This window comes from Gluconobacter sp. P1D12_c (genome assembly GCF_018812105.1).
GTDB classification, from domain to species: domain Bacteria; phylum Pseudomonadota; class Alphaproteobacteria; order Acetobacterales; family Acetobacteraceae; genus Gluconobacter; species Gluconobacter oxydans_A.
Window position 1 is genome coordinate 1 of sequence record NZ_JACSIQ010000012.1, and the last position, 57,671, is coordinate 57,671.

Consider the following 57,671-nt stretch of genomic DNA (forward strand, 5'->3'; position numbering starts at 1 on the left):
CCTTCTCGGGATCACCCTACAATCTCTAGCCACTAGAGCTTCAAGGGAAAAGCACCATGAGGATCTCGATTGGCGAGTTGGCGCGGCGCACTGGGGTCAAGGTGCCGACGATCCGCTACTACGAAGGCGTCGGGCTTCTTCCGACACCGGCACGAACGGAAGGGCGGCAAAGGCGCTTCGATGCGGACGAGGTCGCCCGGCTCAACTTCATTCGTCATTCCCGCGAGCTGGGCTTCGAGGTCGCCGACATTCGTGAGTTGCTGACGCTTAGCGAGCAGCCGGAGCGTTCCTGCGGCGAGGTGGACGCTATCGCCCGCCGCCACGTCGAGAATATTGACCGACGGATTGGGAGGCTGGTGGCGCTGCGCGCCGAGCTGCAACGCTCGCTAGATCGGTGTGCGCGCGGTACGGTCGAGGAATGCCGGGTGATTGAAGTGCTGGGCTACGGGGACGACAGGGTTTAGCGAAAAGCAGCCCAGAGGCGTTAGCGGACCTGCTGCTAACACCTCCATTGCCGTCATCCCGACAAAGCATTGTCGCAGGAGTTTCTGCCTGCCAGAGAGCAGTGTCCCCTCCCCGCTCTTTCTCCTGCGCCCGATTACGCCCCAGTACGCCGGAGCCCGCCCCTCTACGCCAATATAAGAAGCAGTTGGTTGCGGGTATCAGGTATCCCGATTTGAACCTACGGGTACCAAGTCATTGAAATAATGAAGAATTTGATAGGCATGTGGTGTTGATTGCAACAAAAAACCCCGCCAAGTCAGGGACTTAGCGGGGTTTTGAGGGTGTTTCTGGTTGCGGGGGCACACAACCAATGTAGCCTGCACCTTGTGAGCGGTTTCGTGAAGAAGCTCACTGCATGACATTGTCGATTGACAAACCGTTGTTTTTATCAAAATTTTGTTTTGACAGCGGCCTCTGTAGCCTATTCCGCAGCAATACCCGAATACGGAGGTTACATAATGTCCCATTATGTGCTCCCACGCCAATACGCTTACGTTCAGAAAGCGCCTGCCGCCATGTCGCAAAAGCTCACTCGCTTGGTGATCCAGGAAATTCGACTCCTCTATCTGGAGGCCCCACCCCAGGTTCTGATCACACATATCCTCCGATGATCCGTCTTCCGTCGAACCCATCAAGCAGGGGGCGCCTCATACATATTTAAATAAATAATAATTAAATTATTACAAAATACTTACAAAAATAATTTTGATAATTTATATTATTTTTAAGTGCTTCAAAGGATTTCATAGAAATATATTTTCTATAATTATTTTATATAGATGTACTAATTTAGGCATGCTCATTAAAGCTTGTTTTCCTCTTAAAAAACCCAAAATTACGCATGATATTATGCGATATTTATTTCTCAGCACTCGAAATTTAACCGTCAGAAGGAATCGTTCCAACCATACTTTATTATTTTGACATCAGATCGTTCTGCAATATAGTCTCTACACACAATGTAACGATACTCTATCAGTGCCGGTGGAGAGTCGGGTTTGTCCGGTCAGGACGGAGACGCATAGGGTGGATCAATGACGGTCCACTGGCCCTAAATGGGCGATGACGCATCCCTGTTTGATGGGTCGTCTGGAAATGTATTGTGGACAAGGGTTTCCTGAAAGCTGGGCACGCACCAACCCTGCTGGCCGCTTTTCTATATTTCGACGTCTCATTTATGATCTGGGTTTTGCTGGGTCCTCTTGGCATTGCGATAGCGCATGATCTTCACCTGAATGCTGGGCAGAAAGGACTGCTGGTCGCAACGCCTGTGCTGGCCGGGGCCGCCTTTCGTGTGTTGGCCGGGGGCCTGGTGGATATGTTCGGCCCGCGCCGCGTCGCGATCACCGCACAGTTTACAGTCATTTTCGGCCTTGCCCTGGTCTGGTATCTCGCGCCTCATACTTACGGTCAGATGTTTGGACTGGCGGCCATTCTCGGCGTTTCTGGCGCATCTTTCGCCATTGCCCTTCCCCTTGCCTCCGCCTGGTATCCTCCGCAGTATCAGGGAACCGCGCTCGGCATTGCAGGCGCAGGTAACTCAGGAACCGCGCTGGCCTCACTTTTTGCGCCCGGACTGGCGGTTCTGGTGGGATGGCGCAACGTCATCGGACTTGCGACGCTTCCGCTCATCTGCGTTCTGCTGCTTTTCCTTATTCTGGCCAGAGAGCCCGTCAATCGGCCAGCATCTTCGGGCCTGCGCTCATGGGGTCCAGTTCTTGGATCCGGCGATAGCTGGCTGCTGATGTTCTTCTACAGCGTGACCTTTGGTGGGTTTGTGGGTCTCGCGTCTTTCCTCACCATCTATTTCAACGACCAGTACAATCTCTCTCCCACCATTGCTGGTGCGTGTACGGCATTTGTCGTTTTCGTAGGCTCTTTTGTCCGTCCTGTTGGAGGTGCCTTTGCCGACCGGGTGGGCGGCACCAAAGCCCTGGCCATCCTGTACGCGGTCGCGGCAGGCTGCTTTTGCGTCATCGCCCTTGGACTTCCGACAATCTATCTCGCATTCCCGGTATTCCTTCTGGGGATGGTAACGCTCGGGCTGGGCAATGGCGCCGTTTTTCAGCTTGTTCCAGCACGCTTCCCGCGTCAGGTCGGCATTCTGACAGGGCTGGTCGGTATGGCCGGCGGGGTCGGCGGCTTCTACCTGGCGCTCTCACTGGGGGAAGCCCGACAGATCGTCAATTCTTACGGGCCGGGATTTCTCGCTTTCGCCGGGATCTGCCTGATTGCCTGCATCGCCGTTGTACTGTGTCACCATCGCTGGCGGGAGATCGGCTGATGACTGGTCTTTCCGTCTTCTCTCCCCTTCCCTATGCGCCCGTGCTGGCAGGTCTTGCTTTGGGGGGGCTGGCATTCTCCAGCCCCGTGAAAGCTGACGATACTCCCAACCCCCATGTCGGGGTTCATCTGTCCGAACGCTCCAGAACAAAAGCCGTCACTCCGCCGGTTCACACCCAGCAAAACCGCTCCGCGCACTCCCCGGACTGGGATGCTTTCAATGCGGGGAACGGAGCCGCATCCGGTTTCGGGTCAATGGCGGGCTTTGGTCAGGTTCGTTGGGCGGAAGACTGGAGCGATATCGTTAATACCCCGCCGGAACAGCGCAGGAATGACTGGTTCAGCCGCCTGAAATATATTCGCCTGAATGAAAGCGGAAGTATCTGGCTTTCTCTGAACGCGGAAGAACGCCTCCGTTATGTCTATGAAAACCAGCCCATGATGGGAACGGCAGGCAAGACCAACGCCAACCGGGTTCTTCTGCGCAATCTTTATGGCGCCGATCTTCATCTGGGAGCGCATGTCCGCGCTTATGCCGAGTTCCTGTACGGCGTCGCAGGAGGCTCCAATACCTACGGATACCAGACAGGGGTGCAGCGGGAACGACTGGATCTTCAGCAGGGTATTCTGGAAGTGAAGGGCAATCTTCTGGGAGCCAAAGCCGGCATTATTGGTGGTCGACAGGTCTTCCTTGATACGCCTGTCTTCATGCAGTCCGCCCGGGACCTGACGAATGCACAGCAGACCTGGGATGGTATCCGTGGCTATGCCATCTGGAAACGTTTTCGGGTGGATCTGTTTGATTTCATGCAGACCAACAAACTGCCTGATGCTGTCTTTGGAGATGGCACGAACTACAGTGCCCGGATGTATGGCGCCATGACGTCCACGGCGCTTCCTGCATTCAGAGCCATGGGAAAGAAGAGTCAGCTTTTCGCAGACGTCTTTTACATCGGCTATCTCTACAGTGGCTCCACAGCATCTATCCCGACGACAACGGGTACAGAGGCAGGTTCCAGCCGTCGGGACAATGTCGGCATGCGACTATGGGGAAATATCGGCCCTTTCTCGACGAGCCTGAGCGGTGTGTTTCAGGGAGGCCAGTTTCGGCCAGCACAGGAAAGGCAGCCCACCCGTGCTGTACGGGCTTATGCTGTTAATGCATCCCTGCTGTATAACCGTCCTGATCTTGCGACCAAGCCGAGCGCTGGTCTGCAGGCCGATCTTTTTTCCGGCGGCTCCTATCATAGCAAGGATGGCGCAGTCGGGGCGTTTGCATCCCCTTATTTTCCCTTGCCTTACTATAACGATGTGACATTGTCCGTAACGTCCCAGAACCTAATCGGTGTGGGGCCTCTGGCGATATTTGCTCTGCGGAAAAACCTTCACATCAAGCTGCATGTGCCTTTCTTCTGGCGGGAAAGCACACAGGATGCGGTGTATGGCACAGGCAAGATCTATTCTTGGCGCAATGGGTTATCTGGCGGCTTTATTGGGGCCACTCCCCAGACGCAACTTGCCTGGAACTTTGCTCCACATTGGACCTGGACTCACGACATCGCAGGCTTCATCGCATCTCGCAGCATGCGCACGGCAGGCGCAAAAAGCGACGCGTTCTACATGCAGACTCTCGAATTCAAGTTTTGACCATGACTGCCTCAGAGAACGGACAGATGACCATGAAAGAGAACATCATCATCATCGGCAACGGAATGGTTGGACATTACTGTGCCGAGCAGCTCGTCATGCACGGTCTGCATGAAACGCATCAGATCCATGTCTTTGGCTCTGAGCGCCACCATGCCTATGACCGCGTTCATCTTACGGAATACATGACGAGTCAGGATGCGCTGGCCCTGCGTTTGCATGAGGAAGATTTTCACTCGGCTCACGGCATCATCATGCATCTGGGTGTTCCTGTCATGCGGATCGACCGTGACGCCAGGGCCGTGGAAAGCGAAGAAGGTATTCTTCCCTACAGCACACTGATTTTAGCGACAGGCTCCGTCCCGTTCGTGCCGTCAATACCAGGCAATACCGGAAGTGCAGGTCTTGTCTACCGCACGCTTGAGGACCTGGACATCATCCGCGCTGCCGCTAAAGGAGCCAGCCATGGAACCGTCATTGGTGGCGGCCTGCTGGGACTGGAAGCCGCTCATGCCCTGAAACTTCTGGGGCTGGACGTCAGTGTCGTGCAGCTTGGAACGCATCTGATGTCGGCCCAGCTTGATGAAGAGGGCGGTCGCGCGCTTCGCAGGCGCATTGAGACGCTTGGGATTGATGTGAGAACCTCCCACGCGACCAAAGAGATTGTCGCCGGCGAACAAAAACGTCATCGCTTGGTGTTTGCGAACAGTCCTTCTTTTGAAACCGATATGGTTGTTTTCTCTGCTGGTATCCGCCCGACCGATCAGCTTGGCAGGGCTTGCGGGCTGGCTGTGGGCGCACGGGGCGGCCTCGTGATCGACAATCAGTGCCGGACGTCCGATCCGGACATTTTCGCCATCGGTGAATGTGCGCTCTGGCAGGATCAGGTCTTTGGTCTGGTCGGACCGGGATACACCATGGCGCGGACCGTTGCTTCCCTTTTGGCCGGAGAAGACGCCGCCTTTACGGGCGCGGACATGTCCACCAAGCTCAAGCTTCAGGGTGTGGATGTAGGTTCGATCGGCGATGCGCACGGACGGGAGCCCGGCGCCACGAGCTATCGCTTCATCGGCGAGGCCGATGGCTCCTATCGGCGTCTCGTTCTGTCCGCGGACGGCCAGCGTGTGACAGGGGCGATCCTTGTTGGGGACAATTCCTATTACGACACGATCTTCCAGTATGTTCAGAACGGCATCAAACCGCCGGCTGACCCCGCCGCACTGATCCTGCCGCGTGGTGAAGGGGCAGAGCTTTTGGGCGCGGACGCCCTGCCTGATACGGCCATGATCTGCTCCTGCCACAACGTTACGAAAGGCTCGATCTGTAGCGCCATTGATGCGGGTTGCGCCGATCTGGCCACGCTCAAGCAGAGCACAAAGGCCAGTACAGGCTGCGGCGGCTGCGCGGCTCTGCTCAAGAGCGTGTTCGAAACGGAACTTTCCGCCCGGGGCATCGAGGTCGATCACAGCCTTTGCGAGCATTTTTCCCATACACGTCAGGAGTTGTACTCCCTCGTTCGTGTCCATGGCATCCGCAGCTTTGAAGAGCTGATGACACGCCACGGTAATGGCGGTTTAGGCTGCGATATCTGCAAGCCAACCATTGGCTCGATCCTTGCCTCGGCATGGAACAAGCCGATCACCGATCCGCTCTATATTCCTTTGCAGGACACGAACGACACGTTCATGGCCAATATGCAGAAGAACGGCACCTACTCGGTAGTTCCTCGCATTGCAGGTGGCGAAATTACCCCGGACAAGCTGATTGTCCTGGGGCAGGTTGCAAAGAAATATGGCCTCTACACCAAGATCACCGGTGGCCAGCGTGTCGATCTGTTTGGCGCTCAACTCCACCAGCTTCCCAAAATCTGGGGAGAGCTTCTGGAGGCAGGATTTGAGACGGGCCATGCTTATGGAAAGTCCACACGGACGGTAAAATCCTGTGTTGGCAGCACATGGTGCCGTTATGGCGTGCAGGATAGCGTCGGTAAGGCGCTGGATCTTGAGAACCGCTATAAGGGGCTGCGCTCTCCGCACAAGCTCAAATTCGCCGTATCCGGCTGTACGCGGGAATGCGCCGAGGCCCAGAGCAAGGATGTGGGCATTATCGCTACGGAAAACGGCTGGAACCTGTATGTCTGTGGCAATGGCGGGATGCGTCCGCGCCATGCAGAGCTTTTCGCGACCGATCTCGATTCAGAAACGCTCATGAAATACATCGACCGCTTCCTGATGTTCTACATCCGTACCGCAGACAAGCTCCAGCGCACGTCTGTCTGGCGGGAAGGTCTGGAGGGCGGTCTCGATTATCTCAAAGACGTCATCATCAAGGACAGCCTTGGCATTGCCGAAGAGCTGGAACAGCAGATGCAGCATGTGGTCGAAACATACCACTGTGAATGGAAGGATGCCCTGACGGACGGCGAGAAGCTCAAGCGCTTCCGCACTTTTGTCAATGACAGCCGCCCCGATCCAAACGTTCAGCTTGTTCCCGAGCGCGATCAGGTCAAACCAGCTCCCAATCAGGCTACCCTTTTGGAAGGCGCGGGTCCGGTGGAATGGACGGCCCTGTGCGACAAGAACGATCTGGTCCCACGATCAGGCGTGGTTGCCTGGTATGAAGGTGCGCAGATCGCCCTGTTTTATCTGCCGGAAACGGAAAACACATCCGCCCGCGTTTTTGCCGTGGACAACCATGACCCATTCTCGAAGGCCAATATCATCGGACGCGGCATCATAGGGGATCTGCGGGGGCAGCTCGTTGTCGCCTCCCCGCTTTACAAACAGCATTTCAATCTGGAAAACGGGATCTGTCTTGAAGATTCCAGCAAATCCCTGCGAACGTGGGACACGCGTCTGACCCCCGAAGGCAAGGTTGAAATCCGCGCCAGGGTTATGGAGACCATCGCAGAACGCCTGTCTGCTTAACTGTTCATGACACGGGAAGACATCCGTTCTGTCTGCCCCTATTGCGGTGTCGGCTGCGGCATCGTGCTGGAGGTTGAGAACCATCAGATCGTCAAGGTGCGCGGAGATACCGAGCACCCGACGAATGGTGGTCGCCTATGCACCAAAGGAAGTTCCTGCGACAAACCGGTGTCATCGTCTACACGGCTGGATATGCCGCAGATCCGGCCGCACAGGACGTCTCTGCCCGTTCCCACCCGAATGGACGCAGCCATCAGGGAAACAGCCCGTCGCCTGAAGCAGATTCTGGAAGAATACGGCCCGGATGCGATCTCCCTTTACGTCTCCGGCCAGATGTCTCTGGAAGCGCAGTATCTGGCGAACAAACTTGTCAAAGGATACCTGAGAACCCAGCATATCGAGTCCAACTCCCGTCTGTGCATGGCGGCGGCGGGAGCTGGCTACAAACTCTCCCTGGGCGCAGATGCCCCTCCGGGAAGCTACGAGGATTTCGACTGCACGGACCTGTTCTTCGTGATCGGCGCCAATATGGCCGACTGCCATCCGATCCTGTTCCTGCGCCTGATGGACCGCAAACGTCAGGGAGCTAAACTCATCGTCGTTGATCCACGACGGACCGCTACGGCAGACAAGGCGGACCTGTTCCTTCAGATCCGCCCAGGCACCGATCTCGCCCTGCTGAACGGCATTCTTCACATTCTGGTTCGTGATGACGCGATAGATCCGGACTTTATCGCCAGTGCAACGAAGGACTGGAGCGATATGCCAGCTTTTCTGGCAGATTATTCTCCCGAACGCGTTGCCGGGATTACCGGCCTTCCACAAGATGATATCGAAACAGCCGCCAGATGGATTGCGGAAGCCGATGCGTGGCTGACGCTGTGGACCATGGGACTGAACCAGAGCACTTCAGGAGCCTGGAATACCAACGCGATCTGCAATCTTCATCTTGCCACTGGCGCCATTTGCCGCCCGGGCGCCGGACCGTTTTCCCTCACAGGACAGCCCAATGCCATGGGTGGTCGAGAAATGGGCTATATGGGCCCCGGCCTCCCCGGCCAGCGCTCGGCATTGGTCGATGATGACCGGGCCTTTGTCGAGCAACAATGGAAGCTGCCCGCAGGAACCATTCGCAAAGCAGGTGGCCATGGCGCGATAGCCATGTTCGAAGCCATGACCCGCGGTGAAATCCGTGCCTGCTGGATCATCTGCACAAACCCTGTCGCGACTGTGCCACGCCGTGCCAACGTTACCGCGGCTCTTGAAGCCGCTGATCTGGTCATTGTTCAGGATGCCTACGCCGACACGGAAACGGCGGCTTATGCGGATATTCTTCTGCCGGGTGCGTTATGGGCCGAAGGAGATGGCGTGCTGGTCAACTCTGACCGCACCATGACGCTGGCCCGGCAGGCTGTCTCTCCGCCCGGTGAAGCCATGGCAGACTGGGACATCATTGCACGTGTCGCCTGTGAGATGGGCTTTGAGGAGGCTTTCACTTTCTCATCTTCTACTGAAGTCTTTGACGAAGCCAGCCGTTTCGCCAATCCCAGGACAGGCTACGATATTTCCGGAGTCAGCCACGACCGTCTGAAATCCGGTCCCGTCCAGTGGCCTAGCCAGACGGGAGACGCCCTGCCCCGCCATCCGATCCGCTACCGGCCTGACCCGAATAAACCGCCTGTTTTCGCCACTGACGACGGAAAAGCGGCTTTTCATGCCCGACCTTATCTCCCCTTGGAAGAACAGCCGGACGACGAATTCCCTTTCCTGCTCAACACCGGGCGCCTCCAGCATCAATGGCACACGCTCACCAAAACTGGTCGGGTCGATGGACTTAACAAGCTCAATTCCGGCCCTTTCGTGGAAATCGCTCTTGCTGATGCCGAACGGCTGGGCCTGTGCAAGGACGATCCCGTCGAACTCCGCTCCCGCCGGGGCACCGCAATCCTTCCCGCCCGTCCAACTGACCGCGTTGCGCCGGGAACATGCTTTGCACCCTTTCACTGGAACGACCGCTTCGGCGAAAATCTGACAATCAATGCTGTCACGGCCGATTTCACGGACCCCGTCTCCCTTCAGCCGGGGATCAAACACTGCGCAGTGTCCCTCTCGCGCATCGAAACTGTTTCTGTTCCCGCAGAGGAGAACGCTCCAGCCATGCCGCTTGATTATCTGACACAGCATCTTGGCCTCGCTCGAGCGGAACCCCTGGTCCTGTCCGTTGAAAGTCGCCAGTGGTTGACGGGATTCATGGACGGCCTGAAACTTGTCCCACCGGCAAACGAGCTTCCCTTTGTTCCCCCGAGTGCTCCTTTGCCGACAGAGCAGAAAGCCAGAATTAATGGCCTTCTGGCTGGTCTGTATGCCCGCAGCCCTGTGTCGAAGGATCCTGCTGTTTCGGAAAGTCCGACCGGTACCCAACCAAGGCTTCTTCTTCGGTGGGCGTCCCAGACAGGTCGGGCAGAAGGTCTGGCTGAAGAACTCGCTGTCTGGCTGAAAGAAAGCGGCTACGGTGTCGATGCCACGAGTCTGGATACCAGCAAACCCGCCGATCTTTGCGGAACGGTCCTCTTCGTCGTTTCCACCTTCGGCGACGGAGATGCCCCTGATAGCGCCAGTGCTTTCTGGGATGAGCTTCGCAATACTCAGGAACTGCGCGAAGATATCCGTTACGCCATGATAGCTCTTGGGGATTCTTCATACGCCAGTTTCTGCGGGTTTGGTCGGGCTCTTGATGACCGCCTGATCGCGCTCGGCGCAACCCCGCTTATGCCACGACAGGATTGTGAGCCCGATTACGAAGAAACCGTTGAGGCTTGGCAGCACAGATTTCTGGCTGCCCTGGGTACCAAAACGGTCCCAGTCCCAGCCGTTCCGTTACCGGACGCACCAGCCATCACCCGAGCCAACCCTGCGATTGCACGCATCAGCCTTAATCACTGCCTGACGGGAAGGAACAGCGACAAGGAAACACGACAGATCGTTCTGGATCTCTCCGGGACAGGATTGCACTATGAACCTGGGGATGCTCTGGGGGTCTGGCCCTGCAATGCTGACTCAACTGTTGAGAGCGTTCTAAGCTCTCTGGGACTACCTTCCGGCACAACAGTCTCAGTGCGAGGTCATGGAACTGTGTCGCTCGCAGACGCCCTGACCAGACATTTCGATCTGTCCCGACCGTCTCCGGCGTTGCTGGAAAAATTGGGGGCGCCGTCTTCCAGCTACCTGCCGGAGCTGCTGGCAACAGCCAAAATCGGCGTGCAGGCTCAGGATATCCCGAACCTTTTCCGCCGGATGCAGCCTCGCCTCTATTCAATCGCATCATCGCTGAAAGCATACCCTGACAGCGTACACATCACGGTGGGTGTCAATAATGAGCCCTACCCTGGTCTGTGCTCAAACTGGCTGGGAAGTTTACACGAAGATTCCGAGGTCCCGGTTTTCCTACAGACCACATCCCAGTTCCGTTTACCTGACGATCATACCAAATCTGTCATCATGGTTGGGCCAGGCACAGGAATTGCCCCCTTCCGTGCTTTCCTCCAGGAGCGGGCGGCCTGTAACAGCCCGGGCCGAAACTGGCTTTTCTTCGGAGAGCGTCATGCAGAAAACGGGTTTTACTATCGCGAGGAGCTGGAAGGCTTCATGGAACAGGGATGCCTGACACATCTGCATATGGCATTTTCCCGTGATCAGGACCAGCGGATCTATGTCCAGGACCGCATGGAAGAAAACGGCGAAGAACTCTGGAGATGGCTGCATGGAGGCGCATATTTCTACGTGTGCGGAGATGCTGCGCGAATGGCCAGGGACGTCGATAGCGCCCTGCGCCGTATCGTAGCCCGCTATGGCGGTATGTCCACGGAACAGGCCGATGAGTATGTCAGTAACCTTGTAAGAAATGGGCGATACGTCCGTGATGTGTACTGATATAGCTCCATGACAATGAAAATTCTTCTCGCAGACGAGAACTCCCAGCGGGCTGGCGCCCTGTCAGAGATTTTGAAAGCTGATTCTTCATTGGAGGTCATTCGACTTGAAGGGTACGAAAGTCTGATTTCAGCGGTCAAAGCTCACGTTCCTGACATTGTGCTCGTGGACATCTGCCGCGCCGACCGCGACGGACTGGACAGTGTGCGGGCGCTATCCTCCTCCGGGTTGGAGCGCCCCGTCGCCCTGTTTGTCGACGAAGATGACGAAGCGCTCATGGAAGATGCTTTTGCGGCTGGCGTCTGTTCCTACAACGTGATGGATACGCCGCCTCGGGACGTCAAACCCCTGCTTCGGTCGGCGATTGCACTATACCGTCGCTTTCAGGAAACAGCAGCCGAGCTGAAAGCGGCCCGACAGGTCCTTTCGGATCGGGAAACTGTCGATACAGCAAAGAAAATCTTCATGCGTAACGAACGCTGCAGCGAGGCAGAAGCCTATCGCTGGTTCAGACGCCGAGCCATGCAGCAGGCCCGTAAGCTGGTGGATGTTGCCACTGACTACCTCCGGGTTCACACCAAGGATGATGCATCATGAGTTCTGCCATCAGAATAGGCCTGCTGAGGCTGGCAGATAGCGCCCCTCTGATTATCGCCCGCAATCTCGGAATATTTGAAAAACATGGTCTGGATGCGGAACTGATAGTCTCGCCATCGTGGGCCAATATCGCAGATGGTCTTGTCTGGAATGGACTGGACGCTGCCCTGGTTTTCCCTCCTTTGGCGATCATGACGGCGCTGGGTCATCGCGGTCGGGAAATCGGCCTGCACCGGGGTATCCCTATCAGCCGTGGCGGCAACACGGTTGTTCTTCGTGGACAGCACCTCCCACCGTTCCTGGGAACGGATGACGTGACAAAGCACCGAAATTTTGAAAGCTGGCGTACGGGTTTAAGCCGGCGCCCCAAGCTGGCAGTAGTACATCTGTATTCGACCCATTTCCTCATTCTGATGGACTTCCTCAAAAGTTTGCATGCCCATCCAGAACAGGATGTGGAAATCGTCATCATGCCCCCCGACCGCATGATAGATGCTCTGGCCGCTGCGGAAATTGACGGCTTTTGTGCGGGCCCACCTTGGGGAACGGAAGCCGATCTGCATGGTCTCGGATCCATCGTAGCTGGATCCGCCAATATCCATACCGGTCATCTGGAGAAAACTCTCGTGACGACACAACGCTGGGGTCAGAGTGCGCCGGCGCTGACGCAAGCTTTGCAGGCCGCCATTGGCGAAGCAACACGCTTCTGTATGAACCCCAGCAATTCTGCGGAGATCGTTCGTCAACTTTCCAGCCCCCTGGCGAACGGCGGCCTGGCCCTTCCACGCGAAGCGACAGAAAAGATCATGCCTGATCAGCACAACCTCAACGCCATGCAATTCGATTTTTCGGCTTCAGACGTCGATCTTTCAATCAGTTGGATGATCCGGGTCATGCAGGCACAGGGTTGGTTAACCCCTGCGAATATGAAGCGGCTTTACGAACTTGGCTGGCTCACACCGGCCCCTATTTCCTAAGCTACACAGATCTTCCGGAGACAGAACCATGAGCACAGATTTACAGATATTTGAATTCGAACGTGATTTCGCCGATACGCTTCGCTGCATTCCAATGAGCGTGCGCATGAAACTCGATGAATGTGGAATAAAACTCAGTCTCCGCCAATGGAGCCATTTCAGTTACAACGATCGTTACGAACTCTGCTACCGTCCGACAGAATCAGATCCTGATAGGCTGACCTATCGTCGTTTCCTGAAAGACTTGATTCGCACACGCACCAATGAAGAACCTGTTTTTCTTGATCAGCCACAGTCTACTGAATGGCAGGATAGCCAGTCGGTGCCCCTGTGCCTCCAAAAGCAGATTATGGAGAAAGAACTTTCCTCTATACCACTGCAAAAATGGGCAACCTTAACGCCCTTGCAACGCTTTTCGCTTGTAAAGCTTTGCCGATCTGGCCACGAAAATCATAATCTTCCTGTCGCTTTGAAAGAATTTATTTTTCAGGGCCGCGAATAGTATACATTCAAAAAAATTTTGTGAATGACGGACCAAAATCGATATATTTTACAGTCGAGAGATATCCCATTTATCCTTATACACGGAGAAATTTGGCTTCATATTCGTTAATATTCTTGTTTTTTTGAAAAATAAGTGAATGTTAAAATATTCCTTTTTTTCTACTAACCTTACTTTGGATAATTCTTCGGAAATTCTCTATTGCCGCAACAGAGACGATGAATTGCCTTTCCCGCGATCTGGAGAAAGCCAGAGCATTAAATGCAATCCACGGCTCACGCCTCAGGGAAGAACCAGAACATAACTCGTGCTTCTGCCACCCGCCGCCTCCTTATCCAAGACACCGCGCTCTACGAGATCATTGATATCCCGCAGGGCTGTATCTGGTGACGTCTTTGCGAGCTTTGCCCATTTGGATGACGTCAGCTTACCCTCGAACCCGTCCAGCAGACGGTTCAGCATGAGACATTGCCGGTCATTGATTGATTGACCTACCAGAGTGTCCCAGAAGCGGGCCTTCTGAATGACCTTTCCCAGGACCAGTTCAGCACGGTCAAAAGCACGATCCAGAGCCCCCAGAAACCAGCGCAGCCAGGGCGTGATGTCCATGTCTCCTTTCTGGGTGGCCTCAAGAATGGCGTAATACTCTTTCCGCTCCTGACAGATCTGGGCTGACAGGCTGTAGAAACGCTGGTCTGTCTGCTCCGAACGCGCCAATATGAGGTCGCCAATGACCCGCGCCATGCGCCCGTTCCCGTCCTCGAATGGATGAAGGGTAACAAACCACAGATGTGCAATGGCCGCCTTGAGCACAGGGTCCAACCCCTGCCCAGCATTGCACCAGTCGAGAAAAACCTGCATCTCCGCGGGCACGCTGCTGGCGGACGGGGCTTCATAGTGGACTTTCTCGCGTCCGACAGGCCCTGATACGACCTGCATCGGACCGGTTCTGTCATCACGCCATTCTCCGACCAGAATACGCGACATGCCGTTTCGGCCAGTCGGGAACAAGGCCGCATGCCATGCGAACAGCCTCTCTGCGGTCAATGGATCGGCATAATGCCGGGTCGCGTCCAGCATCATCTCCACGACACCTTCAACGTCCCGATCCACCGGTGCCAGTGCACCAATATCCATACCCAGTCGCAGGGCGATGGACGAGCGCACCTGCTCGCGATCGAGATTCTCGCCTTCAATCTCGCTCGATTTGAGGACATCTTCCGTCAGGGTCTGGAGCAGGGCTTCCGACCTGAAATCGAACCCCAGACTTTCCATGCGTCCCAGAAGCCGACCCTGCCGGTGACGCACGGCGGCCAGTTCATGGGAAATGATCTCTTTGTCCCATTGAAAACCCGGCCATTCCGGGCGCTGATAGATATATCGTACCATATTCCCCGCGTCCTTTGCGGAAAATATGCCACCTAATCGCCGCAGGGTGCAACCTCTATCGCCGCAACAGATGCGGCTATTCCCTCAGGCCAGCGATCTCGAGTTCGTCCCACATGCCCCTTCCCTTTGCGTAACATGTGGCGCAATCGCCCTCTTACCATAATCCGGGGGACGTCTGAATTATGCCCCTTTATGCGTGAATGTCTTTCGTGCATATCATCGTTGACAAGCAACCGCTCTCATTTTTATAAATACGCATGAAACATGTTCACGCAGATAAAGCGGTCCTTTCAGATATCGCGGCAGTCGTAGCAGGCCACCCGTTCCGAGGGAAGATTGAGCCGACCGAAGGGGCAGAAACAGCTGTCGTGCAGATGCGGGACACCTCACCTTCTGGCGTGGACTGGACGTCCTGCGTGCGCACCGAAGTGGCCGGGCGGCGTGAGCCGGACTGGCTGCGTCCGGGCGATATTCTCTTCCCGGCCCGTGGCAATGTGTCGCAGGCCGTTCTGATCGATGAAAGCATCGGCAGCCTTCAGGCCGTCGCCGCTCCACACTTCTTTCTGCTGCGCGTGTCGCGTCCAGACGTGCTGCCCGCCTGGCTGGCCTGGTGGCTTAACCAGGAACCCGCGCAGCGGCATCTGGAGCAGAACGGCCAGAGTTCCACCCTTGTGCGCAACATCGCCCGGCCGGTGCTGGAGGCCACGCCGATCATGCTGCCTCCGTTGCCCCGACAGCAGCAGATTGTCGGGCTGGCCAGCGCCATGCAGCGCGAGGAAGAGCTTCTCCACCGCCTGCGCCAGACCAGCCAGCAGATCATGACCGGGCTTGCCAGAGACCTTCTGGCGGACTGACACTCCCTTACGTTTTGAAACAGGATTTGAGTTCGTGACCGAGCAGATTTCACAAGACACCATCAACAAGGCACTCTGGAACGCCTGCGATACCTTCCGTGGCACCGTTAGCCCTGACACCTACCGCGATTACGTGCTGACCATGCTGTTCCTGAAATACATCTCCGATGTGTGGCAGGACCATTATGACAGCTACAAAACAGAATACGGCGACAACCCCGCCCTGATCGAGGCCATGATGGCGCAGGAACGCTTTGTTCTGCCCAAAGGCTCGGACTTCTATACGCTCTATAAAGAGCGCAACACCCCTGGAAATGGGGAGCGGATTGATAAAGCCCTGCACGCCATTGAAGAGTCCAACGGCACCAAGCTGAAGGACGCAGGCAAGAGCGTCTTCCAGGACATCAGCTTCAACTCCGACAAGCTGGGAGATGAGAAGCAGAAGAACACCATCCTGCGGCATCTGCTGGAAGACTTCCACAAGCCGGACCTGAACCTGCGCCCTTCCCGCGTGGGCAATCTGGACGTGATCGGCAACGGCTATGAGTTTCTCATCAAAAACTTCGCCGCCAGTGGCGGGCAGAAAGCTGGCGAGTTCTACACCCCGCCGGAAGTCAGTGAACTGCTGGCCCGTATTCTGAGCCCGCAACCGGGCGAGACCATTTGTGATCCGGCCTGCGGCTCGGCGTCATTGCTGATGAAATGCGGACGGCAGGTGACGCAGAACCACAAGGGCAGCAAGGATTACGCCCTGTATGGGCAGGAAGCCATTGGCTCGACTTGGTCCTTTGCCAAGATGAACATGTTCCTGCATGGCGAGGACAATCATCGGATTGAATGGGGCGACACCATCCGCAACCCCAAGCTGCTGGATGATAAAAACCACCTGATGCGCTTTGACGTGGTGACGGCCAACCCGCCCTTCAGTCTCGACAAATGGGGCCATGAAGATGCAGCGGACGACGTGCATCATCGCTTTGCCCGTGGTGTACCGCCGAAGACCAAGGGCGATTACGCCTTCATTTTGCACATGATTTCCACTTTGCGCGACCGCACAGGCCGCATGGGGGTTGTGGTGCCGCATGGCGTGCTGTTCCGGGGCAGTTCGGAAGGTAAGATCCGCCAGAAGCTGATTGAAGAAAACCTGCTGGACGCGGTGATCGGCCTGCCGGAAAAGCTGTTCTTCGGCACGGGGATTCCAGCCGCCATTCTGATTTTCCGCAAGGACCGCAAGACCAAGGATGTGCTGTTCATTGATGCCAGCCGCGAGTTCAAAGCAGGCAAGAACCAGAACGTGCTGACTGAAGAGAACATCACGAAGATCGTGGACACCTACCGTGCCCGCAAGAACGTGGACAAATACGCCCACCTCGCCACACCGGACGAGATTAAAGAGAACGACTACAACCTGAACATTCCGCGTTATGTTGATACGTTTGAGGAAGAAGAAGAAATCGACCTGAACGCCGTGCGGGCTGAACGGGCGGAGATCAAGGCAGAACTGGCAACGCTGGAAGCCCAGATGGACGCCTATCTGAAGGAGCTGGGTTATGCTTCCTGAGGGGTGGAAACATGCAAAATTAGGCGAAATTATCAAGCTTTCGAGTGGTGATAAAAAGCCTAATGATACCGTTAAAGAAATTAGTAGAAGCCACCACATTCCAGTATATGGTGGAAATGGTATTATGGGATATTCTACGTTATCCAACATTTATTCAGAATGTATATCTATCGGAAGAGTTGGAGAGTATTGCGGAAGCGTTCATGCTATTAAAAATACTTCGTGGATAACTGACAATTCTCTCTATACAAAAGAAATGTCAAAAAACTGCGATTTCTCATTCATTTACTATCTTTTAATAAATTCAAATATTCCAAATTTAAGGAATAAGGGAGGACAACCTCTCGTCTCTCAAAAGCCAATTTATGGATTACCTATCCTCCTCCCCCCTCTTTCTGAACAGAAGAAGATCGCGGCGATCCTCTCGACTTGGGATCGTGCGATTGAGGGGACGGAGAAGCTTCTGGCCAACAGCCAGCAGCAGAAAAAAACCCTCATGCAGCAACTCCTCACAGGCAAAAAACGCCTACCGGGGTTCACGGGGGAGTGGAGAATTTGCTCTCTTTCAGACGTCGCCACGGTACAAACGGCAACATCCAAAACTCAATATATCTGTGAGAATGGAGAACGATTTATTGTCGATATGGGTTCGATAAACCGATTAGGAAATCTCGTTTGTACGAAATCAACTCAGCATAATGCCGACCTTTTGCCAAAAGGTACGTTGGTCATGCCAAAAGACGATATCGGAGGCGGAAATATTATAGGCCGAACATCTTACATTGATCGAGACGATCTATATGTGCTGGGCGACCATGTTTACGCTCTTCACATTGACGATTGTGACAGTAAATTTGTTCACTTTATAATAAATTCATACCCAATAAATAAAAATTTACGTCGCAGAGCTAACGGTACAGCCCAGTTGGGCTTGGGAAAAAAGGATGTTCTTAGACAAAAAATAAAGATCCCATCCGAATTGCCTGAACAAAAAGCCATCGCCGCTGTTCTGACCACAGCAGACGAAGAAATCACAGCGCTTGAATCCGATCTCTCCCGCCTGCGTCAGGAAAAGAAAGCCCTGATGCAGCAGCTTCTCACCGGCAAGCGCCGCGTGACAATTGATTAAGTCATTTCAGTTCGCAGGATATTTTACGCCATGGCTCCCGTCCCGAAATTTCAGGAAGAATACAGCGCCAAACTGCCCGCACTGGCCCTGCTCAGCACGCTCGGCTGGCGGTTTTTGTCGCCATCGGAAGCACTGGCCCTGCGGGGCGGCAAGCAGAGCGCCGTGGTGCTGGACACTCTCCTGCGGGCAGAACTGAAAAAACGCCGCTTTACGTTTGAAGGCGAGGCACACAGCCTGTCCGATCAGGCCATTGAACGGCTTGTTTCTCACGTCACGCATCCGGACTTCGTCTCCGGCCTGCGGGACGCCAATGAGAAGATGACAACGCATCTGCTGTTCGGCATCGCCATTACCGAGTTCATTAACGGCCGCAAGGCCAACCCGACCATCGCCCTCATCGACTGGCAGTACCCGGAAAACAACAGCTTTACCTTTACCGAAGAATTCAGCGTCGTGCGCACGGATCTGACACAGACGCGCAGGCCAGATATTGTGTGTTTCGTCAACGGCATTCCGCTGGCGGTGATCGAGGCCAAGCGCCCCGATGGTCAGCCGGGGAAAGGTCCGACGGTGGATGCCGGAATTTCCCAGAGCATCCGCAATCAGAACAAGGATGAAATCCCTCAACTTTTCGCCTACAGCCAGCTTCTGCTCTCCATCACCGGGCATGACGGGCGCTATGGCACCTGCGGCACGCCCAAAAAGTTCTGGGCAAGCTGGAAGGAAGAGGACATTCCCGAAAGCCGGATGGAGGCGCTCAAGAACACGCCGCTTTCTGGTTTCCAGAAAGACGCGTTGTTTGCCGAGCGGAAACCGTCTGACCGGGCGTGGTTTGAGGACTGGGCGTCCCGCCCGCTGCATGTCACGGATCAGGATCGGCTGCTGATCGGCCTGCTCTCGCCTGAGCGCCTGCTGGACATGGCGCGGTTCTTCACGCTGGTCGACCGCAAGGCAGGCAAGATCGTGGCCCGCTATCAGCAGGTTTTTGGGATCAAGCGTCTGCTGGAACGTATCAAGTCCCGCCGCAGTGACGGCGGGCGAGAAGGCGGCGTGGTCTGGCACACCACGGGGTCTGGCAAGTCCTTCACCATGGTGTTCCTCAGCCGGGCGCTCATTCTGAATGACGATCTCAAGCAATGCCGTATTCTGGTGGTGACAGACCGCAAGGATCTGGAGCGCCAGTTGAGCACCACCTTCTCCACCGGCGGCGAACTGGCAGACAAAAAGGACAAGGAAGACGCGCTGGCCACCTCTGGCCGCCGCCTGGCACAGCAGATCGGGCATGGGCAGGAACGGATCATCTTCTCGCTCATCAACAAGTTCCACACCGCCACCACGCTGCCCGAGTGTCATAACGACAGTGCGGACATCATCGTGCTGGTGGATGAAGGGCATCGCAGTCAGGGCGGTGAGAACCATGCCCGCATGAAGCATGCGCTCCCCAACGCGGCCTTCATTGCCTTTACAGGCACGCCGCTGCTCAAGGGGAGTGAGACCACTAGTCGGTTCGGCAAGATCATCCACTCCTACACCATGCAGCAGGCCGTGGCGGACAAGACGGTGACGCCCCTGCTCTATGAAGAGCGCAAGCCTGATCTGGATGTGAATGACCGTGCCATTGATGCCTGGTTCGACCGCATCACGCAGGGGCTGACGGAAGAGCAGGTCACGGACCTCAAGAAGCGCTTTGCCCGCGCCAATCAGGTCTACAAGGCGGACGACCGCATCCGGCTGATCGCCATGGATCTGGCCACGCACTTTGACAGCAATATCGACAGCGGCCTGAAGGGCATGCTGGCCTGTGACAGCAAGCTTTCCGCCATCCGCTACAAGCAGTATCTGGATGAGGTCGGTCTGTTCGAGAGTGCTATCGTCATGAGTCCGCCCGACACGCGGGAGGGCCATACGGAAGTGGATGAGCGCAAACAGCCGGAAATTCAGGACTGGTGGAAAAACAATGTCGGCAGCCAGAACGAGGAGGATTACACACGCGGCGTCATTGAGCGCTTCGAGAAGGATCCAGACCTCAGGCTGATCATCGTGGTCGATAAGCTGCTGACCGGCTTTGATGAGCCGAAAAATGCTGTGCTGTATATCGACAAGCCGCTCAAGCAGCACAATCTGTTGCAGGCCATTGCGCGTGTAAACCGCCTGCATGACCAAAAGAAGCACGGTCTGCTAATTGATTATCGTGGCATTCTGGCGGAACTGGACACCACTCTGGCCCGCTATGACGAACTGGCGGCTGAGAATGTCGGCGGATATGACCCGAAGGACATTGCTGGGCTGTATAGCCAGATGAGCACGGAATACCGGGAACTCCCCGCTTTGCACAAAGCGCTCTGGGCTATTTTTGAGGGCGTGAAGAACAGGAGTGACCTCCAGCAGCTTCGCGCCGTGCTCATGCCCCGCATGGTGGAGGAACACGGCCAGATGGTGGACGTGAACCTCAAACGCCGAGATGATTTCTATGAAGCGCTGACGAAGTTTGCCGCCTGCCTGAAGGTTGCGCTGCAATCCGTGGCCTTCTTTGAGGACACCAGTTTCACGGAAAAGGACCGCGCCACCTACAAGGAGACACTGAAGCAACTGACCAGCCTGCGCCAGATGGTCATGCAGGATACCGGTGAAACCGTGGACTTCGACCAGTATGCTGAACAGGTGAAGAAACTGCTGGACCGGCATGTAGCCGGTGTGAAGGTCCATGAGTCCCAGGGGCTGTATGCCGTGGGCAAGATGGGCCAGAAGCCCGAAGACAACGAACCCAAAAACTGGAGCGAGGAGAAAACCCGCAACGAGACAGATCTGATCCGCAGCCGTGTGACGAAGATGATCGATCACGAGATGCAGGATGATCCGTATGCAAAGGAAGCTTTCTCGGCCCTGCTGCGCAAGGTGATTGAAGAGGCGGAAAGCCTGTTCGACCATCCGCTCAAACAGTTCATGCTGTTCCAGGAGTTTGAGGGACAAGTAGCCCAGCGGAAGCTGGACAGCGTCCCCTCTGTTTTTGACGGGCATCGCCATGCCCAGGCATATTATGGCGTGTTTCTGAAGACTCCGGCGGCCATCTTCAACCATAAGCAGACGGACGAGGAGAACCAGCGCTGGGTTGATCTGGCATTCAAGATCGACAGCATCGTGGATAAGGCCGTGCGGGAGAATTCTCTCAGTCGCCCGGATATGGAAAAGGCGGTAAAAAAGGAACTGCTGCCGCTCCTGTTCAGCACGGGCCAGAAAGCGGGCTTTGGTGTGGACAAGGCGCAGGAGATCATCGGGCAGGTTATTCAGATCATGCGGGCTGGTCCTGCCGATACCCTACGCGGCTGAAATGGAAGAAATCCATTCTCGCCTTCTGACCTATGGAGGGGAGCAGATCCGCGTAAACTTGATACCCCGCGCACGTCCAGGCACAACGCTGCGGATCAAGGTACATCCCGACCTGCGTGTGGAGGCCTCTGTTCCGGATGGCACGACAGAGGCTGATCTGGACAAGGCGCTACACCAGAAAACCCGCTGGATCTGGCAGAAACTACGCGACTTCCGGGTGGTGCAGGAACACGCCACACCCCGCGCGTATGTCAGCGGGGAAAGCCATTTCTATCTGGGACGGCGGCATCTTCTGAAGGTGTATCATCAGCCTGATTCGCCAGAGACCGTGAGGATGTTACGAGGACGGCTGGAAGTTTCGGTACAGGAACGCCATGCTCTACGGATACAGAAGATGCTGGAACTATGGTATTTTACGAGGGCGCAGGAAGTCTTTCGTCATCGCCTGTCTGCACTCCTTCCCACGACGCTGTGGGTCAGCACTCCCCCTGCCCTGAAACTTCAGGTGATGCAGACCCAGTGGGGCAACTGCTCACCGGGGGGCACCATCACACTGAACCCTCATCTGGTCAAAGCCCCGCGTGACTGCATTGATTATGTGATCCTACATGAACTGTGCCATCTGAAGGAGCACAATCATGGACCTGCTTTCTGGGCGTTGCTGGAACGCGCGATGCCGGACTGGGAACGCCATAAGGCAAGACTGGACGGCATGGCGGAAATGATGCTGCAAAAATAGCTCTATTTGACTGCCATGGGGGGGGGTAAGCGGAACATCTGCTAACGGACTGCATAAATATTATAGCTGACGTTCATTGCAACAGCGTTTCTCGAACCTAACCCTTTGAGAAAATTCCGGCTGTCCGGATAGCTGTCCAATCGGGGAAAGTGTTGGTTTAATCTTCTACCTTAATTTATCTCGACTAATTCATGCGCCAGACTTACTCTACCGTTGCGAAAGTGTAAGGAGAATATCAATGGGGGCTTGGGGCGCGCTTATCATGAGTTTCTTCGGGGCGGTCTTCGCGTCTTTGACGTTATATTGGCATCTGAATTCTTCCGGGATCGCGCTGGCCGTGCCTTTCTTGGGCTTCCTCTTGATCGGCCTCGCGGCGATATATGTTATCCGTTTGTCTGGAGACGGGATCAAACCTACTCCGAAAGAAGAACGTGCCATTATGTGGAGTAGCATCGGTGAAGGCATTGGCCTTTTCCTCGCCTCCAACATTGTCATAAATCTGCATCGGCCAGACCTTCTCTTGCCTTCAATGGCCCTGGTTGTCGGGCTTCACTTCCTTCCCATTGCTTTTGCTGCTGGCTTCCGTCCGTTCTATGTTCTGGGAGCGGCTTTGATTGTTGCCGCGACCGTCGGCTTCTTGATGGGAGCACCTATGGGCGGCGAGGTCTCTGGCCTTATGGCCGCAGGAGCGGTGTGGCTTGCGTCAGTCATAGCGATACGTCGTGATTGGCGGGCAAAGAGCAAGACGCCAGCTTGAGCTTTGCCCGGCCGGCCGTTCGTCTGACAAGACGGCAACGCCCGCCTGCCAGTGCCTGCCTGCTGCTGCGTCTGTAAGTCGACAGCCGGCGCAATCCACTTAGCGGGTTGCTCATTTTGCCTAAATGAGCGTGATCAACTGGAAAAACTTTATTTTCTCATGAAATCTACTTACGGTCATGATAGAAAGATAAGGATTGATTACATGCAAGACGCCAAAACACGCCGTTTGATGTTTTTCGTCATGATCCCAGCAATTATATTTTCGTTTATTGGCGGCGTGCATGTGTCAGACTTCGCTAAGGGACTGACCGAAGGTATTCTAATTGGCATTCAACTTCTGCTTGTCCTTAAGCTGAAGCGTCATAAAATTTTGACCAAGACGCTAGAATCCTGAGCTAGGTCCTCGGTCCCGAAAAGGCCTGAGGACGGCCGATCGAACGCGAGAAAGCTGCAAAAGAATTAGTGCAGACTGTTTCTCGCGCGCTGCTGGCAGCGTCTGCTTCGAACAAACCAAGGATCGTAACCTGACGTCTGCAATGAAGCCGCCAAGCATATTGGGGGGATGGCGGAATGTCTGCTGTGAAATCGTGAAGCCGAAGTAGCGGCTATTCACGCGCTTAATGCCGAAACCGCGTGCCTCCTATGTTGAGTGCTAGGATTGCAGGAATCCTGTTGAGATTCTAAAGGTATACTAGAATATCGGCATTAAGAATATTTGCCATGTTTTACATTTTTGATGAGGTTTGTGATGGTAGATGTAACTATTGAGGAAGCGGACCAGCTTGGAAAGAAGGCGCTCGACTTATTTGATCGGGGCGAAAAAAATGCTGCCAACGCTTACCTTCGCCCCGAATTTGTAGACGTAATTCACGCTATGTCGCCGCGAGATTTTTACGCTCTATGCATTTTTTTTGTTAAAAAAAACATTCTTGAGCATTATCCTAACGCTCTTAATGCGGGCCTCGACAAACGTTGTAAGGGGATGACGAAAGGTACAGACATTTCAGAAGTAAAAGAGTTTGTTAAGACTCTCTACTCCACTACCCTCGAATTCAACGACCTTGAAATCGTTTTTGACCACTTGACTCGGTTAGGTATTTTGCAAGGCTCTCTAAACAGCGGAATCGCATTTACCCCTATGGGCATCGGGCTAATGCAGGCACTTTCCAAATTAGCACCAGACGTTTTCAATAAAATACAATAAAAAAAGAAGAATTTACGCTGAATACCTATCGAAATTGTTTTTATAGTAAGAATATTTTGTGCTATGCCTCATATTTAATATGCACAACGACAAAAACGGAGACCGATATGGTTTTAAAATTTAGAAATCAAACTAATGAAATTGAGTATAACGGGAAAATAGCCGGAAAATTTGAGAAAGATGGGGATAAAACAATCGTAAAGCTTCATATGCAGTATGAGGCTGGTGATGATTGGATGGTGCCCTTAAGTTGGTTTGCTAAAGGACTGGCATTACTTCCTGAAAATCAGCCGTCTCCAGTGATTTTTTCAGTTGAGACTTTTGATGATGATATTGAAGAAAAATTCGATGTTCCTCGTGGACTGACTGAAAAACAAATAAAGGTTAAAGGCCACAAGTGGTCTTTCCACAAGACAGATTCTGATGACTGGCCTTCAGTATTACATGGCCACGATTATGATAATAATTTAAAATTAGACGCCATCACCGGGGATATATACGATGTTATGACACGGAATAAATGTGAGAAATTAAAGAGTAAGTCTCTAAAGCGTATCCAGAATACGCTTAGAAGTTCAGATGATTTCAAAGACCGTGTTGTTCGATTCATTGATGAGGAGCCTAATATTGACCCCAAGTCATCTTCCTTATGAAGGGAAATTCAAAAAATAAGCTCTAACTACACTTGATGCAAAAATTGGGACCGCATATCCGATGGACTGAAGATTGTCGAGATAAATCACGTCCGCTTTTAGGAAGCTGCTATCGATACTAGAACGACTAACATGAGGCGTAAGCGGACCTGCTATTTGCGCCTTCATCTCGGGCGCAAAAATCTCTGTGCTTCTGTTTGCAAAGCAGACATTGCAAGATTGGATATGGATGGTCCACCAAGACCGCGGAGACGCCGTTCCGGTGCAGACCGATCAAGACTGGCAAGGGAACGCCTCTCTTACGAGGATGATCTGACAATCAAAAATGGCCAAATTTACGTCTGGTGATCTCAACCTGAACTTTTGGAATGAGACATATCGTCATGAAGATCGGACTGGATCATTTAGATTTCGGGCGGAGAACTAAGACGACCTGTTTTGCAGCAGTGTCGGAGGGATCAGCATTCCCATAACAGAAACCACAGCCAAAAGACCTCCCACAATGGCAAGTGCAAGTGACAGGTCAGTGATCTGAGCGATAAACCCGAGAGCGGCAGGACCGGCCAGAATTCCTGAGTATCCAAGGGTTGTGATGGCAGAGACAGCAAGGTGTTCGGGCATATAACGCTGTCGTCCCACTGCCGAATAAAGGATCGGAACAACATTGGCACATCCTGCTCCTACGAGGGCATAACCAAATAAAGTGAGCTGCCATATAGGTACGACTGTAATCAGGGTCATTCCAAACGCAGCTAATAAGCTGCCGCCTGTAACTAGGAAACGCCCCGAAACACGATTTACAAGATAATCTCCGGACAGTCGGCCCAAAGTCATAGTGCACGCAAATGCAACATACCCTAATCCTGTGTACCGCACATCAATATGGCGTTCGGTCGCAAGAAAAACAGCACTCCAATCTATGGCTGCACCTTCAGTCAGAAATACAATGAAACATATCATGCCAATCGCGAAAACGACGCCATGGGGCAATACAAACGACGCACTTTCTTCCGAATTGGTCCGCCCCGTAAGCAGTCCCGGCAGAGCAAGAATAGCGCTCAGAACTAACAAGGCTGCGACAGATACAGTCGTGATGGTTGGAGAGAGGCCAAGACTGAGCAGGCTACTGACAGCTACCGCTCCAAGCAGACCTCCCACACTGAAAAGGCCATGAAAACCGGACATCATTGTCCGTTTGCATGCACGCTCAACAATGACGGCCTGAATATTAACGACGCAATCAATGGTTCCAACGCCCGCTCCAAACACGACCAGTGCAGTCGCCAAAAGAGGTATCGAAGCAGAAGAGGCCAGAACTGGAAGAGCAGCACAGATAGCGAGGGTTGCAATGGCAATGATCCCACGACAACCATAGCGACCCGCCAGACTTCCAGCTGCCGGCATGGATACGATCGAGCCTGCACCAAGGCACAGCAGTAAAAGTCCTAGATGGGCATCACTCAGACCACATCGAAATTTTACATAAGGAATAATCGGTGCCCACGCGGCTCCTGCGAAGCCTGCAATAAGAAATGCTATGCGTGTGGAATATTGCGCACGAACTGAATCGGCTTGAGGACTTTTCAGCGAGAACAAATAAAAATTCCTTTGAAGGCATTGTGCACTCTTGTCACACCTAATATGCCGCAATCAAAAAGGGCGAGCAGGTCACGGTCGCTAACCTGTTTTTTTGATCCAGATATCACACAGTCTGCTTCCCCCCATCATGCCCCTCTAAGCGTAACGGTCGGGCGGGATGGCAGCACATGGGCCAGATAGCGCGACAGCTGCGCCTCCAGGTCGTCAGAAGGGATAATTCCGGCGATGTAACCGTCCGGACGCACGAGCACCCACTGACCGGGTTCGATCCCGTATGCTTCAGCGATATCGCCCTCTCCATCGACGAGTTCATGCCCCGCGCCAATGGTGACGATCCGGAAACCCGCGATGGCCGACGGCCGGTCGTGCGGCTGGTAGCCGAGCAAGGTCCAGTGTGGCCCTTGAAAAACCGTGAACAACCGTGTCGGTTGCCCCGCCTGTCCACGACAGGGCGCATCAGGGGCGCGATCGCCCGCCTGCACTTTGCCGCCCACCGAACCGGGCACGTTCAATGATGAACCGCGATAGCCGAGGTCGAGCTGCCGCACCTCGCGATCGCGTCGCATGGTGCCCTGCTTGACTTCCCCGAGCAGCCGCGTCGCGAGACGCAGCATGTTCAATGCGATCGGCCGACGCTCTGCCTCGTAGCTGTCGAGCAGCGCTTCCGATGCCCCCGAGAGCACGGACGCAAGCTTCCAGCCGAGATTATAGGCGTCCTGAACGCTGGTATTGAGGCCCTGACCGCCGGTTGGCGGGTGAACATGCGCGGCGTCCCCCGCAAGGAAGACGCGCCCGATCCGATAGCGATCGGCCAGACGCGCACTCATCGTATAAACCGACGACCAGGAGACCGAACGGACCGTAATGTCCCCTCTGCCGGTCCTGTCTTCAATGAGCGCGGTCAGCCCGGCCGGAGACAGATCGACCTCTCCGTCCAGAGCCACAGGAGCCTGAATCTGGAACAGGTTCGTCCCCGCCAGAGGACAGATCATCACCTGTGTTTCGGGTGAATCAAACTGGAACCGATGCCAGGCGGACCGATCAAGTCCCTCCAGCCGCACATCGGCAACGATTGCACGCACGCCCAGTGCTTCTCCCGGAAAATCGATCGCCAATGCATGGCGCACGAAGCTGCGGCCACCATCGGTCCCGACGAGGAACCGGGCGCGGATAACCTGCTCGCCGCCTTGCTGTTCGATCCTCGCCGTAACGCCATCATTGTCCGGCTGGAAACCGACCAACTGTGTCCCAAAATGTGGATGATGGCCCAGTTCGGCAAGCCGCTCCCGCATGACGGCTTCGGTGGCGAACTGCGGCAGCATCAGTGGTGCCGCATAGGGCTCGGCTGGGGCCGGAAAAACGTCCGCTTCCGTCAGAAGCGACATTTTATGGGTTCCATCAGGACGATACTGACAGAGCGGCGGATAGGAGCCGCCTGCCGCAGCCATACGATCGACGATGCCGAGATCCTCGAAAATCTCCATCGTCCGAGGCTGGATGCCCTTGCCGCGCGCCCCGCTGAACGGCTGCGCGTTCTGCTCGATCAGTCGGAACGAAATTCCACGTCGGGCGAGGTCGATGGCTAGTGTCAGGCCCGCAGCCCCCGCACCCGAGATCAGGACGTCTGTATCGAAAGACACTGGCAGCTCCGCGAGTTAATGTGTAATATTCACATATATAGGCTCCGCATCGAAGGCAACAAAAAACGTGAATAATGCACACGATTCTGAGATCCTGCGGGGACTCCATGCCGCGATCATCGATCTGGTCGATGAAATCAACCGGCCGCGTCGGGATGATCGTCTGATCGAAGAAGCGGGTATTCCTCTGGATCGGGCCCTGTTTCCGCTTCTGGCACGTGTGTGGCGCTACGGTCCGATCGGTGTGGTCGAACTCGCGGATCGGACGGGCCGCGATCATACGACCATCAGCCGACAGATGAGCAAGCTGGAGGAACTGGGCCTCATTGAGCGCAAGCCGTCCATAACAGACAGGCGTGTTCGCGAAGCGACAGTGACAGGAAAAGGACAGGAAATGGTAGACCTGCTCAACGCGGCGCGCGAGAGGCTAGCCAACCGCATTCTCGTCGACTGGACTGACGAAGATCTTGATCAGTTAAGGTCGCTTCTGCGCCGCTTCGCTGATGACCTGATGCGGTGATGTTTGGCAACAGGCATGCCGGGCCGAACCGTACAGGGCCCCCGCTGCTCGGCAACATCTGTTGTGTCAGGAGAGCCGCAGCGCTAGAAAGAGTGCGTCGGAAAAGGCAGGCTTGGTCTGGTAAGCCCAAGTCCTTCCAGTAATGGAAGCTCTGGTCTTTGGCTTCGTGCCTGAGGCCCCCGCGACGAACGAAGGGTACTGCAAGTACTCGTCCGTTCGTCCCAGCGGGGCTCAGGTCCGAGAAACGCTCCGGTCGGACGATGACCCCGGAGTAAAAAAATGTCTGATCCCCTCTTTGCGACCTGCGATGTCCTGATTATCGGTGCAGGGCCCGTTGGTCTTTTTCTGGCCTGCGAGCTGGCGCTGGCTGGGTGTTCAGTGCAGATCCTTGAACAGGCGGCCGATGCCAGCACTCCCTTGAAGCTCGCTCCTTTCGGATTACGCGGCCTTTCCGTCGCAACGATGGAAATTTTTGACCGGCGTGGCCTGCTGATGCCCCTCAAAGCGCGTATCCCGGAACAGGACATCGCATCGGCTGCGTCGTGGATGAGGCAGACACGTCAGCCTGCCGGACATTTCGCGGGCATCGACTTTTTTATGGATCAGATTGATCAAACACAGTGGGCTTATCGTCTGCCGTCCACGATCAGCCCAATGGCTGCCGATCTGGAAAGTATTGAAGCGGTCCTGAAGGATCGCGCCCTGACACTGGGGGTTGTGGTCAGTTACGGGATATGTGTCTCAGAAATTCACGCTACGGATAACGATGTCAGTGTCTGGGCTGGCGAGACTGTTTTTCGAGGAAACTGGCTTGTCGCCTGCGATGGCGGACGAAGCATCGTCCGGAAAGCTGCAGGCTTCGGCTTCACCGGGACAGAACCCGAGTTCACGGGCTACTTCGCCAGGGTGGATCTTGCCGAGCCGCACATCCTCCCCGCAGGTCATCACGACACGCCGACTGGAACCTACATCTTTGATCCCCCTGACATGATCAGAATGGTCGAATTCGATGGAGGTGCCTGTCACAGGAACCAAGCAATCACACGCGATCACATACAAACGGTCCTGCGGCGCATCTCCGGCACCGAAGTGGAGGTCAGGGCGCTCGGCCTTGCGACGACCTGGACCGATCGGGCTTTTCTCGCCTCTGATTACCGAAAGGGGCGTTTGCTTCTGGCTGGTGACGCAGCACACATTCATTCGCCCCTGGGTGGGCAGGGCCTTAACCTCGGTTTCGGTGATGCGATAAATCTGGGGTGGAAGCTAGCGTCAACAATCCGCAGGGACGCCGCTCCCGCCCTGCTGGATAGCTACCATAATGAAAGACGTCCGGTAGCCGAGCAGGTCCTTGACTGGTCCCGCGCGCAGGTCACGCTGATGCGGCCGAATCAGGGTTCCCGTGCATTGCGAGCCATTATGCATGACTTGGCCACGACGCGGGATGGGGCAACCTATATGGCCGAACGGGTGTGGGGGATTGGCGTGCGCTACAACCTGGGTGATGATCATCCTCTGGTGGGGCGGAGTGCACCCGATTTCGGGCTGAACGACGGGACGCGCCTGAACGAACATCTTCGACGAGGGAAAGCGGTGCTGCTCGATTTTGGCGAAAGTTTATGCTTGCATGAACTCGCCGTTCGCTATCAACACCGACTTTCCTATATCGACGTCGGTGTAAATGATCGCCTAGGCTTATGCGCCCTGCTCATTCGTCCTGACGGCTTCGTCGTATGGGCCAGTGATCACCCCTCGGATTGCTCCGAAGCTGAACAGGCCTTGTCGCAAGGGCTTTTGTCGCCGCGTCATGCAAAAGCGACTTTAACGAAACGATGCCCGTCTGACTGACTTGAACATCAAAAACCGTACCTCCCCCATCTTTTAAGCGGAAGGTCCGGTTTCATAATGGAGAATATAACAAATCAGATATTTTAGTACGTCTTGTATGGGTGATCGCGACCTTATCCGCCTATGTTGCTTTCATTGTCCATCAAATAGTTTGATCTGACATGATCATCCAATACTGACGTAACAGCATCACGTAGCCACACTGCAGAGGGATCACGATCACTGCGGGCCGACCAGATCATCGATACTGCCGGGATACGCAAATCCAGTGGAACGGGACGGATCGTTAAACCGAAATGCGCGGCATGCTGCTGAGCAATCCGGCTGGGAAGTGTGGCCAGGACAGGTGCGGCCGCCGCAGCCGCAAGCGCCGTCAGAAAATCCGATGCAGCAAGAACCACATTGAGTTCCTGACCAATCTTCATCAGCGCCTCTGACAGGCATCCCTGGATGTCATCTTTCAGCGTCATGAGTACATGGGGCAGTTTAAGATAACGCTCAACTGTAAGCGCAGCATCCGGATTGATCAGGCCCGGGTTAAAGCAGCAGGAAAGAGACTGCTCGTACAACGATACACCACAATGGCGTTCCAACCCGAAATCAAAACAACCAACTGCGATATCCAACGCTCCCGTGTCCAGCAACGTATAGACCTCACTCCGCGGGGAACCACGTGACAGCAGTCGTATTCCGGGTGCATTCTGTTGCAAATAGGCCATCAGTTTTGGCATCAGAAAAACTTCAAGTTCGGACGAAAAGCCAAAACGAAAGATCCGCTGCTCCGTAGCAGGATCAAACTGTTTCTCGGGCATCAGGATGTTCTGAGCCTGCCTCAACAAGTCCCCAACATGCGGCATCATGGCGGATGCTTTGGCGGTCGGCTGCATGACAGCGCCTGTTCTGACGAGCACATCATCCCCCAGCAACATCCGGAGAGTGGCGAGTGCATGGCTCATTGCTGGCTGCTGGATACGAAGGCGATGCGCCGCTTTTGTGACGCCGCGCTCTGAAACAAGTGCGTCAAAAGCAATCAGAAGGTTAAGGTCGAAAGACCTAAGATTGAAATGATCAATGGGCTTCATGTTTCAGATCGATTTGTGTGATGTTTAGACGCACCCTAACTTCTGATGCGACGCAAAACAATCGCATTGGGTCAATCATGACAGCCGCTTTTCAAGTAGGTAGCGCCCGTATCATGCGCATTCCGGAACTTCACTGGGACAATGCAGATCCCCAAAAACTGTATCCGGACATTGATGCAGAGGCACTTGCAGTCTTTGGTTCGGCCTTGACGTCAGGGTCTTTTAACCCCGTGACCGGTACGGTCTCGCAAGGAACACATGCGTGGCTTGTTCAGGTTGCTGGCCTCAATCTTCTGATTGACACCGCCACCGGCAACGACAAGCCGTTACCGGCCGCGCCAGCATTGGACCATCTGCATACACCATTTCTCGAACATCTTGCGGCAGCAGGCGTACAGCCGGAGCAGGTTGATGTCGTCTTGCATACGCATATTCATGCAGATCATGTCGGATGGAATACGCACCTGCACCACGGAAAATGGGTGCCGACCTTTCCGAAAGCCCGTCATATCTTCTCGGCCATCGAGGCCCGATACGGTGCAAGCAATGACCGTATTGACCCTGCACCGGATCTGCCCCCGGAGATATTGGGACGCCCAGATCATCACCCGCTACCGCGCGTCTATGCAGACAGCATGCTCCCCGTCATCGAAGCTGGGCTTGGAGAAGCGATTATAATCGACGGTCAAGAGGTTCTTGCGGGCTTCTCCTTTCATCCTACCCCCGGCCACAGCATTGATCATGCCTCGATCCGGTTGCGGTCAGACGGTGCGGAGGCGTGGTTTACAGGAGATGTCATGCATCATCCTCTACAGGTTTATCGTCCAGATCTACGGTCCGTTTACTGTGAGTTCGTTCAGCCTGCCGAGCGTTCGCGGCGGTGGTTTCTTGAAGAAGCAGCGGACACCGGGAGCCTTTGCTTTACCAGTCACTTCGCCGAAACAGGTGCCGGCTATGTCAGGCGCCGTGCAGCAGGATTTGCGTGGGAATTTGCACAGTCGGACGCGGAGGACGCCAAATGACAAATCTGCTTACGAAAAACCTGTTCATTCCGAGTGATACGGCCGATATCTGGCTTCATCTACGCCATAAAAGGCGTTCGGATATCCAGATATTCGGGTCGCAGCGGACGATCCTGTTGATGCATGGTGCGACACTCCCGTCCGAAAGTCTTTTCGATGTGCCTGTTGGAGAGGGGGCCTTCATGGATATCCTCGCCCAGGAAGGGTTCGACGTTTACGCACTCAATGTGCGGGGTTTCGGAGGATCAACACGGCCTGCTGGAATGGAAGGTACGCCTGAAGATGCCCCGCCTCAGGTCAGGACCGAAACAGCAATACGCGATCTAACTACAGCTGTTGATTATCTTCTTGGGACGCTCGCCCTCCCGCGCCTTTGCCTGATCGGAATGTCCTGGGGTGGCACGATTACTGGCGCGTATACGGCGACGCACAATGACAAGGTAGAGAACCTGACGCTAATTGCACCGCAATGGATCAATGACGGCGTTTCACGTCTGGATCCTGGCGGCCCCATACACGCTTATCGACGTTTCGATGTTCAGACTTTCCGTCAGCGCTGGTTGGAAGGTGCACCTGAGCAGAAACGCGAAGAGATCCTTCCGGTAGGATGGTTTGAACAGTGGGCCGCAGTTATTCTTGCCAGTGATCCAGCAGAACATGAGGGAGTGATCCGGGCACCTGCGGGGGTGATTCAGGACATACGTGACTACTGGTCCACTGGAAAATCTCTTTACAACCCCGAAGAGGTCACGGTCCCGGTTCTTCTCCTTCACGCTGAGTGGGATCTCGATGTGACCATTCAACAGATGGGAAACCTGTTTCAACGTTTTCTCAATGCCCCGTACCGACGATGGACAGAGATTGGGGAAGGAACGCATATGGTGATTATGGAAAAGAACCGATGGCAGGTGCTTGAAGCTATTCTGCTGTTTCTACGGACGGACAATCATTCCAGCAAATAAGGTCCCAGCAAGTCGTCCGATCTCTTTGATGTTGAAGCGCTTTTGGCCCGTTTGAGTGGACTTGACGCTCAACTCAAGGCAATTTGTCCGGCTGATTCAAACAAGACACGGCCTCTTCATATTGCACATGACAACTAGATATTTGGTCCCGGAATTGGTGGTGACTTCTGCTTCCAAAGGTTCATACCCAAAAGCAGACAGTCTACCCCTCCTTGCCGTCATCCCGACAAAGCATTGTCTCAGGAGTTTCTGCATGTCTGAGGCAATTCACAACTGAATTTTCGCTGCCGTTCATTTTTGAAAGAAATCTGTGGAATTGTTACAGATTTTTAGATTTTCCCTCGGATTATCTATTCCTAAATTGTACTGCAAATACTCGGACAGATCCTAAATACATACCCCTGCATGAACCAGTCGCGAGGGGCGCAGCCCCCCCACCCAGTAAGACAGTTCATGCGGGCCCGTTACATCCCACAACGCCATATCCGCCCGCATCCCCTGACGCAGCATACCCACCTGCTGCCCCAATCCCAGAGCCCGCGCGCCCACAGACGTCACCGCCCGGAAACTCTCCTCGGGCGTCAGACGAAACAGCGTGCATCCCATGTTCATGACCGCTGTCAGGCTCAGAACAGGGGACGTCCCCGGATTGCAGTCTGTCGCCAGACCGATACCCACGCCATGCTCACGCAGCAATGCGACAGGCGGAAGCTGCTTTTCGCGGATGAAATAGAATGCGCCGGGAAGCAGCATCGCAACCGTCCCATGACGCGCCATGCTCATGACAGCCTGCTCATCCGCATATTCCAGATGATCCGCAGACAACCCGTGATACCGCGCAGCCAGAACCGTCCCTCCGCCCAGAGAAAGCTGCTCGGCATGGATGCGGACGGGCAGTCCAAGCTTCTGGGCCGCATCGAACAGGATTTCCGTCTGGGCGGGTGAAAAGGCGATCGTCTCGCAGAACGCATCCACGCTATCAACCAACTTTTCTTCATGAAGAACCGGCAGAACTTCTTCGACAAGAAACGTCACATACGCGTCCGCACGTCCCTGATATTCGGGCGGCACCGCATGCGCGCCTAGAAACGTCTTGTGCACACGGACCGGCAGCTGCTCACCGATCGCCCGCGCCACCCGCAACTGTTTGAGTTCGTCCGCAAGGGTCAGTCCGTAGCCTGACTTCACTTCCAGAGTCGTGGTGCCTTCGCGGATCATCGTACGCACCCGCTTGAGGGACGCCTCCAGAAGCTCCTGCTCCGATGCCGCGCGCGTCGCCGCAACCGTCGAGAGAATACCGCCGCCCTTGCGCGCAATCTCCTCATAGGACGCCCCGTTCAGCCTTTCCGCGAACTCACGACTGCGATCGCCCGCAAACACGACATGCGTATGTGCATCGATCAGCCCCGGCGTCAGCCAGCCGCCACGCCCGTCTTCGTTCCGGATGGCCAGATTTTCCGACACATCCGGCAGATCCGCCTGCGCGCCAATCCAGCAGATCGCCCCGTCGCGCACGCCCACGGCGCCATTGCGGATACATCCATACCCATCCCCGGCCGTGACAAGAGCCTCATCACCCGTCGCAAGATGGACATTGAGCCAAAGGACGTCCCACATGGTTCTTCTCCGAATTGTTCCGGTTATGGTGATATATGTATATACATATCAGTCAATCCCATTATGATCCTGGCTGGATAACGGAACCTGCTTGCCCAAAGCGCTTCCCCTCCTGCAACCTGGAATTTCGTGATGACCGAAGTGTTTGCAAAACAGGCCCTCCTGCCACAGGGGTGGCGCCGCAACGTCCAGATCACCATCGCCGCTGACGGGACGTTCGCCTCCCTCACCCCCGACAGTACACCTGGCCCGGATATGCAGCTTCTGGACATGGTCGTGCCTCCGCAGATCAGCCTGCATTCCCACGCCTTCCAGCGCGCCATGGCAGGGCTGGCGGAGCGGAGACAGAACCCGGACGACACCTTCTGGACATGGCGCACGCGCATGTACCAGCTCGCACACCGCATCTCCCCGGAGCAGATGCAGGACGTGGCCGCCTTCCTGTATATGCAGATGCTCAAGGCCGGTTATACGCAGGTTGCCGAGTTCCATTACCTGCACAACGCTGTCGACGGACGCCCCTATACGTCCCCGGCCGAAATGTCCTCACGCGTCGCCGCAGCCGCCACCGATGCAGGCATCGGCATCACGCTCCTTCCCACCCTCTACGCCCGTGGCGGGTTTGACGGCAGCCCGCTGAACGACGCCCAGAAACGCTTCGCCAGCACCCCGGACACGATCGCCCGCATCCTGTCCGACCTCCAATCCGACTGGCGCGGCTCACAACTGGTGACAGCAGGGATAGGCCTGCACTCCCTCCGCGCCGTGGACATCCACACCCTCGGCGACCTGCTCCACGCAGCAGGCCCCGCCGCCCCGATCCATATCCACATCGCCGAACAGCAGCGCGAGGTGGAAACCTGCCTCTCCGTTACGGGACAGCGCCCCGTAGAACATCTGATGTGTCATCTGCCCGTCGATGCCCGCTGGTGCCTCGTCCACGCCACCCATCTCTCGGCCGCGGAAGTCACCGCCATCGCCCGCTCCGAGGCCGTGGCCGGTCTCTGCCCGATCACGGAAGCCAATCTGGGAGACGGCATTTTCCCGTTCGAAGCCTATGTCGCTCAGTCAGGGCACTTCGGCATCGGCAGCGACAGCAATGTCCTGCTCAGCCCATGGGAAGAGCTCCGTCTTCTGGAATATGGCCTGCGTCTGCAAAGCCAGAAACGCTGCGTGGCCCTCCCCCCGGACCACAAGGGGTCGATCGGCGCATGGCTGTACCGCCAGAGCCTCGCCGGGGGCGCGCAGGCCACCGGCCTGCCCCTCAGCGGTCTGCAACCCGGCGCCCGCGCCGATCTGTGCGTCCTCGACGAACAGGCCCTGTCCCTGCCCGATCTTCAGAACGACGACATTCTCGATTCCGCCATTTTCGCCACTTCAAGCCCCCCCGTCCGCCACGTCATGTGCGCCGGACAATGGCGCATCACCGATGGTCACCACCCCGACGAAGCCCGCCTGACCAGGGCTTTTCATGCAACCCTGCGCCCCTGATAGCTGCCTGAGATTTCCCGGATCACAACCATGACGACCGTTTTCTCCTTTACCCCCGGCACCCTCCCGATCCTGATCACGATCCCCCATGCGGGCGACCGTCTGGCGCCGGGCATGGAAAAGCGTATGACCCCGCGCGGCAGAAAACTGCCCGATACCGACTGGTACATGGAGCATCTCTATGCCTTCGCACTGTCAAAAGGGATCGGCATCCTGCGCGCAAATTTCTCCCGTTATGTCGTGGACCTGAACCGAGGTCGGGATGACGTCGCCCTCTATGCCGGGCGGCCCAGCACGGGTCTGGTGCCGCTGCTGGGCTTTGATGGACAGCCCATCTATCAGGACGGTCAGGAGCCGGATGCCGACGAAATCGCCGCACGGACAGACCAGTACTGGCAGCCCTATCACGACGCCGTACAGGCCGAACTGATGCGCCTCCGGGAACAGTTCGGATGGGCGATCCTGTGGGATGCCCATTCCATCTGCTCCGAAATCCCCAGGCTATTCGAAGGGCGTCTGCCGGACCTGAACTTCGGCACCAACAGCGGGGCCTCCTGCGCACCCTCACTGGCCGAAACGCTTATCGCCCGCGCAGAAACGCTCACCGCCTACACCCATGTCCGCGACGGCCGATTCAAAGGCGGCTACACAACGCGTCATTACGGCCAGCCAGAGGACAACATCCACACCATCCAGCTCGAAATCGCCCAGTCCACCTACCTCGCCTCAGAGCAGGCCCCCTGGCCCATCGACCTTCAGGCCGCCGCTAACCTTTCCGCCGCCATCGAACCTTTGCTGACCGCTGCCGCAGACTGGCGCCCAGAAGGCTCCCGATACTCAGACGGGGGCGGCGCAGTACAAAAGGCCACCCTCATCTGATCTTACTCTCCCGCCCCCATCCGGCAGCACCAGATACGCCCCGGCCCGGAAAATGTGGGGCTGCCCCGACGCCCCCTCAAACACCCCCCCCCCCTGCGCAACAACCAGCGCGGCTCCTGCAGGTGCCTCAAAACTCAGCGCATCTCCGCCTCGGACCGCCTCCATCCGACACGCGCGGGAGACGGGATACATCAGGTTCACCACCTGAACCGGCCCATCCACCAGAACGGCTTCCACATCCAGATCGCCGGAAAACGTCAGAATTTCCCCGACCCGGACGACTTCCCGCTCCGTCCCGTCCGAAAGACGAAGTCGCACGCCCTGCCCCGTCAGCAGCGCAATCTGCCTCGAAATTCCCGGAAACCGCGAGAAAGCACCATCCTGCGTAATCTCCGCCACACTCAGACGCCACTCTTCGCCAGAAACAATGACCCGCGTTAGACCGCCACCGTTTTTCCACGTCTGCGCGACGAGGTTTTCAACTGGCTGCGGCCCACGGGACAGCGGGAAAAGATTGTCATTTTCCGGATCCGGCTTCATATGGTCATACGCCTGCTTAGGGGGGTGTCTCATATGTAAGTACAACAACCCGGCAGGATCAGAAATGCTCTCCCGCCCACAGAGGGCAGACCAGTCCTCAAGAGAAGAAAAGGCAGCGGGCGCCGTGTCGCAGATCCTGGACAAGACGAAGACCATCGCACGTTACGAGCAGGTGAAAGCCTTCATCATCGAACGGATCGACTGCGGGGAATGGAAAGTCGGCCACCGCCTTCCCTCCGAACATGAATTCGTCGAACAGCTCGGCATTTCCCGCATGACGATCCACCGGGCGTTGCGGGAACTGACAGCCGAAGGGATCGTCCGCCGGGCACAGGGGGTCGGCACATTCGTGGCCCAGCCTGCCAAACGCGTCGAACTTCTGGAAATCCGCGACATCATCGACGACATCGTCGCCAGCGGCCACCAGCACCGAGCCGAAGTCATCGCGGTAGAGACGGTGCGCGCCGACAGCGATCTGGCCACGGCGTTCGAACAACGCCCCGGCACACGCCTATTCCGCTCCCTAATCGTCCATTATGAAGACGATGTGCCTCTTCAGCTTGAAGAGCGCTACGTCTCTCCGCATTTCGCCCCGGATTATCTGGAACAAGATTTCACCCGCATCAATCCGCACCGCCATCTTTACGGCATCGCCGGGCCGGAAGAGATCGAACATGTGGTCTTTGCCGTCATGCCCCCACAGGACATCTGCACCCTTCTGCAACTCGACGAACCGGAAGCCTGCCTGCAACTAATGCGCCGCACTTGGGTCGACGGCCGCGTCGTCATGAAGGGCATCTTCACCTATTCCGGTAACCGCTACAGCTTCGGTGGTCGCTACCGCCCCTAAAGACAACACCCTGAAAACAACGCCCGGCGGATTGACGCCCCCGACACGACGCCTCTAAAGTTCTCTCTTGTATAGACAACCAAGAGACCCGCCGTGACCGAACTCCTGCTCGATCAGCCTTTCTCTCCGCAGGACATCTGCGACATCGCCCGGAACAGAAAAACGATCCAGCTGTCGCAGGCGGCGCGGCAGCGGCTTGACGACGCCAACCGGCGCCTCCGTGTTCTTGTCGAGAGCGAGTCCGCCGCCTACGGCCTCAATACGGGCGTCGGCGGACTTTCAGACACGCGGATCACACCTGAAAAACAGTCAACCCTCTCCCGCAAGATCCTCTTCAGCCACGCCACGGGGCTCGGCCCTCCCCTCAGCGCCGAAGCAACGCGCGCCATCATGGCCTGCGCCGTCAACCAGTACTGCCTGGGCTATTCCGGCCTCCGCGCGGAGATCGTCGATCGCCTCGTCGCCCTCCTCAACCACGATTGCTTGCCAATCGTGCCACGGGACGGATCGGTCGGATATCTCACACACATGGCTCATATTTCCCTGACCCTGATCGGTCACGGAATGCTCCGGACCAATGGCACGGAACAGGCCGCCGCCGAGGTGCTGGAACAGCTCGGTTTCATCCCGCTCGTTCTTGAAGCCAAGGAAGGGCTGTGCCTAGTCAACGGCCTCTCCTGCGCCACCGGAATTGCCAGCCTCGTCACGGAAGAAGCCGCCACCTGCCTCCACTGGGCAGATCGGATCGCCGCTGCAACCTTTGATGTCCTGGGCGGACAACAGCGCGCCTTTGATCCACGCTCGGCAGATCTGCGCGTCCCGCCCGGCCATCGCGCCGTCTCACAGGCCCTCAACCAGAATCTGGCAGGCTCGACTAGGATCGCAGACGCCCGAGGCCAGCGCACACAGGACGCCCTGAGCCTGCGCGCCATACCCCATATTCATGGATCGATCCATGACGCTCTGACCGGCATCCGCCACACTGTCACACAGGAACTGCAAAGCCTGTCCGACAATCCCGCCATCATTGAGGACGAAACAGGCATCGGCGCGTTCTCCGAAGCCCATGCCGTCGGCGCCAGCATTGCCCGCGTCATGGACGAAGCCGCCATCGCACTGGCCTCTCTGGGTGCAGTCTCCGAACGCCGTCTGGACCGCATGGTCAACCCCCTGCTCACCCCGTTCCCGGCCTTCCTGTCTAGCGATTCCGGCACGGGAAGCGGCTTCATGATCGCGCAATACACGGCGGCTTCGCTTGTCAGTGCCAACCGCCGCAACGCCCTCCCCGCCAGTCTGGATGGCGGCATTACCTCAGGTCTTCAGGAAGACATCCTCGTCCACGCCACACCAGCGGCCCTCAAGGCACGGGACGTTGTCGCCAATACACGATCCATTCTCGCGATTGAACTTCTGGCCCTCTGTCAGGCCATGGACCTTGCCGGTCTCACCGGGAAAATCGCCCCCCGCACGCTGGAGCTTTACAACAGCGTGCGGGCCATCCTTCCCCTTTACGAGGAAGACCACCCGCTGGCGGACGATATCACCCGACTTGAAGCCCTGATGCAGGCCGACCCTCCGTGCCGGACGCCCGGATCTCCCTGAGGAGAACAGGCAACCCGAACGGAAGGCTGACCACACAGGCCACACACCCGGCAATGCCAAGCATCGTGAAAGAGGCATGATCGACAATCAGCCCTCCCAGCGGTGCTCCCAGAGCATATCCCATGCGGTCCATACCGCCACAGAACGTCCCGACCCTACCCGTATGATCCAGCGCGGCCGCACTTCCCAGCAGCCACGCATAGGACAGCATGGAACAGTTCCAGTAGATGATGACGCCCGCCGTGTAGCTCCATGTGTCCCAAGCCGAACACGCCAGCAAGCCACCTACGCCCGTCCCGATCAATGTTAGCGGCAGAATGATCTCCCGCCGCAGCCGCTGCGCCAGCGCACCGACAGTGAAGCTGACCAGAACGCTGGAAACGATCCCCACCGTCGAGAGAAAAACGATATAATCGGCTGACAGATGAATGGCCCGCCCGACCCGTTCGGCAAAGGACCACGCCATGCTCGATCCCAGAGACGACCCCACCCAGATAAACAGCAGCGCCACCCCGCCACGCGTCAGACGCATCTTTTCCGTACTCTGCCGGAACGGCAATGGCGGCGCATGGCGCAGCGTCGCCATGAACGGCGCAATCACCGCAACAATGACCGCGATCCCGACGAAAACCCCCAGTTCGCCAAAACTGCGCGTGGCGTAAGGGATGGCGTCGATCACCGCCACCAGAACGATCAGCCCCCCACCATTGGAAATGGCATACATCCGGTCAGGGTTCTCACTCGCCGACGCCGCACAGACATAGGACCGCCCCAGCAGCGCCTCCCCCAGACCAAACAGAAGCGCACAGCCCCACGTCCACGCCGAGGAAGACAGACCCATCGCCGTCAGCAGGGACGACAGAACCGCCAGCCCCGCGCCCAGAAACGCCGTCATGACCACCGAAACGCGCCCCGTCAGACGGGACAGCACCACCATGAAAACCGCAAAGGACATGATTTCGAAAAAGCCGAACATCCCCGCCCGACTGGCGGACTGATGCAGCCCCGACATCAGCGCATCAATCTGAAAGGGCATTACGGACGAGCCCAGATACGCACAGCCGGAGCAGATGCTGAGCCCCAGCGCCAGAAGCAGAAGCTGCCGCCCCGGAAGATAACGGACAACCTGTATTCCTGTCATGATGATCGCAGTTATCCTGTCAGAAGCAAAAAAAGGCGCATCCCCGAAAAGATGCGCCTCCGAAACCTTATTTCTTGGTCGTAATCATGGGCAGGTTCAAGCCCTTTTCATGCGCACAAGCCACGGCAATGTCATAGCCCGCATCGGCATGACGCATCACACCTGTCGCCGGATCATTCCACAACACGCGCTCCAGACGGGCAGCGGCATCGTCCGTACCATCGGCCACAATCACCATGCCCGAATGCTGCGAGAAACCCATGCCCACACCGCCACCATGATGCAGCGACACCCAGGTCGCGCCCGAGGCGGTATTGAGCAGCGCATTCAGCAAAGGCCAGTCGGAAACGGCATCGGACCCATCGCGCATGGCCTCCGTTTCACGATTGGGACTGGCCACCGACCCACTGTCCAGATGATCGCGTCCGATCACGATCGGCGCTTTCAGCTCACCCTTGGCCACCATCTCGTTGAACGCCAACCCCAGCCGGTGACGGTCCCCGAGACCCACCCAGCAGATCCGGGATGGCAGACCCTGAAACTGGATTTTCTCTCGCGCCATATCCAGCCAGTTGTGCAGATGCTTGTCATCCGGCAGCAATTCCTTGACCTTCGCATCCGTCTTGTAGATGTCCTCCGGATCGCCCGACAGCGCCGCCCAGCGGAACGGACCGATCCCCCGGCAGAACAGCGGACGGATATAGGCCGGCACAAATCCCGGAAACGCAAAGGCATCTTCCAGCCCTTCTTCCAGCGCCATCTGGCGGATATTGTTGCCGTAATCGAAGGTCGGCACCCCCATCCGATGAAACGCTACCATTGCCTCGACCTGAAGCCGCATAGACTCCCGCGCCGCTTTTTCAACCGCTGCCGGGTCCGTAATCCGCAGCTTCTCAGCCTTCTCCAGCGACCATCCAGCCGGGAGATATCCATTCAGCGGATCATGCGTGGATGTCTGGTCCGTCACACCGTCCGGGCGGATGCCACGCCGCACCAGCTCCGGAAAGATTTCAGCCACATTGCCCAGAAGCCCCACGGAAACCGCCTCACCCTTGGCGCAGGCCTCATGAATGATCTGCAACGCCTCATCCAGATCCTGCACCTGCCGGTCCAAATAACCCGTCTCCAGACGCTTCTGAATGCGCGACGGCTCACATTCCACCGCCAGCATGGACGCCCCCGCCATCACGGCAGCCAGCGGCTGCGCACCGCTCATCCCCCCCAGACCACCCGTCAGAATCCAGCGGCCCTTGAGGTCGCCACCGTAATACTGGCGCCCCATCTCAACGAACGTCTCATACGTCCCCTGAACAATCCCCTGACTTCCGATATAGATCCAGGATCCGGCCGTCATCTGGCCGTACATCATCAGCCCCGCTCGATCGAGCTCGTTGAATTTCTCCCAGGTCGCCCAGTGCGGCACGAGATTGGAATTCGCAATCAGAACACGCGGTGCATTGGCATGCGTCCGGAACACACCAACCGGTTTGCCAGACTGAACGACCAGCGTCTCTTCATCCTCCAGCTCTCGCAGGGCTTCCACGATCCGGTCATAGCAGTCCCAGTTCCGCGCTGCTCTTCCAATCCCACCATAAACCACAAGCTCCGACGGCTTCTCCGCCACGTCCGGATCGAGATTGTTCATCAGCATCCGCATGGCCGCTTCGGTCTGCCACGACTTTGCACTGATCTCGGCACCATGATCGGCACGGATCACACGATCATTCGACAAACGGGACGACACGGAAGGAGAATTGACCATGAGTAAGGTCTCCATTTTCAGAGAAACAGAAAGAGGTTTGGAAAAATTCAGAAGCCCGCAGCCACGGTCATCGCCGTCGTAAATCGCGGCGCGATGTAATATCCGGGAGAGCTTCCATCAATGGATGTCCCGTAAGTGCCACGGGTGGTCTGAGCATTCAGCTGGGGCGACGCAATACCGGACAGGACTTTCTCATCCGTCAGGTTGATGAACGCGACCCGGATTTCCGGATGTTTGACAAAACCGACGCTCGGCAGACGATACCCTAGAGACAGGTTAAACGTCTTGTAAGCGGGCATTTTTTCATCGTTCATGAAGGTCGAATACTGCGACCCTGTGTATTTGAACGAGAACGTTCCGAAGAAATTTTTGTAATCATAGACAAGACCGAAAGATCCCTGAAACGACGGGCTGCGAACCGCCGTTTTCCCTGCCGTCGGCAGATAATCGTTTCCGACTTGAATATTATTGTCGATCGTCGCATGAAGATATTCGACCGACACATAAGGCGAAAAGCCATGAAACGGCATCAGCCCCGCTTCGAAATCCACACCGCGCGACGTCTGTCCGCCGCCGTTGATCGTCGAATAGACCGGAACGTTATTGACGTAACGCAGGCTAGATACCTGCCTGTTCGTAAAGTTGTAATTGAACAGCGCCAGACTGGCATGAACGATTTTGTCCTGATACCGGTAGCCCAGTTCTTCGGAAATCGAATATTCAGGCTTGATCGCCGGATTACCCTGCGTTGAAACCGCCCCGCCGGAATAGGAATTATACAAGGTGTCATCAATCGGCATCAATGTATTGGTGCTGGCATTGATAAAGACCTGATTGTGGGAATCAATCTTGTAGGTTGCAGAGACGCGCGGAAGCGGCTGGAAGTTATTGGCACCCACATGATACTGCGTGCCTGGCAGACCATTAGTTCCCGCCTTGCTCATCATCAGCGTTTTGATACCGCCCACAATCTTCAGGCGATCATTGAGAAGAGAAATCTCGTCCTGCAGATAAAGCGCATTCGTCTGCGTAACGGTATGCTCTTTCTCCGCAAGATACGGCTGGCCATTGCCCATAGTCACATTTTTCAGACTCCAGGCCGACGCAGCATTTCCGATCGAATCAACCGACGAAAACGGCATCGATAGGTCATCAACGCTGTACTGGTACCAATATCCCAGCGTCACTTTCTGAACGCCGAACTGGCGTGAAAGCGACGCATTGAACCCGCCCACGGACTGCATGCCCACGTAATCGCTTCTCACACTCCCGCCCGACGCCTGGGCATCCGGAATGGTCACGGAAACAGGTTCCGTCCCGTAATAATTCCCATCAGATGAAAGCGTGGAAGACGCCGGAGAATTCTGTATCGCATACAGGAAATAAGGCGTCACATTGAGCTTCACCTTCCCCGGAAGCGTAAAGTCGGAGGGCAGACTCATCATGATCTGCTCCCATTTCCAGCGGTTCTGCCGCCAGTAATCCGAGCTTCCGGGTGTAAATGTCCCGTTCCATGAATAACTCCGCCCAGAAGTCTGCCAGTCGGCAAGCGTCGGGTTCGGATTGTACATGTAATTCATGTCAACATACGATCCGACTAGCTTCATCCGATCGCCGTTTGCAAATTCCTTCTTGAAGCCGAAGTCGATATGCCGACGCATCTGACGCCCCGGCCCCAGGGAATTCTTGGCCGTTCCGTTGGAAAACGACACATAGGCCGAAAGACCCGTATTCCCGATATCCCCGGTATCGAAACGTCCGAAGAACCTTTGAAGGTTCAGCGTGCCGTAACTGTAATCGACCAACCCGCCCATCTTGTGAGACGGATCGCGCATCAGCGTCGTCACCTGCCCGCCCGAAGCATTGACCACCGGCGCCGTGATGGACGAGGACCCCTGCGTCAGACTGACGGAATCAATGTCTTCACCATCCGCCCAGTATGTCGGATAGCCATTATAGGTCTCGATATCGTTGACCGGCATTCCTTCCCAGACCTGCCCGATTTCGTTGCCCCCCAACCCGCGTACGCTCAGCATCGAATTGGCCGCAAAACCGTAAGGGTCACTCTGGGAAAGATTAGCGCCCGGAGCCAGAGAAACAGCCTGATAGGCCGTCGTCGTCGACGCCTGCTTATTGATATATTCCGAAGTCACGGTACTGCGCATGTCGCCGCCCGTCTGAACGGCCATCAGCCCCCCGCCCGCAATATGCCGGACCTTGCCATATGCCCCGTTTGCCCCCGCAGCATGCACGGAAATAATCTCCGGCCCTCGCGCACTGACTGGATGAGGCTTCCGCTTCGTTGACGCTCCAGCAGTATGAGCCCGCAACAGCGAACGCGCATATGTTGCCGGTGCAGCTCCAGCCAGAGAGGTCGACGCAAGAAACGTCATGGTGGAAAGGGCTACACAAGCACGACGGCGTTTTGCGATTGGCATGATACCTGCTCGAAATCATTTCGTATCGAAATCACAATGTCATGTCTGGTTGCATATGCAACCTATCTTTTTCACCAACACGACAAAGATATGTCTAATTTTTCTTCAGAAAAAGATTAATATTCAAGCAATAACAATAACTTAAAAATATCTTTCCACCTTCGAAAAATTTTCTTCGCTCCATCTCATGCCCTAACCCGACAAATTTTCCACAGACCATCAACGACACGCCGTCAGCCTCACCCATCATGGTACTCGCTAAAGAAAATCTTTTATGTCATTGAATAAATTTATATTTTTTTATAGAAAATTTCAGAATGAATTAACTTTTACAGGATTCGCAAAGACCTTCTCTTTCTCTCTTGTGAAAGTTGTATAGGCAAATACATCTTGCGATAAGCTCCTCTCTTGGGCATGCTCGCCATATCTGCCCCTTTCCGAGAGCGCGCATGTCCTGGACCACGGCTGAAACCGGTGACCCCATACCGCCTTTCATACAGAAAGCCAGCACCAGCTCCGGGGGCCTGTCCTTTGACATGATGGGCGGGCGCAGAATCCTGCTGTTTTTCTTTTCCTCATCAACTGACCCCGAGGTCAAAAGCGTCCTCCAGCACCTCTCCCGATATCCGGAGGTCTTGAATCGCAGGGACTGCCTGTTTCTAGGCGTCACCCTCGACGGGGTCGACACGACCATTCTCAAAAACCGGTCCGATCTCAGATCGGTTTGTTTCCTTTACGATATCGATCGTATCTGCCACCGGACGTTCGGAATTGCTGAAAACACGCCACCGGGCTGGATAGAACTCGACCCGATGATGCATGTCGTCCACACGCAACTCCACCGTCCCGGTCTGGAAGAAACGTTTTTCGCGACGTTACTCCAGAAAGCCACCGCCCCGCAGCGCAGCATGCCTGTCCCGGTTCTCATGCTGGACCACGTTCTGGAACCGGCCTTCTGCCAGGACCTGATCCGGTATCACGACACCCACAATCCCCAGCCCTCTCCCATCCTGACCTCCAATGCCGCAGGACATCCGGTCCGCACCGTCGCCCCGGATTTCAAACGCAGGCGGGACACGTCCCTGCGCGACCGGGGCATCGTCACGGAGCTGCAAAACCGTATCATCCGCCGCGTCGTCCCCGAGATTTTCCGGGCTTTCCGATTCACGGCTACCCAGATGGACAGAATGCTCATCAGTTCCTACGACGCCACGGATAAAGGCTTTTTCGACGCGCATCGGGACAATACCGTCCCCAGTTCCGCCCACCGCCAGTTCGCCGTCTCCCTCACCCTCAATGACGACTACGCCGGCGGAGAACTGATTTTCCCCGAATTCGGCCCACAGACCTTCCGCCCCAATGCTGGCGGAGCCGTCATATTTTCCTGCGCGCTCCTGCATGCAGTCCAACCCGTCACATCCGGCCGGAGATACGCCTGCCTACCCTTCGTCTACTAACCGGAGCGTTATTGCTCACCCAGTTTGACCAGAACAGGCATCATCATCGCAAAAAGCTCCGCCTGCGAGGAGACGGCACAGCGCGTATGGATCTGTTTGCGAAACACTTTCACCGTCTGCACGCTCACTCCCATGAGGCTTGCAATCGAACGTGAAGAATGTCCCCGCAAAATCAGCAAAGCCGTCTGTGACTGCCGCGCCGTCAGCATGATGCCATACGTCTTTTCACACTGCTCGCGAAACTCCGTCATGGTATCCTGCGCATGGGCGGTCGGCGCAGCTTCAAGCCCTGACCAGTGTCTCCCCGCCAGCGCCGCTACAACAGGCTGAATGGCCAGAGCTTTTTCCCACTCCGCCGCAACAAATGTCTCTCCCGAACTCGTATCGCGCCCGAGACAGATATGAATGGAAACATCCGCCGATATCCGGACCAGATACGTCATCTCGTCCAGAATATGCGTATCCCGGTAATATTTCAGGTAATAGTCCGACGCAGCGAAATGATCGGGAACAACATCCTCAAGACGATATAGCCCCGAAGGCGCCCCGGCCCTGTCCACAACAAAAAACGGATCAAGCAGATAGATCCCCGTGCAATACGCACTGTCAAAGCGGGCATGGACATTTTTTTCTTTTGAGTGCGTCAACAGGCACTTCGGCCGACCATCTCTCCCATAGGAAAGGATCGTCAGATTATCGATCGGGACACAACTCTCGAGCCACGCCACAAGATACTGCTCGAACGCAGGAGTCATCAGCGCTGAAATCACCGCCCCAAGCTGCTGTTCCTGCTGACAAAACATCCGGCTATACCCCTTCAGGGCAATATACGTCCCATCCACACAGAGCCTACCATCACACATCAGCAGCTGCATCCCGCACAGCCCTTATAGATGGAGGACCTGAACATGCCGTCTGCACTACCCTACACCACCGAAGACATTCTCGCGGCAGATACCCATCTCGTCCAGTCCTGGGCGGATCTTGACAGTCTAAAGAAACCCCATGCCCGCACCGCAATCGTTGCAGCAAAGGGCGTCATGGTTCGTGACAGTAACGGTCAGGAACTGATTGATGGCATTGGCGGTTTGTGGTGCGTCAACATGGGTCACGGACGCCCCGAGATCATTGACGCCATTTCCAACCAGCTCTCAACGCTGGATTTTTATTCCACCTTCTACACCTTCACGCACCCCACAGCCGCCGCACTGGCCAAAAAACTGGCGCAACTGGCGCCTGGAAACCTGAATCACGTCCATTTCTCCACTTCAGGGTCGGATGCCAATGACGGCGCCGTGCGCATCTTACATCATTATTACGAGCGTCTGGGAAAACCCGAAAAGAAACTCGTCCTGAGCCGCCACGGCGCGTATCACGGCTCGACCTATCTCTCCATCGCAATGACCACCCCCGCCTATTCCAAAGGCTGGTCAAAAGCCGAAGGGATCGTCCATCACCTGAAAAAACCGCATTACTGGCGCGAAGGCGACGGGATGACAGAGGCGGACTTCACGGATCTGCTCATCGCCGACCTGCGCCATGAAATTGAACGCCTTGGCCCCGAAAACATCGCCTGTTTTATTGGCGAACCCATCATGGGAGCTGGCGGCGTCATCGTTCCGCCCAAAGGATACCACCGGCGCGTTCAGGACGTCTGTCGGGAATACGATATCAAGTTTGTAGCCGATGAAGTCGTCACGGCGTTCGGACGTCTCGGACATTTCTTCGCTTCCGAAGCGGTTTTCGATACCCAGCCGGACATGATCACCATCGCAAAAGGCGTCACCTCCGGCTATCAGCCCCTCGCCGCCACGATCATGACCGACGAAATCTACGATGTGGTGTCCGGCCCGGACGGCGTCTTCACCCACGGCATGACTTATGCCGGCCATCCGGCCGCCGCCGCCGCCGGTCTGGCGAATATCGCCCTAATGGAAGCCGAACAGATCCCGGAACGGGTACGCGTCACGGGCAAGCTGTTTGAAAACACATTACGCACGCTGGAAGATTTCGACATCGTCGGCGAAGTCCGCGGCAGCCATTTTATGATGGGCATAGAATTCGTCAGGGACAGGACCAGCAAAACCCTCTTCGATGCCAAGCTCAACATTGGCATGCTGGTCGCGCGCAAGGCTCAGGAAAAAGGCCTCGTCGCCCGCCCGCTTGGACATATCCTGATTCTATCCCCACCACTGATCCTGTCGGAAGAGCAGATCGCCAGAATTGGAGACATCCTCCGCGAAAGCATCACAGAGGTCATGCACGACCTTTCAAAAGCCTGAAGGTAAGCGTTCTCAATATCCCCAGTCAGGGTGATAGGTCAGGGCGGGAGTCTTCCCCGCCTCGATCTCGCCGATAGCCCCGGCGACATAAGCCGCCTGCATTTTACAGGACGCCTCGGCCGCAACATGGGGGGTCACGAAAACTTTCGGGTGCTCCCAGAAAACAGCATCCTGCGGCAGTGGCTCCTGCGCAAAAACATCCAGCACAGCCCCCCGCATCCGCCCGCTGTCGAGCGCCGAAATCAGGTCTTCCGCCACCACCTGCTCGCCACGCCCCACATTGATCAGACTGCCTCCCGGCTTAAGGTGAGACAGAAACTCCGCATCAATCAGACCGCGCGTCTGCGGCGTACTGGGTAGAAGGTTGACTAAAATATCCGTCTTTCCCAGAAAATCGACCTTGCCGTCCTCTCCGAAATACAGCGCAACATCCTCAATCGGCCGCACCCGGCGACACCACGCCGAAACCTGAAACCCGGCCTTTGACAGGCGCTGCGCCACAGCCGACCCCAGATTGCCATATCCCAGAATCCCGATCGTGGTCTCCGCACTCGTGCGGTATTCAAGATTGCGACGCCAGATTTTCTTCTCCTGCTGCAAGGCCCAGGTCCGCGCATCACGCAGCAGCGAAACGATCGCCCACAGCACATAATCCGCCATCAGAACCGCCGTCTGGTCTCCTCCCATACGGACCAGCATGACATCCTTCGGAAAATCTTTCCGACCCACCAGGTGGTTCACTCCCGCCCCACTACAGAAAATGGCGCGCATATGCTGCATTTTCGCCATTTCTCCAGGAGCTGGGTCCCAGACCAGCGCATAATCGGCTTTGGACGGATCAAACGCCGGATCAAACCACGACACCGTCCGGATACCGGGCGCTACCTCACGGAAAGCATTCCGCCAGTTCTCCCAGACGCCCGGCCCTTCTGCACTGATTGCAAGCGTTACCATCAGATTTCTCCGCAAAACCCCAATACGCGCCCGAGCGGATCAGTATTTGATCCAGACCGTCTTCAGAGCAGAATATTTATCGAAACTGTGAAGCGAGAGGTCACGTCCGAAACCGGACAGCTTCATTCCCCCGAACGGCGTCATCGGAGACAGCGCATCAACGGTATTGATCGACACCGTTCCCGCATTCAGCCTGTCCGAAACTGTCAAAGCCCGCGTGATGTCTCGGGTCCAGACGGACGCCGCCAGACCGTAAGGCGTATCATTGGCCAGAGCCACCGCCTCATCCTCGTCCCGGAACGTCTGGACAATTAGAACAGGCCCGAAAATCTCCTCGCGCACAATCGTGGCGTCCGACGCAACATCCGCAAAAACCGTCGGCTGGATATAGGCCCGCGATGCCCCATGGGTCAGTTGCCCTCCCCCCGTCACAAGCCTGCCGCTCTGACGTCCGGCTTCAATGAAACCGGCAACACGGTCCGCATGCTCCACCGTCGCCATCGGCCCCAGCCGCGTAGACGGGTCCAGCGGATTACCGGGCACAAGAGCCTCGGCTCTGGCCTTCAGCCGCCCGATCATATCCTGCGCGATCGTTTCATGTACCAACAGACGCGAATTCGCTGAACAGACCTGCCCCTGATTGAAGAAAATACCCCAGGCTGCCTTGTCCGCAGCAGCCTCCAGATCGGCATCGGGAAACACCAGGCATGGGCTCTTCCCGCCCGTCTCCGGCCAGACCTGCTTCATGTTGCTCTCACCGGCATAGCCCTGAAAGAGCTTTCCGATCTCCGTCGAACCAGTAAAGGCCAGACAGTCCACATCCGGATGCAGCCCCAGAGCGCGCCCCGCCTCATGCCCGAACCCCGTCACGACATTCAGAACGCCCGCTGGCAGACCAGCTTCGGACCCAAGCTCCGCAAGGCGCAGTGCGGACAGCGGAGACTGCTCGGCAGGCTTAAGAACAACTGAGTTTCCCACAGCCAGAGCCGGCGCAATTTTCCAGATCGCCAGATCCAGCGGAAAATTCCACGGCACCACCACACCCACAACCCCAAGTGGCACCCGACGCACCATCGCAAGATCCCGCCCGCCCGTCGGTGCAATCTCGTCATACAGCTTGTCGATGGCCTCGGCATGCCATTGCAGAATGGCCGCAGCACCCGGCACATCAATCGTGAGCGTATCGGAAATCGGCTTACCAACATCCAGCGTGTCCAGAAGGGCCAGTTCTTCGAGATTGTCCCGCACAAGCTGCGCCCAGCGCAGCAGAACGGCCTTGCGCTCCGCCGGTGTCAGACCGGACCAGACCCCACTTCTAAAGGCGGCCCGCCCGCTGACAACGGCCCGGTCGATATCCCCGGTGTCGCCCCGCGCCACCTGCGCCAGAACGGCGCCTGTCGCCGGATTGATGGTCTCGAAACGCTGACCGGAGAGAGCCGGAACAAACCGCCCGTCAATCCAGCAGTCGTTGCGCAACGACAGTTCGGCAGCACGCTTCGTATAAAACTCGGTATTTTTCGTCATCCGGTCTGCTCTCTTCCGTCTTCAGACATCCTGCGGACCCTGAGGCCCTGACATGTCGGACTATAATTTCCACAGAGCCTGCGGCCCGCGCCGGCGCAGGGCGGCGATGTCTTCAAGACCGGCCAGCCCCAGAATATCCACCACTTCCTGAGACAGCGCGCGGATGGCTTTCTCCACGGAGGCCTCGCCGCCCGCGGCCAGCGCCCAGGCCCACGGACGCCCGATGGAAACGGCCGTCGCCCCCAGCGCCAAAGCCGTCACGACATCCCCGCCCCGGCGAATGCCACTGTCGAGAACGATATCGCCCCGGCCCTCAACGGCGTCCACAATCTGCGGCAGAACGTCCAGCGTCGCCGGAGACGGATCCATCTGCCGTCCACCATGATTGGAGACGATCACCCCATCCGCACCCGCCGCAATGGCGTTCCCTGCATCTTCCAGGTGCATGACGCCCTTCACAACAAGCCGCCCCTTCCATTCGCTCCGGAGCCATTCAAGCCCGGCCCTGTCGAGCGTGGGATCAATCTGCGCGGCCATGTCCTTGGCCTGCCCCATAATGCCGTGCGCCGTGGTATAAGCGGCCAGATTTCCGATCGCCGGCGTCCCGCGCCCCGCCATGCCCAGACACCAGCGCGGATGGGTCATCATGCCCGCCATCTGCATCAGCGTGGGCCGCGAAAGATGGCGGAATCCATTTCGCACATCCCGCTCCCGCACCGGCGTAATAGCCGTATCAATCGTCACGATAATGCCGTCCATGCCGCATTGCGCCGCACGGGCCAGCATATCCCGCGTCAGACCTCGGTCCCGGAAAACATAGATCTGCGCAAGCGGCGCCCCCCCCACTTTCGCAACCGCTTCCATCGGATCAATGGAAAAGGTGGAAACGGCCATCCCCACCCCGCAGCGCAGCGCAGCACGCGCGGCGCCCACTTCGCGGTCCGGATGCAGCATCCCCGCAAAACCGACCGGCGCGAGCATGAACGGCGCTGCCCACTCCTGCCCGAAACAGCGCACACCCGCATCCACGGTCTCGACGTTCTTCAGCCCCCGCGGCACGATCCCCCATTCGCGGAAAGCCTCGCGGTTCCGCACCATGGTCCATTCCCCATGCGCGCCCCCATCGACATAATCCGCAAACAGCCGTGGAAGACGCCGGCGCGCGGACGCCGCAACACCGGAAAAGACACCGTCATCAACGCGCGTCATAAACGACCCGCCCCCCAAGAACGGTCATCAGAACCGAAATTTTCGAAATCCGCTCGGGCGGCACATCAGCCGGATCCGCATCCAGAACCACCAGATCCGCCAGTTTTCCGACCTCGATGCTGCCTTCCTGCCCCTCACGATGACAGGCAAAAGCCCCCGCCGCCGTATAGGCATACAGCGCCTCGTCAACGCTGATGGCCTGCTGCGGAACGAACGCCGCGCCTCCCGCAAGGCTCCGGCGGGTCACGGCCTTGCCGATCCCCCGAAGCGGCGACAGCGACACGATCGGCCAGTCCGTCCCGAACGCCACGACACTGCCCGCATCCAGAAGCGACCGGTTCGGAAACGCCCGCTCCTGCTCGCTCTCGCGCACCCGCTGCGCCCACACTCCGTCCATCCCCATCCATTCATCGGACGGCGCAACCATCACAGGCTGAAGACAGGCAACCGCACCCAGCTCTTTTAACCGGGGAATATCTTCGGCAAACGGAATTTCCACATGCTCGACGCGATGCCGCAGAGAGCGCGTCGCTTCGGGAACCTGCGCATAGGCATCCAGCGCAAGCCGGATCGCCCCACTGCCGATCGCATGCGTCCAGATCTGAAACCCCGCCTCGGACACACGCCGCACAGCGGAGTGATAGGCCTCAGGCTTCCAGACCAGCGTTCCCGTCTCGTCCGGCCGGTCCGCATAACCCTGCGGCATGCTGGCCGTGTGCGATTCCAGAACGCCATCCAGAAAGAACTTCACTCCATCCAGACTCAACATTGGCGAATGATACCGTCGACGCAGTTCCACGATCTCGGCCAACCGCTTTTCCGAAAGCTCCGGTGGCGGCATCTCAACCATCACCCCAACCCGACAGGTCAGTGCACCGGAGGCTTCCATCTCCGCAAGTGCCGGAAACAGCCCTTCATCATAGGCCGCGCTCTCAACCCGCGTGATCCCGCAACGCGCCATTTCCTCCAGAACGCGCTCAAGCCCGTCCCGAACCAGCGCCTCATCCATGGGCACCACATGCGCCCCGACCAGCTTGCCCGCCTCTTCCTTGAGCCACCCCGTCGGAGACCCATCCGGACGGCGCACGATTTCGCCGCCCTCCGGGTCCGGCGTTGACGCATCAATGCCCGCAAGTTCGAGCGCCCTGCTGTTGGCCCAAGCCGCATGCGCCATGCCGGACCTTAGAAAAACCGGCCGGTCCGGCACCACCGCATCGAGCATCGCACGGTCAAAACCTTCCGGCGGCAGATCCGGATAGCCGTAGCTCCATTCCAGCCCCACAAGCCATTCCCGCTCCGGATGCGCGGCGGCGAACGCCTCCACCCGCCCCACAACTTCCGCCATCGTTCTGGCGTCCCGCAGGCCGATATTCGACAGATATTCCGCCCCCATCAACAGATGAAGATGGCTGTCCACAAACCCCGGAAGGACACAGGCGCCCCCTAGATCCACCTGCTCCACATCCGCCCCGCAGCCATCGAGCAACGCTTGACGCTCGCCAATTGCCGCAATCCGCCCATCGCGCAGAAGGACCGCGCCTTCAAATCGCTCATCGCCCGGAAGCGCAATCCGCGCATTGTATAAAAGCGTCATGCCCGCTCTCCCGCAGGCAGAACTTTCCGCCGGAACGTCCGCTCCGCAACGATATAGATCATCGGCGTCAGAATGAGGCTCACCACCCAGGAAACATCCACGCCTCCCAGCATTCTGGCCACACTTCCCGTATAAAGATTGGTCGCCAGAAACGGAATTTGAACCGCAACCCCGATCCCGTAACAGAACAAGGCTGGCATGTTGTAATACCCGTAAATCCCGCCGTCTTTCTTGAAGAAAGAGGCCACATCATAATCTCCATGATGGAGAATATAGTAATCTGTCAGGTTAATCGCCGTCCACGGGATCATGACTGACATCAGAAGCTCCAGAAACTCGCTATAAGCCGTCATGAACTGGTCGGCCATAAGCGTGGCCATACCAAAAGCCAACGACAGAAGCCCTACAGTCACCACAAGCCGCGCACCTTTTCCGTAATGACGGTCCGGCGTGAACGTCTGCGCCACGGTCAGCGTCGAGAGCGCCCCGCAATAGACATTCATGGCATTCGCCACCGCGATACCGATGGACAGCGCCAATAGAACCGGCACTGCGGTTACGCCCAAGATCGCCGTAAGCGTCTGAATGACATGCGCCCCACCTGCCACGATCCCGATCGCGGCCCCCAGCCCCATGGCCAGCATCGACCCCGAAACGGACCCTGAAAAACATGCCACGAACGCATATTTTTCACTTTTCGGCCCGGCCGGAAGATATCGTGACGAATCCGAAACATAAGGCGCATACGCTATCTGCCATAAAGCCGCTAGTGACAGGGTGCGCAGAATACCTGTCCCGCCCCATGACGGCACCGCCACGTCGTGCACCGCCGGGTGCACGACCATGATCTGCCACAGACAGACCATCACGGCCGCCCCGCACAGCAGCGTCAAAATACGCGCCGCAACATGGATCACATGATATCCGAGAATGGCAGGAACAATGGACAAGATCTGGATGATCAGAATGGCCGAAAACCGCCCCAGCCCCGGAAAACAGGACTGAAGCCCCTCCGCTCCCAGAACAAGATTTGAGGCCGCAAACCCGACATACATCAGCACGATTACCGCCGTCACCGGAACCGCCCCGAACAGCCCGAACTGCCCTCGCGTCTGAATCATCTGCGGCACACCCAGCCGAGGCCCCTGAGCCGCATGCAGCGCCATGAAAACGCCGCCCACCAGATTGCCCGCCAGAAGCGCCAGTAGCGCAGGAACCAGAGACAACCCGAAAACCGTCGTCGCCAACGCCCCGGTCACGACCGTCAGCATCATGAGGTTCGGCCCGAACCAGACCGTAAACAGGTCTCGGGCACTCCCATGACGGCGATCCGGAGAAATGGGGTAGATCGTCTCTGCTTCCAGTGTACCAATGGTCTCCATCGTACCACTCTCCGTCCTTCTGCCAGTCAATCCGCCATACGGAAAGATGCTGATATTGCCACGATTTATTGCAACATCAGATCATTATAAAACACACATTTTTCCGGATTGGTAATGTGTTTCTGATGCATATTTCCTGAAGCCTTACCCCGGAAAAAGCTACGCGCAGATCCCTCGGATCGGTCTTTTCATTCCGACTTCATTATATCTATACCGAAAAGGAAGGTGAGGCCCGACCTCAGTCTGGTGGGAAAGGAAGAATTTCGTGCTTGCTGCCCGTTTTTCAGGCATCGGAGACATTCAGGTTCTTCCTGTCCCGATATCGCAGGACCTACCGGATGGCTGTGTCCGCATCCGGGTCGAGGCGGCAGGGATTTGCGGGTCCGACCTGCATAATTTCCGGACCGGCCAATGGCTTTCCCGCTGTCCTATCACACCGGGGCATGAATTTTCCGGAATAATCACGCAAACCAGCGGCGACTGCGGCTCCCTGACAGTCGGCACACACGTCATCGCGGATTCAAGAGTCGGGTGCGGAACCTGTCAGCGTTGCCAGTCAGGACTAAGAAACCTCTGCCGGAACCTCAGCTTCGTCGGAGAAAGCTGCGACGGCGGGTTTGCACAGGAGGTGATTCTCCCAGCCACTCAAGTCCTGCCGTTCCCCGACACACTCCCACTGAGATATGGCGCCCTCGTCGAGCCTCTTTCCGTCTCCCTCCACGCCGTCAACCGCCTCGCGCCGACACCAGGTTCTCCGGTCGTCATCTGCGGCGGTGGCACGATTGGAGGACTGGCCGCCCTCCTGCTTCGGCAGCAGGGCCATGACGTCCATATGCTTGAGCGCAGTATCGGGCGCCAGACACTCCTCGCCGAAACCATCGGCACGGCCCCTCTCCCTCTAGACGCAGAAGATTGGAACATCCTGTTCGGCTCAGAAGGCCCCGCGTTTATTCTCGACGCCACCGGCGCCGCCACCGTTGTGGAAATGGCCTGCCAGCGCCTCGCTCCAGGCGGCAGACTCGTGCTGGCCGGCATTTTCCATCACACGCCCCGGATCGACCTCAACGTGGTCGTAGAACGGGAACTCGACATCCGAGGCGTCAGCGCCTTTGCAGATGAAATGCCCGAGGCCATCCAGCGGCTCCCCGGCCTCATTCCGTTTCTCGACCGCCTGATCACTCCGGCCGCAGCCCTCACAGATCTTCCAGTTCTCTATACCCACCTGCTCTCAGGCTCGGAAAAACGCCTGAAAACCCTGATCGCCCCCAACGGTACGGACGGAACATGGTAGAGAGTT

45 protein-coding genes (1 of these 45 running past the window's edge) are annotated in these 57,671 nt (G+C 56.6%); 29 read left to right on the forward strand and 16 right to left on the reverse strand.

The features are described from left to right. Positions 1-56 precede the first annotated feature (56 nt). From KP705_RS12775 to KP705_RS12810, 8 genes are all read left to right on the forward strand, one after another. Positions 57-464 carry a helix-turn-helix domain-containing protein gene (locus KP705_RS12775; protein WP_215764559.1) on the forward strand — a complete coding sequence of 136 codons (408 nt, stop codon included), beginning with the start codon at positions 57-59 and terminating at the stop codon, positions 462-464. Positions 465-1,606: 1,142 nt separating this feature from the next. Further along, entirely contained in the window at positions 1,607-2,788 is a 1,182-nt protein-coding gene (locus KP705_RS12780) for a NarK/NasA family nitrate transporter (protein WP_215764560.1), read from the forward strand. Next, positions 2,788-4,434, forward strand: a complete 1,647-nt coding sequence (locus KP705_RS12785) for an alginate export family protein (RefSeq protein ID WP_215764561.1) — start codon at positions 2,788-2,790, stop codon at positions 4,432-4,434. The genes KP705_RS12780 and KP705_RS12785 overlap by 1 nt, the downstream gene beginning before the upstream one ends. Before the next feature lie 26 nt (positions 4,435-4,460). Next, positions 4,461-7,361, forward strand: coding sequence for a nitrite reductase large subunit NirB (nirB, locus tag KP705_RS12790; RefSeq protein ID WP_215764562.1), 2,901 nt, complete (start codon positions 4,461-4,463; stop codon positions 7,359-7,361). A 6-nt stretch (positions 7,362-7,367) separates the two neighbouring features. Further along, positions 7,368-11,291: a bifunctional nitrate reductase/sulfite reductase flavoprotein subunit alpha gene (locus KP705_RS12795; RefSeq protein ID WP_215764563.1), complete on the forward strand. Its 3,924-nt coding sequence runs from the start codon at positions 7,368-7,370 to the stop codon at positions 11,289-11,291. 15 nt (positions 11,292-11,306) lie between these two features. After that, a complete protein-coding gene (locus KP705_RS12800) occupies positions 11,307-11,888 on the forward strand; it encodes an ANTAR domain-containing response regulator (protein ID WP_034881312.1) in 582 nt (193 codons plus the stop codon). Further along, entirely contained in the window at positions 11,885-12,865 is a 981-nt protein-coding gene (locus KP705_RS12805; protein ID WP_215764564.1) for a CmpA/NrtA family ABC transporter substrate-binding protein, read from the forward strand. The genes KP705_RS12800 and KP705_RS12805 overlap by 4 nt, the downstream gene beginning before the upstream one ends. A 28-nt stretch (positions 12,866-12,893) precedes the next feature. Continuing rightward, positions 12,894-13,367, forward strand: coding sequence for a nitrate reductase associated protein (locus KP705_RS12810; RefSeq protein WP_153431054.1), 474 nt, complete (start codon positions 12,894-12,896; stop codon positions 13,365-13,367). A 282-nt stretch (positions 13,368-13,649) separates the two neighbouring features. Here the strand turns inward: KP705_RS12810 and KP705_RS12815 are convergent, their stop codons facing one another. Further along, positions 13,650-14,756, reverse strand: a complete 1,107-nt coding sequence (locus KP705_RS12815; RefSeq protein WP_215764565.1) for a Fic family protein — start codon at positions 14,754-14,756, stop codon at positions 13,650-13,652. Positions 14,757-15,013: 257 nt separating this feature from the next. Between KP705_RS12815 and KP705_RS12820 the strand changes: the two genes are divergently transcribed. From KP705_RS12820 to KP705_RS12860, 9 genes are all read left to right on the forward strand, one after another. Further along, complete coding sequence (locus KP705_RS12820) at positions 15,014-15,610, forward strand: restriction endonuclease subunit S (protein WP_215764566.1); 597 nt, start codon at positions 15,014-15,016, stop codon at positions 15,608-15,610. Between the two features lie 34 nt (positions 15,611-15,644). Next, positions 15,645-17,171: a type I restriction-modification system subunit M gene (locus KP705_RS12825; RefSeq protein WP_215764567.1), complete on the forward strand. Its 1,527-nt coding sequence runs from the start codon at positions 15,645-15,647 to the stop codon at positions 17,169-17,171. Continuing rightward, the gene (locus KP705_RS12830; RefSeq protein WP_215764568.1) at positions 17,161-18,300 is read left to right on the forward strand and encodes a restriction endonuclease subunit S; all 1,140 of its coding nucleotides are present in this window, start codon (positions 17,161-17,163) and stop codon (positions 18,298-18,300) included. Before KP705_RS12825 ends, KP705_RS12830 begins: the two co-directional genes overlap by 11 nt. 30 nt (positions 18,301-18,330) lie before the next feature. Continuing rightward, positions 18,331-21,627 (forward strand): type I restriction endonuclease subunit R, encoded by a 3,297-nt coding sequence (locus KP705_RS12835; protein WP_215764569.1) that lies wholly within the window; start codon positions 18,331-18,333, stop codon positions 21,625-21,627. Between the two features lies 1 nt (position 21,628). Beyond that, positions 21,629-22,366: a M48 family metallopeptidase gene (locus KP705_RS12840; protein ID WP_215764570.1), complete on the forward strand. Its 738-nt coding sequence runs from the start codon at positions 21,629-21,631 to the stop codon at positions 22,364-22,366. 238 nt (positions 22,367-22,604) lie between these two features. Next, positions 22,605-23,123 carry a hypothetical protein gene (locus KP705_RS12845; protein WP_215764571.1) on the forward strand — a complete coding sequence of 173 codons (519 nt, stop codon included), beginning with the start codon at positions 22,605-22,607 and terminating at the stop codon, positions 23,121-23,123. 159 nt (positions 23,124-23,282) lie between these two features. Next, positions 23,283-23,519 (forward strand): hypothetical protein, encoded by a 237-nt coding sequence (locus KP705_RS12850; protein WP_215764572.1) that lies wholly within the window; start codon positions 23,283-23,285, stop codon positions 23,517-23,519. Positions 23,520-23,873: 354 nt separating this feature from the next. Further along, complete coding sequence (locus KP705_RS12855; RefSeq protein ID WP_215764573.1) at positions 23,874-24,329, forward strand: hypothetical protein; 456 nt, start codon at positions 23,874-23,876, stop codon at positions 24,327-24,329. Between the two features lie 107 nt (positions 24,330-24,436). Beyond that, on the forward strand, positions 24,437-24,982 hold the full coding sequence (locus KP705_RS12860) for a hypothetical protein (RefSeq protein WP_215764574.1): 546 nt from the start codon (positions 24,437-24,439) through the stop codon (positions 24,980-24,982). Positions 24,983-25,405: 423 nt separating this feature from the next. Here the strand turns inward: KP705_RS12860 and KP705_RS12865 are convergent, their stop codons facing one another. Both KP705_RS12865 and KP705_RS12870 read right to left on the reverse strand, forming a co-directional pair. Continuing rightward, entirely contained in the window at positions 25,406-26,386 is a 981-nt protein-coding gene (locus tag KP705_RS12865) for an MFS transporter (RefSeq protein ID WP_252348375.1), read from the reverse strand. A 320-nt stretch (positions 26,387-26,706) separates the two neighbouring features. Further along, positions 26,707-28,221, reverse strand: coding sequence for an FAD-dependent oxidoreductase (locus KP705_RS12870; RefSeq protein WP_215764575.1), 1,515 nt, complete (start codon positions 28,219-28,221; stop codon positions 26,707-26,709). A gap of 67 nt (positions 28,222-28,288) precedes the next feature. Here KP705_RS12870 and KP705_RS12875 point away from each other — a divergent pair, with 67 nt between their 5' ends. Further along, a complete protein-coding gene (locus KP705_RS12875) occupies positions 28,289-28,741 on the forward strand; it encodes a MarR family winged helix-turn-helix transcriptional regulator (RefSeq protein ID WP_023941639.1) in 453 nt (150 codons plus the stop codon). Between the two features lie 279 nt (positions 28,742-29,020). Further along, positions 29,021-30,586, forward strand: a complete 1,566-nt coding sequence (locus tag KP705_RS12880) for an FAD-dependent monooxygenase (protein ID WP_215764576.1) — start codon at positions 29,021-29,023, stop codon at positions 30,584-30,586. A gap of 113 nt (positions 30,587-30,699) precedes the next feature. Here the strand turns inward: KP705_RS12880 and KP705_RS12885 are convergent, their stop codons facing one another. Further along, positions 30,700-31,668: a LysR substrate-binding domain-containing protein gene (locus tag KP705_RS12885; RefSeq protein WP_211569615.1), complete on the reverse strand. Its 969-nt coding sequence runs from the start codon at positions 31,666-31,668 to the stop codon at positions 30,700-30,702. 77 nt (positions 31,669-31,745) lie between these two features. On the opposite strand from KP705_RS12885, the gene KP705_RS12890 reads away from it, so the two are divergent. Then, positions 31,746-32,690 (forward strand): MBL fold metallo-hydrolase, encoded by a 945-nt coding sequence (locus tag KP705_RS12890; RefSeq protein ID WP_252348376.1) that lies wholly within the window; start codon positions 31,746-31,748, stop codon positions 32,688-32,690. After that, positions 32,687-33,652, forward strand: coding sequence for an alpha/beta hydrolase (locus tag KP705_RS12895; protein ID WP_215764578.1), 966 nt, complete (start codon positions 32,687-32,689; stop codon positions 33,650-33,652). Before KP705_RS12890 ends, KP705_RS12895 begins: the two co-directional genes overlap by 4 nt. 387 nt (positions 33,653-34,039) lie before the next feature. On the opposite strand, the gene hutI is transcribed toward KP705_RS12895, so the two are convergent. Beyond that, positions 34,040-35,269: an imidazolonepropionase gene (hutI, locus tag KP705_RS12900; protein WP_215764579.1), complete on the reverse strand. Its 1,230-nt coding sequence runs from the start codon at positions 35,267-35,269 to the stop codon at positions 34,040-34,042. A 132-nt stretch (positions 35,270-35,401) separates the two neighbouring features. Between hutI and KP705_RS12905 the strand changes: the two genes are divergently transcribed. Beyond that, the gene (locus KP705_RS12905) at positions 35,402-36,760 is read left to right on the forward strand and encodes a formimidoylglutamate deiminase (RefSeq protein WP_215764580.1); all 1,359 of its coding nucleotides are present in this window, start codon (positions 35,402-35,404) and stop codon (positions 36,758-36,760) included. Positions 36,761-36,790: 30 nt separating this feature from the next. Continuing rightward, positions 36,791-37,639 carry an N-formylglutamate deformylase gene (hutG, locus tag KP705_RS12910; protein WP_215764581.1) on the forward strand — a complete coding sequence of 283 codons (849 nt, stop codon included), beginning with the start codon at positions 36,791-36,793 and terminating at the stop codon, positions 37,637-37,639. Here the strand turns inward: hutG and KP705_RS12915 are convergent. After that, complete coding sequence (locus KP705_RS12915) at positions 37,598-38,179, reverse strand: HutD family protein (RefSeq protein WP_215764582.1); 582 nt, start codon at positions 38,177-38,179, stop codon at positions 37,598-37,600. The genes hutG and KP705_RS12915 overlap by 42 nt on opposite strands. Before the next feature lie 124 nt (positions 38,180-38,303). Between KP705_RS12915 and hutC the strand changes: the two genes are divergently transcribed. Then, positions 38,304-39,029, forward strand: coding sequence for a histidine utilization repressor (hutC, locus tag KP705_RS12920; RefSeq protein WP_215764583.1), 726 nt, complete (start codon positions 38,304-38,306; stop codon positions 39,027-39,029). Between the two features lie 93 nt (positions 39,030-39,122). Continuing rightward, positions 39,123-40,631, forward strand: a complete 1,509-nt coding sequence (hutH, locus tag KP705_RS12925; RefSeq protein ID WP_215764584.1) for a histidine ammonia-lyase — start codon at positions 39,123-39,125, stop codon at positions 40,629-40,631. Here hutH and KP705_RS12930 read toward each other — a convergent pair. From KP705_RS12930 to KP705_RS20135, 4 genes are all read right to left on the reverse strand, one after another. Further along, positions 40,570-41,772, reverse strand: a complete 1,203-nt coding sequence (locus KP705_RS12930) for a hypothetical protein (protein ID WP_215764585.1) — start codon at positions 41,770-41,772, stop codon at positions 40,570-40,572. The genes hutH and KP705_RS12930 overlap by 62 nt on opposite strands. Before the next feature lie 67 nt (positions 41,773-41,839). Then, the gene (gene hutU / locus KP705_RS12935) at positions 41,840-43,516 is read right to left on the reverse strand and encodes a urocanate hydratase (protein WP_215764607.1); all 1,677 of its coding nucleotides are present in this window, start codon (positions 43,514-43,516) and stop codon (positions 41,840-41,842) included. 65 nt (positions 43,517-43,581) lie between these two features. Next, positions 43,582-45,972 carry a TonB-dependent receptor gene (locus tag KP705_RS12940; RefSeq protein ID WP_215764586.1) on the reverse strand — a complete coding sequence of 797 codons (2,391 nt, stop codon included), beginning with the start codon at positions 45,970-45,972 and terminating at the stop codon, positions 43,582-43,584. Positions 45,973-46,631: 659 nt separating this feature from the next. Further along, complete coding sequence (locus KP705_RS20135) at positions 46,632-46,802, reverse strand: hypothetical protein (protein WP_252348378.1); 171 nt, start codon at positions 46,800-46,802, stop codon at positions 46,632-46,634. A 357-nt stretch (positions 46,803-47,159) separates the two neighbouring features. Between KP705_RS20135 and KP705_RS21420 the strand changes: the two genes are divergently transcribed. Beyond that, complete coding sequence (locus KP705_RS21420) at positions 47,160-47,429, forward strand: 2OG-Fe(II) oxygenase (RefSeq protein WP_374195568.1); 270 nt, start codon at positions 47,160-47,162, stop codon at positions 47,427-47,429. 8 nt (positions 47,430-47,437) lie between these two features. Here the strand turns inward: KP705_RS21420 and KP705_RS12950 are convergent, their stop codons facing one another. Beyond that, positions 47,438-48,292 carry a helix-turn-helix transcriptional regulator gene (locus KP705_RS12950; protein WP_215764588.1) on the reverse strand — a complete coding sequence of 285 codons (855 nt, stop codon included), beginning with the start codon at positions 48,290-48,292 and terminating at the stop codon, positions 47,438-47,440. Positions 48,293-48,337: 45 nt separating this feature from the next. On the opposite strand from KP705_RS12950, the gene KP705_RS12955 reads away from it, so the two are divergent. Continuing rightward, positions 48,338-49,711: an aminotransferase class III-fold pyridoxal phosphate-dependent enzyme gene (locus KP705_RS12955; RefSeq protein WP_215764589.1), complete on the forward strand. Its 1,374-nt coding sequence runs from the start codon at positions 48,338-48,340 to the stop codon at positions 49,709-49,711. Between the two features lie 12 nt (positions 49,712-49,723). On the opposite strand, the gene KP705_RS12960 is transcribed toward KP705_RS12955, so the two are convergent. The 5 genes from KP705_RS12960 to KP705_RS12980 are packed head-to-tail and all read right to left on the reverse strand — an operon-like array spanning position 49,724 to position 56,374. Beyond that, positions 49,724-50,665, reverse strand: coding sequence for a glyoxylate/hydroxypyruvate reductase A (locus tag KP705_RS12960; RefSeq protein WP_215764590.1), 942 nt, complete (start codon positions 50,663-50,665; stop codon positions 49,724-49,726). A gap of 39 nt (positions 50,666-50,704) precedes the next feature. Then, positions 50,705-52,189 carry an aldehyde dehydrogenase gene (locus tag KP705_RS12965; RefSeq protein WP_215764591.1) on the reverse strand — a complete coding sequence of 495 codons (1,485 nt, stop codon included), beginning with the start codon at positions 52,187-52,189 and terminating at the stop codon, positions 50,705-50,707. 60 nt (positions 52,190-52,249) lie between these two features. Further along, the gene (locus KP705_RS12970) at positions 52,250-53,398 is read right to left on the reverse strand and encodes an alpha-hydroxy acid oxidase (protein WP_215764592.1); all 1,149 of its coding nucleotides are present in this window, start codon (positions 53,396-53,398) and stop codon (positions 52,250-52,252) included. Beyond that, complete coding sequence (locus KP705_RS12975; RefSeq protein ID WP_215764593.1) at positions 53,385-54,992, reverse strand: amidohydrolase; 1,608 nt, start codon at positions 54,990-54,992, stop codon at positions 53,385-53,387. Before KP705_RS12975 ends, KP705_RS12970 begins: the two co-directional genes overlap by 14 nt. Next, the gene (locus KP705_RS12980; RefSeq protein ID WP_215764594.1) at positions 54,989-56,374 is read right to left on the reverse strand and encodes a cytosine permease; all 1,386 of its coding nucleotides are present in this window, start codon (positions 56,372-56,374) and stop codon (positions 54,989-54,991) included. The genes KP705_RS12975 and KP705_RS12980 overlap by 4 nt, the downstream gene beginning before the upstream one ends. Positions 56,375-56,639: 265 nt before the next feature. Here KP705_RS12980 and KP705_RS21145 point away from each other — a divergent pair, with 265 nt between their 5' ends. Next, positions 56,640-57,665, forward strand: a complete 1,026-nt coding sequence (locus tag KP705_RS21145; RefSeq protein WP_215764595.1) for a zinc-binding dehydrogenase — start codon at positions 56,640-56,642, stop codon at positions 57,663-57,665. Beyond that, positions 57,659-57,671: the 5' portion of an SDR family NAD(P)-dependent oxidoreductase gene (locus KP705_RS12990; protein WP_215764596.1), read on the forward strand. Its footprint extends 755 nt past the window's final position; the window shows 13 of its 768 coding nt (coding positions 1-13); its start codon is at positions 57,659-57,661; its stop codon lies off the right edge, out of view. The genes KP705_RS21145 and KP705_RS12990 overlap by 7 nt, the downstream gene beginning before the upstream one ends.

Excerpts from the sequence above, each read along its gene's own strand:
- KP705_RS12775 (WP_215764559.1), top strand. The coding sequence starts at position 57 with ATGAGGATCTCGATTGGCGAGTTGGCGCGGCGCACTGGGGTCAAGGTG.
- KP705_RS12785 (WP_215764561.1), top strand. The coding sequence starts at position 2,788 with ATGACTGGTCTTTCCGTCTTCTCTCCCCTTCCCTATGCGCCCGTGCTG.
- nirB (WP_215764562.1), top strand. The coding sequence starts at position 4,461 with ATGACCATGAAAGAGAACATCATCATCATCGGCAACGGAATGGTTGGA.
- KP705_RS12795 (WP_215764563.1), top strand. The coding sequence starts at position 7,368 with ATGACACGGGAAGACATCCGTTCTGTCTGCCCCTATTGCGGTGTCGGC.
- KP705_RS12800 (WP_034881312.1), top strand. The coding sequence starts at position 11,307 with ATGAAAATTCTTCTCGCAGACGAGAACTCCCAGCGGGCTGGCGCCCTG.
- KP705_RS12805 (WP_215764564.1), top strand. The coding sequence starts at position 11,885 with ATGAGTTCTGCCATCAGAATAGGCCTGCTGAGGCTGGCAGATAGCGCC.
- KP705_RS12810 (WP_153431054.1), top strand. The coding sequence starts at position 12,894 with ATGAGCACAGATTTACAGATATTTGAATTCGAACGTGATTTCGCCGAT.
- KP705_RS12815 (WP_215764565.1), bottom strand. The coding sequence starts at position 14,756 with ATGGTACGATATATCTATCAGCGCCCGGAATGGCCGGGTTTTCAATGG.
- KP705_RS12820 (WP_215764566.1), top strand. The coding sequence starts at position 15,014 with ATGAAACATGTTCACGCAGATAAAGCGGTCCTTTCAGATATCGCGGCA.
- KP705_RS12830 (WP_215764568.1), top strand. The coding sequence starts at position 17,161 with ATGCTTCCTGAGGGGTGGAAACATGCAAAATTAGGCGAAATTATCAAG.
- KP705_RS12835 (WP_215764569.1), top strand. The coding sequence starts at position 18,331 with ATGGCTCCCGTCCCGAAATTTCAGGAAGAATACAGCGCCAAACTGCCC.
- KP705_RS12840 (WP_215764570.1), top strand. The coding sequence starts at position 21,629 with ATGGAAGAAATCCATTCTCGCCTTCTGACCTATGGAGGGGAGCAGATC.
- KP705_RS12845 (WP_215764571.1), top strand. The coding sequence starts at position 22,605 with ATGGGGGCTTGGGGCGCGCTTATCATGAGTTTCTTCGGGGCGGTCTTC.
- KP705_RS12850 (WP_215764572.1), top strand. The coding sequence starts at position 23,283 with ATGAAATCTACTTACGGTCATGATAGAAAGATAAGGATTGATTACATG.
- KP705_RS12855 (WP_215764573.1), top strand. The coding sequence starts at position 23,874 with ATGGTAGATGTAACTATTGAGGAAGCGGACCAGCTTGGAAAGAAGGCG.
- KP705_RS12860 (WP_215764574.1), top strand. The coding sequence starts at position 24,437 with ATGGTTTTAAAATTTAGAAATCAAACTAATGAAATTGAGTATAACGGG.
- KP705_RS12865 (WP_252348375.1), bottom strand. The coding sequence starts at position 26,386 with ATGCCGGCAGCTGGAAGTCTGGCGGGTCGCTATGGTTGTCGTGGGATC.
- KP705_RS12880 (WP_215764576.1), top strand. The coding sequence starts at position 29,021 with ATGTCTGATCCCCTCTTTGCGACCTGCGATGTCCTGATTATCGGTGCA.
- KP705_RS12885 (WP_211569615.1), bottom strand. The coding sequence starts at position 31,668 with ATGAAGCCCATTGATCATTTCAATCTTAGGTCTTTCGACCTTAACCTT.
- KP705_RS12890 (WP_252348376.1), top strand. The coding sequence starts at position 31,746 with ATGACAGCCGCTTTTCAAGTAGGTAGCGCCCGTATCATGCGCATTCCG.
- KP705_RS12895 (WP_215764578.1), top strand. The coding sequence starts at position 32,687 with ATGACAAATCTGCTTACGAAAAACCTGTTCATTCCGAGTGATACGGCC.
- hutI (WP_215764579.1), bottom strand. The coding sequence starts at position 35,269 with ATGTGGGACGTCCTTTGGCTCAATGTCCATCTTGCGACGGGTGATGAG.
- KP705_RS12905 (WP_215764580.1), top strand. The coding sequence starts at position 35,402 with ATGACCGAAGTGTTTGCAAAACAGGCCCTCCTGCCACAGGGGTGGCGC.
- hutG (WP_215764581.1), top strand. The coding sequence starts at position 36,791 with ATGACGACCGTTTTCTCCTTTACCCCCGGCACCCTCCCGATCCTGATC.
- KP705_RS12915 (WP_215764582.1), bottom strand. The coding sequence starts at position 38,179 with ATGAAGCCGGATCCGGAAAATGACAATCTTTTCCCGCTGTCCCGTGGG.
- KP705_RS12930 (WP_215764585.1), bottom strand. The coding sequence starts at position 41,772 with ATGACAGGAATACAGGTTGTCCGTTATCTTCCGGGGCGGCAGCTTCTG.
- KP705_RS12940 (WP_215764586.1), bottom strand. The coding sequence starts at position 45,972 with ATGCCAATCGCAAAACGCCGTCGTGCTTGTGTAGCCCTTTCCACCATG.
- KP705_RS21420 (WP_374195568.1), top strand. The coding sequence starts at position 47,160 with ATGCTCATCAGTTCCTACGACGCCACGGATAAAGGCTTTTTCGACGCG.
- KP705_RS12950 (WP_215764588.1), bottom strand. The coding sequence starts at position 48,292 with ATGTGTGATGGTAGGCTCTGTGTGGATGGGACGTATATTGCCCTGAAG.
- KP705_RS12955 (WP_215764589.1), top strand. The coding sequence starts at position 48,338 with ATGCCGTCTGCACTACCCTACACCACCGAAGACATTCTCGCGGCAGAT.
- KP705_RS12960 (WP_215764590.1), bottom strand. The coding sequence starts at position 50,665 with ATGGTAACGCTTGCAATCAGTGCAGAAGGGCCGGGCGTCTGGGAGAAC.
- KP705_RS12965 (WP_215764591.1), bottom strand. The coding sequence starts at position 52,189 with ATGACGAAAAATACCGAGTTTTATACGAAGCGTGCTGCCGAACTGTCG.
- KP705_RS12970 (WP_215764592.1), bottom strand. The coding sequence starts at position 53,398 with ATGACGCGCGTTGATGACGGTGTCTTTTCCGGTGTTGCGGCGTCCGCG.
- KP705_RS12975 (WP_215764593.1), bottom strand. The coding sequence starts at position 54,992 with ATGACGCTTTTATACAATGCGCGGATTGCGCTTCCGGGCGATGAGCGA.
- KP705_RS12980 (WP_215764594.1), bottom strand. The coding sequence starts at position 56,374 with ATGGAGACCATTGGTACACTGGAAGCAGAGACGATCTACCCCATTTCT.